The sequence below is a fragment of the Marinobacter sp. R17 genome (assembly GCF_003789045.1).
Taxonomy (GTDB): domain Bacteria; phylum Pseudomonadota; class Gammaproteobacteria; order Pseudomonadales; family Oleiphilaceae; genus Marinobacter_A; species Marinobacter_A mangrovi.
In genome coordinates this window covers 172,393-230,063 of the sequence record NZ_RHGZ01000002.1, presented here as the reverse complement: position 1 = coordinate 230,063, position 57,671 = coordinate 172,393, and the positions used below count along the sequence as shown (strand labels likewise).

Annotated in this window: 54 protein-coding genes and 2 tRNA genes (2 of these 56 only partly in view); 18 read left to right on the top strand and 38 right to left on the bottom strand. The window is 60.5% G+C overall.

The window, feature by feature from the left end; all coding sequences use genetic code 11:
• The 15 genes from EB809_RS03055 to EB809_RS02985 form a co-directional block, all read right to left on the bottom strand.
• A protein-coding gene (locus EB809_RS03055) for a TRAP transporter permease (RefSeq protein WP_123633331.1) crosses the window boundary here: on the bottom strand, positions 1–510 show its start. 1,653 nt of this gene lie to the left of the window's left edge; the window shows 510 of its 2,163 coding nt (coding positions 1–510); it begins with the start codon at positions 508–510; its stop codon lies off the left edge, out of view.
• Between the two features lie 70 nt (positions 511–580).
• Complete coding sequence (locus EB809_RS03050; protein ID WP_123633330.1) at positions 581–1,591, bottom strand: TAXI family TRAP transporter solute-binding subunit; 1,011 nt, start codon at positions 1,589–1,591, stop codon at positions 581–583.
• A gap of 194 nt (positions 1,592–1,785) precedes the next feature.
• The gene (gene putP, locus EB809_RS03045) at positions 1,786–3,264 is read right to left on the bottom strand and encodes a sodium/proline symporter PutP (protein WP_123633329.1); all 1,479 of its coding nucleotides are present in this window, start codon (positions 3,262–3,264) and stop codon (positions 1,786–1,788) included.
• 505 nt (positions 3,265–3,769) lie between these two features.
• Positions 3,770–4,531 carry a helix-turn-helix transcriptional regulator gene (locus EB809_RS03040; RefSeq protein WP_123633328.1) on the bottom strand — a complete coding sequence of 254 codons (762 nt, stop codon included), beginning with the start codon at positions 4,529–4,531 and terminating at the stop codon, positions 3,770–3,772.
• 93 nt (positions 4,532–4,624) lie between these two features.
• Entirely contained in the window at positions 4,625–5,953 is a 1,329-nt protein-coding gene (locus EB809_RS03035; protein WP_123633327.1) for a phospholipase effector Tle1 domain-containing protein, read from the bottom strand.
• Between the two features lie 219 nt (positions 5,954–6,172).
• Positions 6,173–6,805 carry a dTMP kinase gene (gene tmk / locus EB809_RS03030; RefSeq protein ID WP_123633326.1) on the bottom strand — a complete coding sequence of 211 codons (633 nt, stop codon included), beginning with the start codon at positions 6,803–6,805 and terminating at the stop codon, positions 6,173–6,175.
• A gap of 11 nt (positions 6,806–6,816) precedes the next feature.
• Entirely contained in the window at positions 6,817–7,854 is a 1,038-nt protein-coding gene (gene mltG, locus EB809_RS03025; protein ID WP_123633325.1) for an endolytic transglycosylase MltG, read from the bottom strand.
• 2 nt (positions 7,855–7,856) lie between these two features.
• Complete coding sequence (locus tag EB809_RS03020; RefSeq protein ID WP_123633324.1) at positions 7,857–8,669, bottom strand: aminotransferase class IV; 813 nt, start codon at positions 8,667–8,669, stop codon at positions 7,857–7,859.
• Positions 8,670–8,677: 8 nt separating this feature from the next.
• Complete coding sequence (gene fabF / locus EB809_RS03015) at positions 8,678–9,919, bottom strand: beta-ketoacyl-ACP synthase II (protein WP_123633385.1); 1,242 nt, start codon at positions 9,917–9,919, stop codon at positions 8,678–8,680.
• 321 nt (positions 9,920–10,240) lie between these two features.
• Positions 10,241–10,474 (bottom strand): acyl carrier protein, encoded by a 234-nt coding sequence (acpP, locus tag EB809_RS03010; protein WP_007154069.1) that lies wholly within the window; start codon positions 10,472–10,474, stop codon positions 10,241–10,243.
• Between the two features lie 122 nt (positions 10,475–10,596).
• Positions 10,597–11,334 (bottom strand): 3-oxoacyl-ACP reductase FabG, encoded by a 738-nt coding sequence (fabG, locus tag EB809_RS03005; protein WP_123633323.1) that lies wholly within the window; start codon positions 11,332–11,334, stop codon positions 10,597–10,599.
• A 19-nt stretch (positions 11,335–11,353) separates the two neighbouring features.
• On the bottom strand, positions 11,354–12,289 hold the full coding sequence (fabD, locus tag EB809_RS03000) for an ACP S-malonyltransferase (protein WP_123633322.1): 936 nt from the start codon (positions 12,287–12,289) through the stop codon (positions 11,354–11,356).
• Between the two features lie 78 nt (positions 12,290–12,367).
• A complete protein-coding gene (plsX, locus tag EB809_RS02995) occupies positions 12,368–13,369 on the bottom strand; it encodes a phosphate acyltransferase PlsX (RefSeq protein ID WP_123633321.1) in 1,002 nt (333 codons plus the stop codon).
• Positions 13,370–13,442: 73 nt separating this feature from the next.
• Entirely contained in the window at positions 13,443–13,622 is a 180-nt protein-coding gene (gene rpmF / locus EB809_RS02990; protein ID WP_123633320.1) for a 50S ribosomal protein L32, read from the bottom strand.
• Positions 13,623–13,703: 81 nt separating this feature from the next.
• Positions 13,704–14,141 carry a YceD family protein gene (locus EB809_RS02985; protein WP_223807789.1) on the bottom strand — a complete coding sequence of 146 codons (438 nt, stop codon included), beginning with the start codon at positions 14,139–14,141 and terminating at the stop codon, positions 13,704–13,706.
• A gap of 270 nt (positions 14,142–14,411) precedes the next feature.
• Between EB809_RS02985 and EB809_RS02980 the strand changes: the two genes are divergently transcribed.
• Positions 14,412–15,029 carry a Maf family protein gene (locus EB809_RS02980; RefSeq protein WP_123633318.1) on the top strand — a complete coding sequence of 206 codons (618 nt, stop codon included), beginning with the start codon at positions 14,412–14,414 and terminating at the stop codon, positions 15,027–15,029.
• On the opposite strand, the gene EB809_RS02975 is transcribed toward EB809_RS02980, so the two are convergent.
• Genes EB809_RS02975 through rluC form a run of 3 tightly spaced genes read right to left on the bottom strand, consistent with a single transcriptional unit; the run spans position 15,005 to position 17,829 of the window.
• Positions 15,005–16,036 carry a S49 family peptidase gene (locus EB809_RS02975; RefSeq protein WP_123633317.1) on the bottom strand — a complete coding sequence of 344 codons (1,032 nt, stop codon included), beginning with the start codon at positions 16,034–16,036 and terminating at the stop codon, positions 15,005–15,007. The two genes, EB809_RS02980 and EB809_RS02975, sit on opposite strands and share 25 nt — an antisense overlap.
• A gap of 37 nt (positions 16,037–16,073) precedes the next feature.
• Positions 16,074–16,724: an HAD-IA family hydrolase gene (locus EB809_RS02970; protein ID WP_123633316.1), complete on the bottom strand. Its 651-nt coding sequence runs from the start codon at positions 16,722–16,724 to the stop codon at positions 16,074–16,076.
• Positions 16,725–16,752: 28 nt separating this feature from the next.
• The gene (gene rluC, locus EB809_RS02965) at positions 16,753–17,829 is read right to left on the bottom strand and encodes a 23S rRNA pseudouridine(955/2504/2580) synthase RluC (protein WP_123633315.1); all 1,077 of its coding nucleotides are present in this window, start codon (positions 17,827–17,829) and stop codon (positions 16,753–16,755) included.
• 595 nt (positions 17,830–18,424) lie between these two features.
• Between rluC and rne the strand changes: the two genes are divergently transcribed.
• Together rne and EB809_RS02955 are read left to right on the top strand one after the other, a co-directional pair.
• Positions 18,425–21,646 (top strand): ribonuclease E, encoded by a 3,222-nt coding sequence (rne, locus tag EB809_RS02960; protein ID WP_123633314.1) that lies wholly within the window; start codon positions 18,425–18,427, stop codon positions 21,644–21,646.
• Between the two features lie 189 nt (positions 21,647–21,835).
• On the top strand, positions 21,836–22,375 hold the full coding sequence (locus EB809_RS02955; protein WP_123633313.1) for a YecA family protein: 540 nt from the start codon (positions 21,836–21,838) through the stop codon (positions 22,373–22,375).
• Between the two features lie 36 nt (positions 22,376–22,411).
• Here EB809_RS02955 and EB809_RS02950 read toward each other — a convergent pair whose 3' ends face one another.
• Positions 22,412–23,278, bottom strand: a complete 867-nt coding sequence (locus EB809_RS02950; protein ID WP_123633312.1) for a PHP domain-containing protein — start codon at positions 23,276–23,278, stop codon at positions 22,412–22,414.
• Positions 23,279–23,357: 79 nt separating this feature from the next.
• Here EB809_RS02950 and EB809_RS02945 point away from each other — a divergent pair, with 79 nt between their 5' ends.
• The 3 genes from EB809_RS02945 to EB809_RS02935 all read left to right on the top strand — a co-directional run bounded on the left by EB809_RS02945 (position 23,358) and on the right by EB809_RS02935 (position 25,027).
• The gene (locus EB809_RS02945; RefSeq protein ID WP_123633311.1) at positions 23,358–23,657 is read left to right on the top strand and encodes a YciI family protein; all 300 of its coding nucleotides are present in this window, start codon (positions 23,358–23,360) and stop codon (positions 23,655–23,657) included.
• 207 nt (positions 23,658–23,864) lie between these two features.
• A complete protein-coding gene (locus EB809_RS02940) occupies positions 23,865–24,548 on the top strand; it encodes a TIGR04211 family SH3 domain-containing protein (protein WP_223807788.1) in 684 nt (227 codons plus the stop codon).
• Between the two features lie 176 nt (positions 24,549–24,724).
• A complete protein-coding gene (locus EB809_RS02935) occupies positions 24,725–25,027 on the top strand; it encodes a PilZ domain-containing protein (RefSeq protein ID WP_223807787.1) in 303 nt (100 codons plus the stop codon).
• 79 nt (positions 25,028–25,106) lie between these two features.
• Here the strand turns inward: EB809_RS02935 and rraA are convergent, their stop codons facing one another.
• Complete coding sequence (rraA, locus tag EB809_RS02930; protein ID WP_123633309.1) at positions 25,107–25,592, bottom strand: ribonuclease E activity regulator RraA; 486 nt, start codon at positions 25,590–25,592, stop codon at positions 25,107–25,109.
• 90 nt (positions 25,593–25,682) lie between these two features.
• Positions 25,683–28,055: a phosphoenolpyruvate synthase gene (ppsA, locus tag EB809_RS02925; RefSeq protein WP_123633308.1), complete on the bottom strand. Its 2,373-nt coding sequence runs from the start codon at positions 28,053–28,055 to the stop codon at positions 25,683–25,685.
• Positions 28,056–28,268: 213 nt separating this feature from the next.
• Here ppsA and EB809_RS02920 point away from each other — a divergent pair, with 213 nt between their 5' ends.
• Positions 28,269–29,084, top strand: a complete 816-nt coding sequence (locus EB809_RS02920; RefSeq protein ID WP_123633307.1) for a pyruvate, water dikinase regulatory protein — start codon at positions 28,269–28,271, stop codon at positions 29,082–29,084.
• Between the two features lie 72 nt (positions 29,085–29,156).
• On the opposite strand, the gene EB809_RS02915 is transcribed toward EB809_RS02920, so the two are convergent.
• Positions 29,157–32,081, bottom strand: a complete 2,925-nt coding sequence (locus EB809_RS02915) for an insulinase family protein (protein WP_123633306.1) — start codon at positions 32,079–32,081, stop codon at positions 29,157–29,159.
• Positions 32,082–32,116: 35 nt separating this feature from the next.
• Positions 32,117–32,566 (bottom strand): methylglyoxal synthase, encoded by a 450-nt coding sequence (locus tag EB809_RS02910; RefSeq protein ID WP_123633305.1) that lies wholly within the window; start codon positions 32,564–32,566, stop codon positions 32,117–32,119.
• Positions 32,567–32,737: 171 nt separating this feature from the next.
• Here EB809_RS02910 and EB809_RS02905 point away from each other — a divergent pair, with 171 nt between their 5' ends.
• The 3 genes from EB809_RS02905 (at position 32,738) to EB809_RS02895 (ending at position 36,084) form a co-directional block, all read left to right on the top strand.
• Positions 32,738–33,328 carry a hypothetical protein gene (locus EB809_RS02905; protein ID WP_123633304.1) on the top strand — a complete coding sequence of 197 codons (591 nt, stop codon included), beginning with the start codon at positions 32,738–32,740 and terminating at the stop codon, positions 33,326–33,328.
• A gap of 150 nt (positions 33,329–33,478) precedes the next feature.
• Positions 33,479–34,873: a PEGA domain-containing protein gene (locus EB809_RS02900; RefSeq protein WP_123633303.1), complete on the top strand. Its 1,395-nt coding sequence runs from the start codon at positions 33,479–33,481 to the stop codon at positions 34,871–34,873.
• 74 nt (positions 34,874–34,947) lie between these two features.
• Positions 34,948–36,084 (top strand): response regulator, encoded by a 1,137-nt coding sequence (locus EB809_RS02895; protein ID WP_123633302.1) that lies wholly within the window; start codon positions 34,948–34,950, stop codon positions 36,082–36,084.
• On the opposite strand, the gene EB809_RS02890 is transcribed toward EB809_RS02895, so the two are convergent.
• Positions 36,061–36,675 (bottom strand): NTP transferase domain-containing protein, encoded by a 615-nt coding sequence (locus tag EB809_RS02890; RefSeq protein WP_123633301.1) that lies wholly within the window; start codon positions 36,673–36,675, stop codon positions 36,061–36,063. The two genes, EB809_RS02895 and EB809_RS02890, sit on opposite strands and share 24 nt — an antisense overlap.
• A gap of 102 nt (positions 36,676–36,777) precedes the next feature.
• On the opposite strand from EB809_RS02890, the gene EB809_RS02885 reads away from it, so the two are divergent.
• Complete coding sequence (locus tag EB809_RS02885) at positions 36,778–37,629, top strand: 6-pyruvoyl trahydropterin synthase family protein (protein WP_123633300.1); 852 nt, start codon at positions 36,778–36,780, stop codon at positions 37,627–37,629.
• A 162-nt stretch (positions 37,630–37,791) separates the two neighbouring features.
• Here EB809_RS02885 and EB809_RS02880 read toward each other — a convergent pair.
• From EB809_RS02880 to gltX, 3 genes are all read right to left on the bottom strand, one after another.
• Positions 37,792–37,867, bottom strand: a tRNA-Glu gene (locus tag EB809_RS02880).
• Positions 37,868–37,875: 8 nt separating this feature from the next.
• Positions 37,876–37,951: transfer RNA gene (locus tag EB809_RS02875), tRNA-Ala, on the bottom strand.
• A gap of 114 nt (positions 37,952–38,065) precedes the next feature.
• The gene (gltX, locus tag EB809_RS02870; RefSeq protein ID WP_123633299.1) at positions 38,066–39,550 is read right to left on the bottom strand and encodes a glutamate--tRNA ligase; all 1,485 of its coding nucleotides are present in this window, start codon (positions 39,548–39,550) and stop codon (positions 38,066–38,068) included.
• A 200-nt stretch (positions 39,551–39,750) separates the two neighbouring features.
• Here gltX and EB809_RS02865 point away from each other — a divergent pair, with 200 nt between their 5' ends.
• Positions 39,751–40,716 carry a zinc ABC transporter substrate-binding protein gene (locus EB809_RS02865; RefSeq protein WP_123633298.1) on the top strand — a complete coding sequence of 322 codons (966 nt, stop codon included), beginning with the start codon at positions 39,751–39,753 and terminating at the stop codon, positions 40,714–40,716.
• Here the strand turns inward: EB809_RS02865 and EB809_RS02860 are convergent.
• On the bottom strand, positions 40,693–41,607 hold the full coding sequence (locus EB809_RS02860) for an AEC family transporter (protein ID WP_123633297.1): 915 nt from the start codon (positions 41,605–41,607) through the stop codon (positions 40,693–40,695). The two genes, EB809_RS02865 and EB809_RS02860, sit on opposite strands and share 24 nt — an antisense overlap.
• Positions 41,608–41,786: 179 nt before the next feature.
• Between EB809_RS02860 and dusA the strand changes: the two genes are divergently transcribed.
• The 5 genes from dusA to EB809_RS02835 all read left to right on the top strand — a co-directional run bounded on the left by dusA (position 41,787) and on the right by EB809_RS02835 (position 46,384).
• Positions 41,787–42,830, top strand: a complete 1,044-nt coding sequence (dusA, locus tag EB809_RS02855; protein ID WP_123633296.1) for a tRNA dihydrouridine(20/20a) synthase DusA — start codon at positions 41,787–41,789, stop codon at positions 42,828–42,830.
• 152 nt (positions 42,831–42,982) lie between these two features.
• Complete coding sequence (gene tal, locus EB809_RS02850; protein ID WP_123633295.1) at positions 42,983–43,945, top strand: transaldolase; 963 nt, start codon at positions 42,983–42,985, stop codon at positions 43,943–43,945.
• 1 nt (position 43,946) lies between these two features.
• Positions 43,947–44,402, top strand: a complete 456-nt coding sequence (locus EB809_RS02845; RefSeq protein ID WP_123633294.1) for a TerB family tellurite resistance protein — start codon at positions 43,947–43,949, stop codon at positions 44,400–44,402.
• Between the two features lie 10 nt (positions 44,403–44,412).
• On the top strand, positions 44,413–45,519 hold the full coding sequence (locus EB809_RS02840) for a 3-deoxy-7-phosphoheptulonate synthase (protein WP_123633293.1): 1,107 nt from the start codon (positions 44,413–44,415) through the stop codon (positions 45,517–45,519).
• 70 nt (positions 45,520–45,589) lie between these two features.
• Complete coding sequence (locus tag EB809_RS02835) at positions 45,590–46,384, top strand: glycerophosphodiester phosphodiesterase (RefSeq protein WP_123633292.1); 795 nt, start codon at positions 45,590–45,592, stop codon at positions 46,382–46,384.
• 73 nt (positions 46,385–46,457) lie between these two features.
• Here the strand turns inward: EB809_RS02835 and sthA are convergent, their stop codons facing one another.
• The 10 genes from sthA to EB809_RS02785 form a co-directional block, all read right to left on the bottom strand.
• Entirely contained in the window at positions 46,458–47,849 is a 1,392-nt protein-coding gene (sthA, locus tag EB809_RS02830) for a Si-specific NAD(P)(+) transhydrogenase (RefSeq protein WP_123633291.1), read from the bottom strand.
• Positions 47,850–48,137: 288 nt separating this feature from the next.
• Positions 48,138–48,386: a (Na+)-NQR maturation NqrM gene (gene nqrM / locus EB809_RS02825; protein WP_123633290.1), complete on the bottom strand. Its 249-nt coding sequence runs from the start codon at positions 48,384–48,386 to the stop codon at positions 48,138–48,140.
• A gap of 13 nt (positions 48,387–48,399) precedes the next feature.
• Entirely contained in the window at positions 48,400–49,422 is a 1,023-nt protein-coding gene (locus tag EB809_RS02820) for an FAD:protein FMN transferase (protein WP_223807786.1), read from the bottom strand.
• Positions 49,423–49,443: 21 nt separating this feature from the next.
• Positions 49,444–50,670: an NADH:ubiquinone reductase (Na(+)-transporting) subunit F gene (nqrF, locus tag EB809_RS02815; protein ID WP_123633288.1), complete on the bottom strand. Its 1,227-nt coding sequence runs from the start codon at positions 50,668–50,670 to the stop codon at positions 49,444–49,446.
• A 38-nt stretch (positions 50,671–50,708) separates the two neighbouring features.
• Positions 50,709–51,317, bottom strand: coding sequence for an NADH:ubiquinone reductase (Na(+)-transporting) subunit E (gene nqrE, locus EB809_RS02810; RefSeq protein WP_123633287.1), 609 nt, complete (start codon positions 51,315–51,317; stop codon positions 50,709–50,711).
• The gene (locus EB809_RS02805; RefSeq protein WP_123633286.1) at positions 51,317–51,982 is read right to left on the bottom strand and encodes an NADH:ubiquinone reductase (Na(+)-transporting) subunit D; all 666 of its coding nucleotides are present in this window, start codon (positions 51,980–51,982) and stop codon (positions 51,317–51,319) included. The genes nqrE and EB809_RS02805 overlap by 1 nt, the downstream gene beginning before the upstream one ends.
• Before the next feature lie 2 nt (positions 51,983–51,984).
• Positions 51,985–52,788 (bottom strand): Na(+)-translocating NADH-quinone reductase subunit C, encoded by an 804-nt coding sequence (locus EB809_RS02800; protein ID WP_123633285.1) that lies wholly within the window; start codon positions 52,786–52,788, stop codon positions 51,985–51,987.
• Positions 52,781–53,986, bottom strand: a complete 1,206-nt coding sequence (locus EB809_RS02795) for an NADH:ubiquinone reductase (Na(+)-transporting) subunit B (protein ID WP_123633284.1) — start codon at positions 53,984–53,986, stop codon at positions 52,781–52,783. The genes EB809_RS02800 and EB809_RS02795 overlap by 8 nt, the downstream gene beginning before the upstream one ends.
• A 4-nt stretch (positions 53,987–53,990) precedes the next feature.
• The gene (locus EB809_RS02790) at positions 53,991–55,337 is read right to left on the bottom strand and encodes a Na(+)-translocating NADH-quinone reductase subunit A (protein WP_123633283.1); all 1,347 of its coding nucleotides are present in this window, start codon (positions 55,335–55,337) and stop codon (positions 53,991–53,993) included.
• A 410-nt stretch (positions 55,338–55,747) separates the two neighbouring features.
• Positions 55,748–57,205, bottom strand: coding sequence for a glyceraldehyde-3-phosphate dehydrogenase (locus tag EB809_RS02785; RefSeq protein ID WP_190294811.1), 1,458 nt, complete (start codon positions 57,203–57,205; stop codon positions 55,748–55,750).
• Positions 57,206–57,462: 257 nt separating this feature from the next.
• On the opposite strand from EB809_RS02785, the gene mfd reads away from it, so the two are divergent.
• Positions 57,463–57,671, top strand: the start of a protein-coding gene (mfd, locus tag EB809_RS02780) for a transcription-repair coupling factor (protein ID WP_123633281.1). The gene runs 3,301 nt beyond the window's last position; the window shows 209 of its 3,510 coding nt (coding positions 1–209); its start codon is at positions 57,463–57,465; its stop codon lies off the right edge, out of view.

Sequence of the window (57,671 nt, the reverse complement as noted above, 5' to 3'; positions counted from 1 at the left end):
GCCCACGTATTGTCCCCACCAGGCCACGTAGGACAGCGCGATCACGCAGAGCGTGGGGATGAACCAGCCGGTGGTACGCCGGGCAAACTCCAGGATCAACAGCACGGCGGCGATCGACACGATCCAGTCGGCTGTCGAAAAGGTCACGCCCCGGGCATACAGGGCATCTTCAAAGCCAATCAGGTAGAGCGCACAGCCCATGGCCGCCAGCCCCAGCACGATGTCCACGGCAAAGACCAGTCGCTGGGTACCGGGGTTGCTGGCCTTCACCATGGGAATGGTCAGGGCGCACAGCAGGCCGAACATGCCGAAATGCAGCGCCGAGGTCCAGAGTTCCGACAAGGTCGAGAAGGTATTGAAATACAGGTGGGAAACGGCGATCACGATCGCCAGCACAAACACGGTACGGCCAATCAGCGGGTTGTTCAGCCGTTCGCTGGCCTCCGCGGCCTCTTCGTCGCGAATGTGGTCCAGAGAGCCTGTCTCTGGCTGCTTGTCATCGTTACTCACATGGACTCCCAACAGCAACGACGGGGGCGAGATTCGCCCCCGAGTTCAAAACCGCTTCTGGAAGCGTCCCTTACTTGGCGATCAGCCGATCCGGAATTTCCAGTCCCTGCTCCTTGTAAAAGCGCGCAGCACCCGGATGCAGTGGCATCGGCAGTCCCGCAATGGCTTTTTGCAGCGCCATCGCCTTGGTGGCCGGGTGGATATTATTCAGGAACGGCAGATTGGCGTAGATCGTTTTGGTGATCTGGTAGACGTCCTCTTCCGACACATCCGCCCGCACCGCCAGGATATTGGGCTGGGCGATGGTGTGGATCGGCTTGGACTGATTGGGATAGGTGTCCGCCTTGATCACGTACGGCGACCACAGCTCGAATTCCTTGTTGATCCGCGCCAGCTGGTCTTCGTTGACGTCCAGCGTGGTGATGTCGTTGCCGATGTTGGCGTAGGCCCGTGTCACCGCGGAGGCCGGCACGCCGGCCGGAATGTTCATGCCATCGATGTTACCGTTCTGCAAAGCGTCGGCACTCGGACCGTAACCGAGGTAGGCCAAGTCCATTTTCTTCACATCGATGCCCAGGGCGCCGAGAATGTACCGGCCGGAACCTTCCGTACCGGAATTGCGGGCGCCGATGGAAAAGGTTTCGCCGTAGAGATTTTTCATGTCATCGATCGTGCCGGTCTTGGCCAGCTCGCTGCGAACCACGAAGTGCTCCACGTTCTGCCACAGCATGGAGACCGAGCGCAGGTTCTTATAGGCCTTGGGGACCGGGCCGGTTCCCTTCCAGGCCCAGGCGCCATAGAGCCCTTGAAGGATGCCGAATTGGGCCTGGTTCTCGTCCATCAGCTTGAGGTTTTCACCGGAGCCGGCCGAGCTGATGGCGGAAAGTGAAATCCCCGTCTTGGGCTCCAACTTGACCTTGACCAGGGTGGACAGGGCCACGCCGACCGGATAGTAGGTGCCGCCGGTGGTCGCGGTGCCCATGACGTAGTGGCCGCCATCAGCCTGGGCAGTGGCGGTAAAGCCCAGGGACAGTGCCGCGACGGCCCCTGCAATGGTTTTCAGAAACTGACGCTTAACCATGTCGTGCTCTCCCTTTTATTGGTGTTGTCTAAAACGCACATGTGGCATTGAGAATAGCCTCGAACCCGGGGCCTTGCCATTCCCCGCGCTACGACATAAGTCGGTGTCGACACTCAGGTTTTGCGCACAAAAAAGGGGCGCCCTCAGGCGCCCCTTGTCTTTACCGCTGTCGACGTCAGGCGTCGTTCAGACGGTTACTTCGTTCCCATGGCGGCATCGAAACCGTCCTGGATGGACTTGGACGGTTCCGGTGTCGCCAGGGACACCACCACAATGGCGATGGTGGCGAACAGGAAGCCCGGGATGATCTCGTACAGGTCGAGAATACCGCCGGACAGATTGCCCCAGACCACCACGGTCACACCGCCGACAATGATGCCAGCCAACGCGCCCAGACGGGTCATGCGCTTCCAGAACAGGGACAGAATCAGCGCCGGACCAAAGGCCGCACCGAAGCCGGCCCAGGCGTAGGACACCAGTTCCAGGACCTTGCTGTCCGGATCGAACGCCAGCAGGCAGGCCACGACCGCAATACCGAAGACGGCGAAGCGTCCGACCCACACCAGCTCGTTCTGGGTGGCTTCACGACGGAACAGCGCCTTGTAGAAGTCCTCGGCCAGGGCAGAAGACGACACCAGCAGCTGGGAGTCCGCCGTACTCATGATGGCCGCCAGGATCGCTGCCAGCAGAATACCGGCCACGAACGGGTTGAACAGCGCGTTCACCAGCAGCATGAAGGCCTTCTCGCCGTCTTCCAGCGGGGTTTCGAAATAGCCGATGGCCGCGAAACCAACCAGCAGTGCACCGAACAGCCCCAGGCCACTCCAGATGACCGCGATGCGGCGGGCCGCCGGAATGTCGCTCTCGCTGCGAATCGCCTTGAAACGCGCCAGGATGTGCGGCTGGCCAAAGTAGCCCAGGCCCCAGCCCAGCAGCGACAGGATCGCCAGGGTCGTCATGGCCCCGCCGTCAGCGCTGGTGAACGCGCTCAGGAATTCCGGGTTTTTGGCCGTCATGGCCGCCTCGGTCGCGGACCAGCCACCGTCGGCGTTGATGGCCATGATGGGCACGATCAGCAGCGCTGCAAACATCAGCAGCCCCTGGATCACGTCGGTCCAGACCACCGCCAGGAAGCCCCCGAAGAAGGTGTAGGACACCACGGCCACGGTGCCGATAATGACGGCGGTGGTGTAGTTGATGCCGAACACGGTCTCGAACAGCTTGCCGCCTGCGACCAGACCAGAGCTGGTGTAGAACAGGAAGAACAGCAGGATGAAGAAGGCGGAGATGATCCGCAGGAGACGGCTCGTGTCTTCGAACCGGTTCTCGAAGTAGGAAGGCAGTGTCAGTGAGTCGCCGGCCGCCATGGAGTACGTCCGCAGACGCCGTGCGACGATCAGCCAGTTCAGCCAGGTGCCGACCAGCAGGCCGACTGCGATCCAGATCGCTTCGTAACCCGCGGCGTAGGCATAGCCGGGCAGACCCAGCAGCAACCAGCCACTCATATCCGAAGCACCCGCACTCAGTGCTGAAGGCAGCGGGCCAAGACTCCGGCCGCCAAGAACATAGTCAGAAAGATTGGATGTGCGTTTCCAGGCGATGTAGCCAATGGCCAGCATCAACAGGATATACACGATAAAGGTCAGCGTGACCCCCAGGTTATTTCCCACCATCTGGTGTTACTCCCGTCCGCTAGTAGAAGTGTGTTTCTTTTTATGGTCCCTTCGCGCCGGCCCGAAGGTGGCGCGCTGCAATCACTGCGGCGGATACAACTCGGGATGACCCGGGCCATCCCAGTGTTGCATTCACTCTGCCGGCGTATGGGAACTCCGGCGACTACAGCGATGCATTCCTGACGACTGTTTGCATTGTTGATTGTCCGGTTCATTGTTCGGTGGCCGGCCGCAATGGCGCTGACCACATGCCCTGGAGGCCGGTCCCGGACTGACATCGGCCTCCAAAGTCCAGGCATACCGTCTCGGTCAGCCAGGGGCCGATCATGACGGGGCACGCAGTCCAATCCGGCAGCATCGGTCCTGACACTTCCGGATGAACTGAATGTAACCTTTACGAAGGCTGTCTCTAATGTAGTGAGCCGGGCCGGCTGCGGCTTGCAAAAAACTACGGACTTTTTATGAAAACGTACGGTTTTGCACCGACGACGGCGGTTCTTTCACCTTACCGTAAGACGGACGGTGTAACGCCCCGGTACTTTTTCATGGCGTTGGTGAGGGCCCCCTGGCTGGAAAAGCCGGTTCGCAGACTGATTTCCGCCAGCGATAAACGGGGCTGTTTGAGGAGTTCGATGGCCCTTTCCAGACGTGCCTGGATCAGGTACTGGTGCGGACTCATGCCCGTCATTTCGCGGAAGGTCTCGTGGAAACGACTGACGCTCAGGCAAGCCTCGCTGGCCAGATCCTGCACGGTGATTTTCTGGTGAAGATGGTTGCGCACGTAGTGGCGGATGGCTTCGGCATTGAAGGTCTGGCGCTTGCGACGCGGGGCGTTGCCGTTACTCAGTCGCTGGGACAGGCAATGGATGATACCCGTTGCGAAGTGCTCGTGGAGGGAGCGGTTATCCGGTGCCTGATTCAATTCCGAGGCGCACAGCTGAATCAGGCTCTGGAGCCGGTTGTCCATATCCAGATGCGACGGTCGATCGAACAGCGGCGCGAGCCGGTCGTAGTCACCGTGCCGGGGGTTGGACAGCGCGGGCGCGGTGGTGTCGAGATCGATGACGAGCACGTGGTTGACGTCATTGCCGAAATAGTCGTGACGGGTTTCGGTGGGTACCAGGCAAGCGCGGCGGCTGTCGAGGTCGACCCCCCAACCCTGGCCGGCCAATCCTGAAGCCCCCTGCAGACCGATCACCACCTGATGATGGATATGCTCGTGCTGCGCTGCATTCTCGGGGAGTTTCAGAACTCGGGCGTTCAGCATAACGTGCGTGGAACCGTCACATGGATGGTGATCTATTTAAGCATATTCCGCTCCATGATTCACGATACGCCAGCCGGATTCCTCTTCTGGGCGTCAAGCGGCAAACTCGACACCGGCCTCACTGCCGGTACACCAGCGCACCCGGGCTGTCCGGTCACCAATCCTGGGATGTCTCAGCCGCACCGATCCACCTTCACTGACCGCCCCATTTCCGCTGTAATACAGGCGCGCACCGGATTCAGACATGTCCATAAGCGTGCAGACCTCCCCAACATCGGGCATATCGGCCACGGACAGGGTCTCCGGAACCATCAGGCGCAAATGGCGGCGTTCGTGAAATACCGGCACGCCGTCCGCCAGGGCCTGTTCCAGATTGGCGCGATTGCGGATGGCTCCGCCCTCCTCCAACCGATCCGCGGCCGCCACATGAACTTTCTCCGTAACGGCTTGCCCGAGCCCCATCGCATCACGCTGGGTGTCGCCAATGGGGCGGTCATAGGCACCGAACAGGCGGTATGGCCATGTAAAGCTGTCGTTGAGCGTTGTCAGATAGCGGTCTTCCGGCGGTGTCTGGAAGACATCCCCGAGCTTCCACTCCAGACCGTGCTGGTTGGCCTGCCCGATCATGAACTGGAGCGCGAGGTCCGACAGTCCGGTGGCCGCATAGCCCCCGCCCACATCACTGTGTACCCCGGGCATCCAGACCTGCAGGGTGCGACGGGCCACGGACTCGTCTTCATGGGGTTCGGCCTCCGGCGCGTGAGTCCACAGATCCGGCTTGAAGGACGCACGGCATTCGTCGATGGCCAGCGCCTGCACGGCATAGGACACGGAATCCGACAGGTGGGTATCGTGGAATCCGACCCAGGAACGGGACAGTTTTCCCAGGCCCGGCATCGGAACGCCCTGCCCCCCGACCGTGTCGAACACGCCGAGGAACCGGATCGGAATGCGCCGGCTGGACTGCCGCAACTCCTCCACCAGCGCGGCGTGGGGGACGCTGTCCCGCTCGCTCCCCGGTTGGGCCCGGTACCAGCGATAGGCATGGGGCAAAAAACGCATTTCGGATTTACCGATTAGCCCCATGGCATGGATGAAGCCCGCGAGGCTGCGCACCGCGTAGGCTCCCCGGCTGAACCCAAGCAGGTAGATATCGTCACTCGGCGCCCAGTTGTTGGCGATAAAACGATAGGCCTGCAAAAGGCTGGCCGACAAGCCCACTCCCAACATGCCGCCAAGCCATCGGTCCACTTTGCCGCCGGTACCCGCTCCGTCGTCGTAATAGACCACTTGATCGCGGCGACCGGAGTGGGCCTTCAGGGCCCGGACACATTTGAGGATATTGGACGGCTCGGCTGGATGGGCCTCGCTGTCAGGCCAGTTCCAGGTACCGTCACAGCACACAATGATTGCCTTGGACATCACCATCCCCTCCATGCTTGCGGCAGGCGTCACCGAATGCAAACAGGGACGATCGGTACGGCAGGATTCCGATTCGCGCTCCACCTGATGAACCAGCGTCCGACCTGCCGTTGCGACACGTCAGACTGACTATTATTTGATCACTCCAGAAGCGTAGCAGACAAATCAAAGGCAGGTCGAAATCGACGCTGCGGGTCTGTCACCCTCTAACACGATGACTCAGGGCGAGGTTGAGAGAATGGATTGCAGGGTGGAAATCAGGGACTGGCTGACGGATGCCAGCGGCTGTGAGGCATCCAGCACATGGTAGCGTGCCGGCCATTGTGCAGCCCGCTCCAGGTAGGTCTGGCGGATGCGTTCGAAGAAAGCCACGGCTTCCTGCTCGAAACGATCCAGTTCACCCCGCTTGCGGGCGCGCGCCATCCCGACATCCACCGGCGCGTCCAGCAGGATCACGTGGTCCGGGCGGCGTTCGCCCTGAACCAGGGTTTCCAACTGGGCAATCTGTTCCCGGGACAGCCCCCGTCCACCACCCTGATAGGCGTAGGTGGCATCGGTAAAGCGATCACACAGGACCCAGCGTCCGGCTTCCAGATGCGGCAGGATAAACCGATTCAGATGCTGTGACCTGGCCGCGAACACCAGCAACAGCTCGGTCAGGTCGTCCATCACCTCATCGCGCGGCGTCAGCAGGACCTCGCGGATATTTTCCGCCAGCGGCGTTCCGCCGGGCTCCCGGGTAACCACCACATCAATGCCCTGCTCCCGCAACCAGCTTTCAGCCACGCCCAGTTGGGTGGACTTGCCGACACCTTCAGAGCCTTCGAACGTAATAAAGTAACCGGGATTCATCGTGTGTCTGCCTATTGCGTTTGCGGCGATGAGCGATAGTCGGATCGACGCCGCAGCTGGAACTCGCGCACCGCCCGCTGATGCTCCTGCAACGTCCGTGAAAACACATGGGAGCCGTCACCGCGCGCGACGAAATACAGGCTCTCGCCCGCATCCGGATGCAATGCAGCGTGGATGGCCTCGCGCCCGGGCAACGCGATCGGCGTTGGCGGCAATCCGCTGATGCGATAGGTGTTATAGGGCGTGACGGTCCGCAGATTCTTGCGGGTGATATTGCCGTCGTAGCTGTCTCCGAGGCCGTAGATCACGGTCGGGTCGGTTTGCAGTCGCATGCCTTTTTCCAGGCGGCGGACAAACACGCCGGCGATCTGGCTGCGCTCATCGGGCACGCCGGTCTCCTTCTCGACGATCGACGCCATGATCAACGCTTCGTAGGGACTCTCGTAAGGCAAGTCGTCGGCCTTTCCCTGCCATTCCTCCTGCAGGATGGACTGCATCCGGTCGTAGGCCCGACGCAGGATATCCAGGTCGCTTTCCTGCCCGGTGAACACGTAGGTATCCGGGAAAAAGCGCCCTTCTGGATGCTCATCCGGGCGGCCCAGACGCGTCATCAACTCGGCATCGGTCAGTCCGGCGGACATGATATCGAGGTGATCCTGTCGCTCCAGGGCCGCGCGCAGATCCGCAAATCGCCAGCCTTCAATAAACTGGACGGACCAGGTCTTGGTCTCCCCGTTGACCATCTTGTTGACCATGGCCAGCGCTGTGTCGCCGGAAGCAAATTCGTAGGTGCCGGCCTGGATCAGGTTGCGATCCGGGTGCAGCCGCCCCCACAGGCGGAGCCACAGCGAATCCTTGACCAGCCCGTTGCGCTCCAGTTGACGCGCCACGCCACTGAAAGTACTGCCGTGCTCGACATTGAACAGAACCGGCTCGGACAGGGCGACGGGCGTTTTCAGCGTATTGAGGCCCTGCCAGACCCAGAGACCGGTACCGGCAACCGCCAGAACCACCACCAGCAGACAGAGAATAAGCAAACGTTTAAACAAGATCAGGATCCAACTGCATCCGAAAGAAAGGACCGGATTCTGGCAAGCGCCTCGCTCTGAGGCAACTCGAACTGGTCGATCCGGCCGACCACAATGCCGCCCACGACGCTGTTCATCAGCATCAGGCCGCCAAACGCCGGATCGTGGATATCCGCCCGGGTAATGGCGCGCAGCTGCACAGATTCTCCTAAACGGCCCAGTTCATCAAGTGCCGCCTGCCGCGCCACGCCGGCCACGGCCAGCGATTCCACCGCCGGCGTCACCCAGCGATCGCCGATCCGGGCCATGATATTGGTGCGGGTTCCTTCCAGAAGATCACCGTCCGGGCTTCCCATCAACGCCTCGTACGCCCACTCTGGCATGCCCTGGCTGGCCAGGACCTGAGGCAGACGATTGAGGCTTTTGATGCCGGCCAATCGGGGGTCGACGACCAGCGGATGGGGACAGCGGGATACCGCGACGGGCTGCGACGGAGACGGCGGACAGTCATGACGGCTGAGACAAAGCCGGGGCTGGACAGACGCCGGCGGGCGATAGCCTCGGCCACCGCTCCCCCGGGTCAGGATCAGTTTCAGAACCCAGTTCCCGGGCGTGGCGTATCGAACAACCGCGTCGTCCAGGGCAATGGCCAGCTCGTCCATGTCGACCGGAATGCCCAGCCGGGCGGCGTCGTCGGCAAGACGCCGGAGGTGCCGACCCCGGAAACGGGGCTCTCGGCCGTTGATACGGATTGTCTCAAACAAACCGTCGCCGTAGGCCAGCCCCCGATCACTGGCCGGGAGCGTGGCCTCATCGGCCCAGATGCGTTCCAGCACGGACCGGATCAGTCCTCGTAGCGACGGAAGATCAGGGTGCCGTTGGTGCCGCCAAAACCGAAGGAGTTGGACAGTACGGCATTGAGCTCCGCTTCGCGGGCTTTGTGCGGGACGAAATCCAGATCGCACCCGTCCTCCGGGTTATCCAGATTGATCGTTGGCGGCAGAATGCCGTCGCGCAGGGCCAGCAGCGAGAAGATTGCCTCCACCGCGCCGGCGGCACCCAGCAGATGGCCGGTCATGGACTTGGTGCTGGACATCGCCAGCTTGTAGGCGTGATCGCCAAACACCGCCTTGACGGCATCGACCTCCGCCACGTCGCCGACTGACGTCGAGGTGCCGTGAGCATTGATGTAGTCAATATCAGACGGCTCGATACCGGCATCACGCAGGGCGTTCTGCATGGAACGCTGGGCGCCCTCACCCGACGGGGCGGTGATGTGATGGGCGTCGTCGCTCATGCCGAAACCGACGACTTCGCCATAGATGGTCGCACCACGGCGCTTGGCGTGCTCCAGCTCCTCTAGCACCAGGACACCGGCGCCGTCACTCAGCACAAACCCGTCACGGTCCTTATCCCACGGGCGACTGGCCTTTTCCGGCTCATCGTTGCGGGTGGACAGGGCACGGGCAGAGCCAAAAGCGGCAATACCGGTCGGCGTGGTCGCCATTTCGGAACCGCCGGCCAGCATCACATCCGCATCCCCGTACTGGATGGTTCGAGCGGCGTAACCGATATTGTGAGTACCCGTAGTGCACGCCGTGGTGATAGCGATGTTCGGCCCTTTAAAGCCGAATCGGATGGCCACGTTACCGGCCACCATGTTGATGACAGATGCCGGGACGAAGAAAGGAGACACCTTACGCGGGCCCTTCTCTTCCAGGATCAGGACGTTCTTTTCAATGAATTCCAGGCCGCCGATACCGGAGCCGATGGCAATCCCAACGCGGTCGAGGTCACAGGATCCGTCGGCATCCAGACCACTGTCCTGCACGGCCTGCGTTGCCGCTGCAATGCCATAATGGATGAACGCATCCATCTTGCGGGCGTCTTTCGCGCTCAGGTATTGCTCCAGATCGAGATCCTTGACCGCTCCGCCAATCCGCGTGTTGAAATCCGTCGAATCAAACCGGTCAATCGGCCCGATACCGCTGCGGCCGGTACGAATGCCCTCCCAGGTGGAGGCCACGTCGTTACCCAGCGGAGAGACAGTACCGAGACCCGTGATTACGACACGTCGTCCAGACATCATTGAATCACCTATTGTTTCCCGTCGGTCGCCGGATATGCAGCCGGCTCACCATCATCATTGGGTCATTGTTGTTCACAGGGCGACTCGTTATTCGCCCGCTTCCGGCCGTCATCCGGAAAGAGACACCGGACCTCGCGGTTTATCGCAAACCCCGGTGACGTTATTGTGACAATGTCACATATCGGCTGTCATGGCATCCGACTCACTGCACAATTCGATGCAGTTCGCCATCGCCTGACACCCTGACGCCAATAAAAAAGCCGCCCTTAATGACCCGACTAAGGACGGCTTCTGCTTGGCTTTCAATAAAACTGAGTATCAGGTATGCGCGACGATGTAGTCGATCGCGTCCTGAACACTGGCGAGCTTCTCAGCTTCTTCGTCAGGAATCTCGGTCTCGAATTCCTCTTCGAGAGCCATGACCAGCTCAACGGTGTCCAGTGAATCCGCGCCCAGATCCTCTACGAAAGAAGACGTGTTCTGAACTTCAGACTCCTTGACGCCCAGCTGTTCACAAACAATCTTCTTCACGCGCTCTTCGACTGTACTCATAGTTTCCTCACTTAATTCGCAACCAAGCACTGAATTTGTGTGCAGTTTAGTGTAATCCCCACCCGCAAACAAGCAGGGTTTGAAGCTAAAGGCTTGTTGTTCAAAGGGTTACAACAAACCCATTATCCCATGAACATACCACCGTTCACGTTAATGGTTTCCCCGGTGACGTAGGCCGCTTCCTGTGAAGCCAGGAACGCCACCGCCGCAGCAACCTCTTCCGGCTCGCCCAGACGACCGGCGGGAATGACACTCATCATAGCGTCCCGCTGGCTGTCGTCCAGTTTCTTCGTCATATCCGTATCAATAAAGCCCGGTGCCACGCTGTTTACCGTGATACCGCGATTGGCCATCTCTTTTGCCAGACTGCGGGTCATACCCTCGACGCCGGCTTTGGCCGCACAGTAGTTCACCTGTCCCGGGTTGCCCATACCGGCGACCACAGAACTGATGTTGATGATCCGGCCCCAGCGCGCCTTGGCCATCCCCCGCAGCACCGCCTTGCTGGTGCGATAGATCGAGCTGAGGTTGGTGTTGATCACCGCATCCCAGTCGTCTTCCTTCATCCGCATCAGCAGGTTGTCACGGGTAATACCCGCGTTGTTCACGAGAATCACCGGCGCACCGGACTTTTCAGTGACGGCTTTCAGTCCCGCGTCGATGCTCTCGGCATCGGACACGTTCATCACGATCCCATACCCGCCCTTGGGGGACAGGGCTTCGGTGATACCCTCAGCGCCCGCCTCGGACGTGGCCGTGCCGATCACCACCGCGCCACGATCGGCGAGCACTTTCGCAATTTCCCGGCCAATTCCCCGGCTGGCGCCGGTAACCAGGGCAACCTTGCCTTCCAGTGACATATAGCGTGTCTCTCCTGTCTTATCCTTTAACCCCGTCAAGGGCCTTCTGCAACGCGTCCGGACTTTCGATCGGGAACACGCTGAGGTTGCGGTCAATGCGTTTGGCCAGGCCGGCCAACACTTTGCCGGGACCACACTCGACGGCAGCCTCGACGCCTTCCTCGCTCAAGTAGCGGACGGAATCCGTCCACTGCACCGGCGAATACAGCTGACGCAGGAGGTTCTCCTTGAGGCTGTTGCGATCCTGCTCCGGTGCCGCATTCACATTCTGCACGACCGGTATGACAGCATCGTTGAAATTAACGTCATCCAGCGCCTTGGCCAGCTCGTCGGCGGCCGGCTTCATCAGGGCGCAGTGGGAAGGTACGCTGACCGGAAGCGGCAGTGCGCGCTTCGCGCCCTTACCCTTACAGATTTCGATGGCCCGATCGACCGCTGCGGTGCTGCCCGCAACAACAACCTGGCCCGGCGCATTGAAGTTGACCGCCGCGACAACATCGCCTTCGGCCGCCTCTTCACACGCTGCGATGACCACATCGTCTTCGAGGCCCAGAATGGCTGCCATACGGCCCTGACCTGCCGGAACCGCATCCTGCATCAGCTCGCCACGAAGGCGAACCAGCTTGACTGCGTCGAAGAAGTTCAGGCTTTCCGCCGCAACCAGCGCACTGTACTCGCCGAGGCTGTGACCTGCCAGGAAGTCAGGACGCGGGCCATCCGCAACAAACCACTGTCGCCAAAGGGCTACACTGGCTGTGAGCAACGCCGGCTGGGTGATGGCGGTGGAATTGAGCTCGTCTTCCGGACCATCCTTGCAAATCGACCAGAGATCAAAGCCCAGCACCTGGGACGCTTCGGAGAATGTCTGAGCAATGATCGGCCAGGCTTCTGCCGCCTCACCAAGCATGCCTATCGATTGTGATCCCTGTCCCGGGAAAAGAAATGCTGATTTCATGGCGCTCAGTCTACCCCTGTTTTGTGCCTGAGAAGATTAGCCAATGGTACAAGCCTTGAGACCACAAAACACGGGGCTTCAGATCATCAATTCGTCCAGTTGCTCATTGATGCGACGGGGTACCTCGAGACGCACCTCACGATAAGCCTGCCGGATCGCAGCCAGCATGGCCCGCTCATTGGCATTACCGTGGCTCTTGATCACCACGCCCTGCAGACCCAGCAGACTGGCGCCGTTGTGGCGCGAGGGATCAATGGTCTTGAGCAGTCGCGTCAGTGTCGGGCGCGCGAGCCAGCCAATCATCCGGCCATACAGCGTCCGGGTGAACGTCTGATCCAGCAACTCCATCAGCATGGCGGCGACGCCTTCACCGGTTTTCAGGGCGATGTTGCCGACGAACCCGTCACAAACCACCACATCGGCCACGTCCCGGAACAGATCGCTGCCTTCCACATACCCGATATAGTTGAGGGTCTCGCATTGGGCCAGCATATGGGACGCCAAACGGACCTGTTCGTTCCCCTTGATTTCCTCTTCACCGACATTGAGCAGGGCCACGCGAGGCTCCTGCAGGCTGTTCACGGCAGAGGCCATCAGGGATCCCATCAGGGCATACTGGTACAGGTTTTCCGCCGAGGCATCGACGTTGGCACCCAGGTCCAGCACATGGCATCGCCCGCGCAGCGAGGGGATCAGCTTGACGATGGCCGGCCGTTCAATGCCCGGATACATGCGCAGCAGGGAGCGTCCAAAGGCCATCAACGCACCGGTATTGCCGGCGCTGACACAGCCCTGGGCTTCACCATCGCGCACCAGGCGCAAGGCAACGGCCATCGAAGAATGCTGTCTGTGACGTAAAGCGTGGGAGGGTCGTTCATTCATCCGGACCACGTCGATCGCTTCGACGATACGGATGCGGGGATGGGATTCGGTCAGAGAGGTCTCGAGTTCACTTTGCTGACCCACAAGAATGATGCTCAGGGATTCGTTTTCCCGAACAGCGTCAAGCGCTGCCGAGACGGCGATGGCGGGACCGCGGTCACCGCTCATCGCATCAACGGCAATGGTGATCGAAGTCATCGTTCACCTTGCAGGCGGATGCGGCCGGTTGTGTCCTGTCGAACACGGACAATGGCAGGCCGCACCGGCTCAATTACTCGTCGCGAGTCTCGACGACCTGCTTCCCACGGTAGAAACCGTCCGGGGAAACGTGGTGACGACGATGCACTTCGCCAGTGGTGGAATCAACTGACAGGGCCGCAGTGCCCAGTGCATCGTGAGAACGACGCATGCCGCGCTTGGAGCGGGTCTTACGGTTCTGTTGTACAGCCATGGTATTACTCCTGAGCTAAAAAATATTAAAGCGCCGTGCGCTGTTCAGCGACCGGCGTCCTGTTCCGCGACGCACTGCGAATCAGTGATCGTCTTTTTTCTTGAGCTCCGCCAGAACACTGAACGGATTCTCGCGCTGCTCCGGTTCGTCATCCGGCTGTTCATCCTGCTCGGCGTCGAGCGCCTCGAGGGTGCCGGCAGCCGGACAATCCTCAAGCTCATGCAGCGGATACGGCGGGATGACCAGTAACAGCTCATCCTCGACCATCTGCCAGAGATCCGCCTCGAAGTCGTCCATCAGGAAAGGCTCCAGATCCCGCGGCAACTGGCGTGCCTGCTCGTCACTGACCACCAACCCCAACTGAAACGACGACGCCAGAGACGCATTCATCGCCGACATGCAACGCTGACATTCGAGAACAACCGGCGCGTCCAGACGCCCCTCGACGATCCGGCGCTTTTCCGCATCCATTCCAAACTGCAAATGGACACTGACGTCGCCCTCCTGATCAAGCAGCAAGGCTGCGAATCGGGGGAGCGAACGCAATGCAATGATACCGTCAAGACTCGCTTCTTTTTCAGCAAGCTTGTTGGGTTCAACGGTCCGGGGCAGCTCGGCATTCGACATAGGCGCGCAATTTTAGGGCCCCGCCCTGCGGCTGTCAAAGCCTTCTGCGCGTTATTTCGGCAATTACACAAGCTTTGCCGTGTCGGCAGAAGCCGTACGGAGGATTTCGATGATCGATCGGGTCCGGTATCCTTGCCGAAATCACGGCCGCCAGAGACCATCATGACCGTCAAACCACTGCTTCTCGCCTCGTCATCACCTTACCGCAAAGCCTTGCTGGAACGCCTGCAACTGCCGTTCATATGCGCCTCCCCGGACATTGACGAGACCCCGTTCGCCGGAGAAACCGCGGAAGACCTGGCGGTACGCCTGGCGGAAGGCAAGGCGGAAGCCCTGGTCGGGCGCTATCCGGGCCACCTGATCATTGGCTCGGACCAGGTTGCCGAGTTGGCCGATGGCACCTTACTCAACAAACCCGGCGACCATGCCATTGCCCAGCAGCAACTCGCGGCCTGCAGCGGCCAATCCGTGCTTTTCCACACCGGCCTGGCCCTGACGGACGCCGACTCCGGCAGCACATGGAGTCTGTGCGAGCCGTTCCGCGTCCACTTTCGCGACCTGGACCACGAAACCATCGACCAGTACCTCAGTGTGGAACAGCCTTACGACTGCGCTGGCAGCTTTCGCATGGAGGGCCTCGGCATCGCCCTGTTCCGCGCCTTCGAGGGACGCGACCCGAACAGCTTGATCGGCCTGCCGCTCATCGCCCTGGTCGATCTGCTGAAAACCCAGGGCATCGACCCGATTGCCGCGGCCTACCGCAATTCCAGGCGCGACTGAACCAGCGCCTGGGCCAGCCCGCTGCCCACGGAGACACCCAGGTCGTCGACCAACTGCTTGAATGGCGACGGCTTATGGCTGTAATCGACCAGCTCCTTTTCACCAACCACGTCGCGCGCCACGTAGCTGGCACTGCCCAGACCATCGATCAGGCCCAGCTTCAGCGCCTGCTCGCCGGTCCAGACCAGACCGCTGAACAACTCGTCGCTCTCTTTCAGACGATCGCCGCGTCCTTCCCGAACCTGTTCGATAAACTGCTGGTGCGTGGTTTCCAGCACGTTCTGCCAGAAAGCCACTTCACCCGGCTTTTCCGGTGAGAACGGATCAAGAAACGCCTTGTTCTTGCCGGCGGTATAGAGCCGCCGCTCCACACCCAGCTTGTCCATCAGCCCGGTAAAGCCGAATCCACCGGCCACCACACCGATCGACCCCACCAGACTCGCTTTGTCGGCGTAGATCTCATCCGCGGCAACCGCAATATAGTAGGCACCGGACGCGCCAATATCGGAGATCACGGCGTAGACCTTCTTGTCCGGGTGCTCGCCTTTCAGGCGCTCGATTTCGTCATTAATGTAACCCGCCTGCACCGGACTCCCGCCGGGACTGTTGATGCGCAGCAGGACCGCTTTGGCATCCGGCGCTTCGAAAGCATCCCGCAGCGCGGCGATGACATCATCCGCATTGGCCTCTTCATCCGCAGCGATGGGGCCATTGATTCCCACCACCGCCGTATGCGGCCCGGCGGCCGCCTTGAGACCGGACTCCACTGGCGCCTTCAGCAGGAACAGCAGGGCAAACAGGTAGATGAACGTCAGCGACTTGAAGAAAATCCCCCAGCGCCGACTCTTACGCTGCTCCGACTGCATCGACAGCACGAGCTTCTCAATGAGCTTCCAGTCACGCTTCTCTTCCGGGGCCTGCGCATGACCCGAAGCCGACTCCCCCCGCGAAGGTGGCGCGGACTCCGATCCCCACCCTGCCTTGCCGTCATTATCCCAATCTGACATCGCTTGCTTCCTTACTGCTGCTGGATCATTTCAGTTCTCAGGTCAGCTTCAGCGCCTGCCTGAGGCCATCGACATCACTGACAATGGCTGCCGGCGAGAAAGCCGCCAGACGGTCGCGCTGATGCACCCCCCATTCCACACCAATAGCCGGCATCCCGATTCGCTGCGCCATCTCCATGTCGTACACGGTATCGCCGATCATCACCGCGTCCTCTGCGGCGATGCCAAAGTGCGCGATAATTTCCCGCAGCATCGTCGGATCGGGTTTGGAACGCGTTTCATCTGCACAACGGGTAATCGCGAAACGCGGTCCCAGCCCGGTCGATTCCAGGGCCCGATTCATCCCCCGGCGGCTCTTGCCTGTCGCGACCGCCAAACCTTCCGCCGCCACACCCAGGTCCGTCAACAGCGTCTCAATACCGGGAAAAATATTCTGCGGCGTGGTTTGCTGACTGAAAAAGTACCGCGCATAGCCTTCCCGAATGGCATTGATGTCGTCCCCATCGAGGCCGGGATAAAGCTTCTGCAACGCTTCAATGATGCCCAGCCCGATAATATCCCGATAGGCCTCCATTTCCCGCGCCGGAAATCCCAGTTCGGTGGCGGCACCATGCAGACTGCTGGCGATATGCTCCACCGAGTCGACCACCGTCCCATCCCAATCAAAAATCACCACTTTTGGGGTCACGTTCTTACTACTCCGTCTCAAATACTGTTCAACGGTGCGCCCGGCGCTCCCGAAGCCGCTCCAGCGTTTGCGCGAATACGTCCTCATAAGGCGCCTCGAAGCGCATCTGGCGGCCGCCGGGCACCTCCAGTTCCAACGCATGGGCATGGAGCATCAGCCGCTGACCACCCATCGCCCGGAAGGCCTTGAGACTGACATCATCCATATACTTGTCATCGCCCGCGATCGGATGACCACCAAAGGCGCAGTGAACGCGAATCTGGTGTGTCCGACCGGTAACCGGAAACGCTTCGACCAGACTGTAGCCATCAAACAGCTCCAACACGCGAAACCGTGTCAGCGCGGCCTTACCCGCTTCAGACACCCGCACCATGCGCTCTCCTGAACGCAGCTCGAACCGCTCCAGCGGCGCATCCACTTCAGTCCGGCTCGCCGACCAGTGCCCGGCCACCAGCGTATGATAAAGCTTGGTGACCCGCTTGGCGCGGATCTCGTCCTGCAGGTGACGCAGCGCCGCCCGCTTTTTGGCCACCATGATCACCCCGGACGTATCCCGATCGAGCCGGTGAACCAACTCCAGAAAGCGGGCCTCCGGCCGGGCCGCCCTCAGCGCCTCGATCAACCCAAAACTCAGACCACTGCCGCCATGCACCGCCATTCCCTGGGGCTTGTTCACCACCAGCATCTGCTCGTCTTCGTAGATAATGGCGTCCTCAACCACACGACGGACTCGCGCCCCCGGCACTGGCGTTGCCGGCTTCTCTTTGGCAACCACCGGCGGGATCCGGACCGTATCGCCGGCTGCAAGCCGGGAGTCAGGCTTCGCGCGCTTTTTGTTGATGCGCACTTCGCCTTTGCGAACGATCCGGTAGATGGCGCTCTTGGGGACACCCTTGAGCTGGGTCAGCAGAAAATTGTCCAGGCGCTGCCCGGCCCCATCCTCATCGATGGCGACCCAACGGACACCGGTCTTACGCGAAGGCTCAGCCTCCGTCTTTACGGCGGGTTTTTCCCGGTTCGGCGCCGGTTTGCGCTTTGGTGTCGTGGCTCGGCTGCCGGGCCGCGATCGGGCCGGGCCTTTTCTGTCGGGTTTCTGCCTGGGCATGGTCTGACGGTATTCCGGGGAGTGTGACGCAGGATTGACGAGCCGGCGCAATGCTGTTATGTTCCGGCCTGCTTTTATGCTCAAAATCGAGCCCTATAATAGTAAGGTAATCGATACAAGCGAGCCGGAAGTATACCGACACTACTCAAGACTTTGAAAGCCGGCGGCCAGACACAGTGCTGCTGGTCATCGGGCAGAGCAAAAAGGCACCCTTTCATCACCTGTTGATCCTACAGGGTCCGGGTTGGAGGGGGAGACATGTTCAATCCGCACGGAAAACCGGCGGGTGACATCGCGAAGAATCATTGCAATCACGCCGGGCCGGGCCGTCCAGCTTACGAATATGACGTGAGACCTTGGAGCCGGTGTGAACTTGAACTGGATAGCATGCGTCAACTGACACTGAATCGTTACGGTTTATTCCCGCAATCGTCGGATTTACAGACCGTTAGCCTTCTCGCAAGCGTGGAGCGGCCTGCCGCTACCGCCTGATTGTGTCCGGCTGCCTAACGTCAGCCGCCTGCTGCATCCTGCCTCGCCGATGAGCGCCAGAATGGCCGGTTTCCGTCGTTAACCGACAGGAAACTCGTTCTTCATGAAAAGAATGCTGATAAATGCAACTCACCCGGAAGAGTTGCGCGTTGCATTGGTAGATGGACAGCGGCTTTTTGATCTCGACATCGAAGCCAGTAACCGGGAACAGAAGAAATCCAACATCTACAAGGGCAAGATCACCCGCATCGAGCCCAGCCTTGAAGCCGCCTTTGTCGACTTTGGCGCCGAGCGCCACGGCTTCCTGCCCCTCAAGGAAATCTCCAAGGAATACTTCAAGAAGTCGCCCAAGGACATCGAGGGCAAGATCAACATCAAGGACGTCCTGAACGAAGGCCAGGAAGTCATCATCCAGGTCGACAAGGAAGAACGTGGCAACAAGGGCGCCGCCCTCACCACCTTCATCTCCCTCGCCGGCCGCTACCTCGTCCTGATGCCGAACAACCCCCGTGCAGGCGGTATTTCCCGCCGCATTGAAGGCGAAGAGCGCTCGCAGCTCAAAGAAGCCATGAACGGCGTCGAAGTGCCTCGCAACATGGGCGTGATCGTTCGTACGGCCGGCATCGGGCGCTCCAGCGAAGAACTGCAGTGGGACCTCAACTACCTGACCCAGATCTGGCAGGCGATCACCGATGCGTCCTCCAGCCGTCAGGCCCCGTTCCTGATTCACCAGGAAAGCAACGTCATCATTCGCGCAGTTCGCGACTACCTCCGCCAGGACATCGGCGAGGTGCTGATCGATTCCGAGGTGGTTTACGAAGACGTCCTGAGTTTCGTGCAGGCAGTCATGCCGTCGTTCGAGAACAAGATCAAGCTGTACAAGGACGAGATTCCGCTGTTCAGCCGCTATCAGATCGAAGGCCAGATCGAAACCGCGTTCCAGCGCGAAGTGAAACTGCCCTCCGGCGGCTCCATCGTTATCGATCCGACTGAGGCCCTGGTGTCCATCGACATCAACTCCTCTCGCGCCACCAAGGGCCACGACATCGAGGAGACGGCCCTGCAGACCAACCTGGAAGCGGCCGAAGAGATCGCTCGCCAGTTGCGCCTGCGCGACATCGGCGGCCTGATCGTCATCGACTTCATCGACATGACGCCGGCCAAGCACCAGCGTGAAGTGGAACAGAAAGTCCGCGAGGCGCTGGAACTCGATCGCGCCCGCGTCCAGGTGGGCAAGATCTCGCGCTTCGGCCTGCTGGAAATGTCCCGTCAGCGTCTGCGTCCGTCCCTGGGCGAGACCCGCAGCGAGGTCTGTCCGCGCTGTGACGGTCAGGGCACGATCCGCGGTATCGAGTCCCTCGCACTGAGTATCATGCGCCTGATCTTTGAAGAGGCGGCCAAGGACAAGACCGGCGAAGTACGCGCCATCGTGCCGGTGCCGGTGGCCACCTTCCTGCTGAACGAAAAACGCCAGCAGCTGGCCGATATCGAGGCACGGGAGGACGTGAACGTCCTGGTCGTCCCCAACCCGCACCTGGATACGCCGCACTTCGAAATCCTGCGTGTCCGCGAAGACGAAATCAGCGCGGTCGAGCGCGGCACCAGCTACCAGATTGCCGAAGAGTATAAAGAAGACGAAACCCAGGAAACCCAGGTTGCCCGCGAGCAGCCGGCGCGCGAAGAAGCCGCCGTCAAGGGTATCCGTCCGGCCGCCGCCCCGGCCCCGAAAGCCGCCGAGGCACAAACGACCAGCGAGCAGGACGAAGGTCTGTTCAAGCGCCTGTCCCGCAAGCTGTCCGCGTTCTTCAGCGACGAGCCGGTTGAGCAGACCGAAAGTCGCGACAAGAACGAGCAGCGCCCCCCGTCGCAGCGTCGTGACGGCGGTGGTCGCCAGGACCGTCGTAAGGCGCGCGTGGCTCGTGACGACAATGGCAATCGCGATGACAACCTCAATGCCGGTAATCGTCGTCAGGGCGAATCCAACCGTCGCCAGAATCAGGACGACGGCGGCGGCAATCGCCGCAGCAAGGGCCGTCGCAACTCCGATCAGCAGCCGTCCAACAAAGGACAGCAGCAAAACCAGGGTGGCAACAAGTCCGGCGGAAACAACAAGCGCAAGGACAACCGTCAGGACGATAAGCGTGGTCAGAAGGATCAGGCTCCCCAGAAGGAGCAAAAGGATCAGAAAGACCAGAAGGAACAGGATCGCGGCGCCCAGGGCGGTAAGCAGCAGCAATCGTCACGGAGTGGTGACGAGAAACGCCGTCGGCCACGCCGTCCACGCAACCGCGACGGCTCACCGGTAGAGCAGGACAAGCGCCAGAGCGAAGAGCGCAAAGCCAATAAACCGCAGGCCGCGGACAAGCCAGCTGCCGACAAACCGGCTCAGGCCCAACAGGGCAACGACAAGGGCGCCGAACAACCCAAAGCCACCGATCAGGGTAAGGCACCGGAGCAACGTAAGCCGGACGCCCAACCGCAAGCGGCAGAGCAGCCCAAGGCCGATGCCCCACCGAGCGCCGAGACAGCCGGTAAACCGACTGAGAGTGCGCCGAAGGCTGAAAGCAAGCCGGCCAAGCAGGACGAAAAGAGCAGCCCTGCCCCGGCGGACGCCAGCAAGCCTGAGGCAGCTCAGGACAAGAAGTCCGAACAGCCTGAAGCGAAAAAGGATCAGAGCCAGCCTGCGGCCGACAATAAAGCCGAAACCAAACCGGCTGAGACCAAGGGCGAAAAGGCTGAAGACAAGACTGATAAGCCCAAGCCGGCCGCAAAACCGGAAGCCGCCCAGGGTGACAAGCCAAACGCACCGGCCAAGCCGGCCGCCGAGAAGGCACCGGAAGCCAAGACTGAGCCGGCCGAACGGCCCGCTAAAGACGGCAACAAGCCAGCCGAATCGGTAGCCCCGAAGGCAGAGCAGCCCCAAAAGGCGCCGGAAAAGCCGAAGGCCGACGCCCCGGCTGAAAAAGCCGAAGCAAAACCGGAGCCGGCCGAGAAGACCGCGCCGAAGAAGGAAGCCGCGGAAAAGGCTGAACCGGCGCAGGAGAAGCCGTCCGGCGCTGATCGCTCCGACTCCGCGAAGGCTTCGCCCGAGTCTGCCGAAAAGGCACCTCAGAAGGCCCAGCCCGAACCGGAAAAAGCAGCGCCAGCCGCGTCCGGCGACAAGGGAGAACCCGCGTTAGCCCCGTCCGGCCGTGCGTACAACGATCCGCGCGAAGTCCGTAAGCGTCAGTTGGCCGCCAAGAAAGAGGCCGGCAAAAAAGACAATGACGACAAGCCGGCCGCCGAAACCGCAGCCTCAGACGACAAGCCGTCTCAAGAAGGCTGAAACGGCAGCCACATGGCCAGGCGCTTCCCCATGAAGCGCCGATAACGCCGATACCAAAGCGGGCCCCGATCATCGGGGCCCGCTTTTTTGTCATCAACGACGCGCTATCATCACCCGTTAACACAATGACATACAGTCTTTCGGCGAGAGCCGCTATACTGGCGGGTGTTCCAACAGGAGTATTTCCTTATGCTGTCTCCCCAAGAAATCGAAGCGGTTGAAGACATCCTGTTTGCCGATCCCTGGGGTGACGATGCCCTGGACTTTTTCGGACTGCACGGTGTGGTCAGTGCCAGTGTTGTCGGCCCGCACGAGCTGGATGCCAAGGCCATGTTCCTGATTGCAACCGGGCTGGATGAACTGCCCTCGGCCGGCGTTCCCCAGGCATTTTCCCATGCGGTCGACAAACTGAGCGCCAGCATGGCCGCTTCCCTCGACCGTGGCGAAGCCCTGGAACTGCCGGAACCGGAAGACGGCGACCCGATGAACGCGCTCGAGAACTGGTGCGCCGGCTTCGTCGACACCTTCCTGCAGCATGAGGATGAATGGCTGGAAGCCAATGAGAAAGAGACGGCCGACCTGCTGGTGCCGATGCTGGCACTTTCCGGCCTGTTTGAAGACGAGGATTTCGAGCGGGTGCGCAGCAGCGACAAGCTGAGCCAGGACATGGCGGACGCCATCCCCGACTCCCTCACGGATCTATACCTACTGTTTCACGTTCCGGCCTGAAACGCTCCTGCAGGCACTCAGACCTGCAGATCGGCGTCAGCCCACACTGACGCCGAGACGCCGCCAGATGGGCTCCAGCCCGTCAGGCAGCGCACCAGGCAATCGCCCCAGCTCACACCACGGCGCTCCCGGAAAGTGAAAATCACTGCCTTGGGACGCCAGGTAGCCTTCACGCCGGCACAGCTCGACCAGAAAACCCAGATCGCCACTGGACTGGCCAGAGGTCAGCACCTCCATTCCCAGCCCGCCACAGGCGGTAAAATCCTTCATCAGCTCCCGCAAACGGGTGGCCGTCATCTTGTACTTGCGGGGATGCGCCACAACCGCCACGCCGCTCGCATCGGTGATCCATCGGGTGACCGTCTCCAGTGACGGCCAACAGGCTTTCACGTCGCCCGGCTTGCCGGCGCCCAGATAGCGCTTGAACGCCTGCCCGCTGTCGCGCACCACCGACTCGTCAACCAGGACCCGGGCAAAATGCGGCCGCCCGGGCACGTCACCGCCGGCAGCCTCCGTGGCCTTCTCCAGGAGCTGATCGACGTTCAGGCGCCGCAGACGCTCGGTAATCTGACGCGCACGCCGCCAGCGATTATCGGCCTGCTCCGCCAGCGCCGCCTGCCATCGCGGATCGTCGTTATCGAACCCGAGCCCCACGATGTGAATCGTCAGGGAGCGCCACTGACAGGACAGTTCAATGCCGTTAATCAGGGTCATGCCGCACGCTTCGGCCGCCCGCGCCGCCTCGGCAAGGCCGCCCGTCGTATCATGATCGGTCAGCGCCAGGTGCGTCACGCCGTTGGCAGATGCCCGTTGCACCAGATCGGTTGGCGACAGAGCGCCATCAGACACGTTGCTGTGACAATGCAGGTCAATGCGGGCAGATTGTGTTGCGGATATGGTCATATGTGGCGGAACCCTTTAATGTACGTCACAGGATACGCTCACGGCCCTCCAGCGGCCAGCCGACTGACGGAGAGACTTCATGTACTACGCTATTATCAGCCAGGACGTCGAGAACAGCCTGCCGCTGCGCACCCCGGCGCGCGGCGCTCATCTGGAACGCCTGGAACAACTGAAATCCGAAGGCCGCCTGCTGCTGGCCGGCCCTTGCCCCGCGATCGACAGCCCGGACCCGGGTGAAGCCGGCTTTACCGGCAGCGTCGTCATCGCCGAATTCGACTCACTCGAGGCGGCTAAAACCTGGGCAGATGCCGATCCCTATGTGGCAGCGGGCGTCTACGCCAACGTGACGGTGAAACCGTTCAAGCCCGTATTGCCGTAGGCGCACTCATTGACAGATCGTAATAACCGGGCGCTTGATCGCGGCGGGAACTATGACAGAATTCCCGGTTTGAACGGCCTCTGAAAAGTCGCCTTATACAGCGTCGGGGACGCCATGACCCGCCCCACCGGTCGAAGACAAGAAGGTCTCACTCAGGACCTCCCGTACCCGGAACGCCCCAGAAAAAACAAGCAGGAACGATTCATTGTGATTCACAAGCCCTTCACATTGACGAAACTATTGGCCGCTGCCCTACTGACAGCGCTGTGCCTCCCCGCCTTCGCCCAGACCAAATACGTGGACGACGAGTTGCTGATCATGCTCCGCAGCGGCGAGGGCAATCAATTCCGCATACTCGACAGTCTCAAGTCCGGGACGCGCCTGGAAGTCCTCCAGGAGGGAGACGAATCGGGCTACAGCAAGGTCCGCACCCAGGATGGCCAGGAAGGTTGGGTACTCACCCGTTACCTGTCCTCCCAGCCGATCGCCCGCGATCGCCTGGCGGCCGCGCAGAACAAGCTTGAACGCACGGAAGCAGCGCTCAGCGAAGCCCAGAAAAAGCTGGAGGCTCTCCAGTCCGAACGCAATCAGCTGGCCTCTTCGGAAGATTCCCTGCAGAGCCGCGCGAGTAAACTCAGCGCCGAACTGGACCGGATCAAGGAGGTCTCCTCGAACGCCCTGAACCTGGACCGCCGCAATCGGGAGCTGCAGGAAAGCAACCAGCAGCTCAAGAAGGAAGTGGAAGTCCTCACCGCTGAAAACGAGCGCCTTGAAGCCAAGAAGGAATCAGACTTCATGCTGCTGGGCGCTGGCCTGGTTGGTCTGGGTGTGCTGATCGCCATTGTACTGCCATGGCTCAAACCCACCCGCAAAACCGACAACTGGGCCTGACGCGACAGCTTTCCGGTGCACGCCCTCCAGCGGCGTGCACTACCCCACATCTTGTGCCAAACGAATACTCCATACACTAAATATCTGGTCAGAATGCCGTCTTATGACGGATCGTTCTTTGACGTGCGGCTTTTGTCATCTTATATAAGGTAAAACACGGCCGAAGAGGTAGAGGCATGGCAACGACGATGCGCGATTATTCAGAAAAACGCGATTTCCATCGGATGCAGGTGAATTCCGAAGTGAAGCTCACCGACACCGATGGCAAGCACTACAAAGGCGTGTGCAAGGATCTCAGCGGTACCGGCATGCAACTCTATATGGACATCGCCATGCCCGTTGGGACTGAGCTGCAGACCCTATTGCCATCCACCAATGAAAAGTTTCCGCCATTTGAGACGGTCATCGAGATATTGCGCTGCGAGCCGGATGGCGATGGCTATTTACTGGGCGCGTCGATCAAGCAGGTCAAACGATAGCCAGCGGGACTGCCCTGCTGCGGAATCGGGTCGCCGCTCCTTCCGGAGATGGAACGGCTTCCCCCGATTCGCCGTACGATCACTCAGGCAGGGACAGTGGCTTCTCTGACACAATAATGCCGTTGTTATCGGCATAGACGTACTGGCCTGGCACGAAGGTCGTACCGTGGAAGGTCACGGGCACGTTCAGGTCACCGATGCCCCGCTTTTCCGTTTTACGCGGCACGGTGTCCAGAGCCTGGACACCCAGCTGGGTCTCGCCGATCACATCCACATCCCGGATGCAGCCGTAGATGATAATGCCGGCCCAGCCATTGTCGGCCGCCTTCTCGGCCAGCATATCGCCCAACAATGCCGCACGCCTGGAACCGCCACCGTCGACCACCATCACGCGGCCTTCGCCGGGCAGCCCGACCTGCTCTTTCACTACCGAGTTGTCTTCAAAGCATTTCACGGTGACGATTTCGCCACCAAATGCCTTGATCGCACCGTAGTTGTTGAAACCGGGCTCAACAACGGTCACTTCCGGATATTCGTCGCACAGATCAGGCGTCACGATATTCACGGCTTTCTCCTTCTGAGGACTAATGGGTGTTCTGTTTCAGACAAAGAAAAGCCGGCGCACTGGCACCGGCTTTTCCTGTCATTGCGATTCTCAGTCCAGCTTCTCGTCAGCCAGGAAGAACCAGGTATCCAGTACCGAATCCGGGTTCAGGGAGACGCTGTCGATCCCCTGATCCATCAGCCACTTGGCCAGATCCGGATGGTCCGATGGCCCCTGGCCGCAGATGCCGACGTACTTGCCGGCCTTCTTGCACGCCTGGATCGCGTTGGACAGCAGCTTCTTGACCGCCTCGTTCCGCTCGTCAAACAGGTGGGCAATGATGCCGGAATCGCGGTCCAGGCCCAGTGTCAGCTGGGTCAGATCGTTGGAGCCGATGGAGAAACCGTCGAAGTACTCGAGGAATTCGTCCGCCAGCAGCGCGTTGGCCGGCAACTCGCACATCATGATGACGCGCAGGCCGTTGTCGCCACGCTTCAGGCCGTTCTCCGCCAGCAGGTCCACCACCTGACGCGCCTCACCCAGGGTGCGCACGAACGGCACCATGATTTCCACGTTGGTGAAGCCCATTTCGTCACGGACTTTCTTCAGGGCGCGGCATTCCAGCTCGAAGCAGTCGCGGAAGGTTTCGGAGATATAGCGTGACGCCCCCCGGAAGCCCAGCATCGGGTTTTCTTCGTCCGGCTCGTATAGGGTACCGCCAATCAGGTTGGCGTATTCGTTGGACTTGAAGTCCGACAGACGCACGATCACTTTCTTGTCCGCGAACGCCGCTGCCAGCGTGGAGATGCCTTCAACCAGCTTGTCCACGTAGAAATCCACCGGCGAGGTGTAACCGGAAATGCGTTTCTCGACGGTCTGCTTGATGTCGCGGGGCAAGCCTTCAAAGTTAAGCAGCGCCTTGGGGTGCACGCCGATCATGCGGTTGATGATGAACTCCAGACGGGCCAGACCCACACCTTCGTTCGGCAGGGACTGGAAGTCGAAGGCGCGATCCGGGTTACCCACGTTCATCATGATCTTGAACGGAATGTCCGGCATGGATTCGACGGTGTTTTCACGCAGTTCGAAATCCAGACTGCCTTCATAGACCAGACCGGTGTCGCCTTCGGCACAGGACACGGTCACTTCCTGACCTTCCTTGAGGACGTCGGTGGCATCGCCACAACCAACGACGGCGGGAATCCCCAGCTCACGGGCAATAATTGCCGCATGACAGGTCCGACCGCCACGGTCGGTCACGATTGCGGAAGAGCGTTTCATGACCGGCTCCCAGTCCGGGTCGGTCATGTCGGTGACCAGGACGTCGCCCGGCTGGACGCGATCCATCTCCTGGATACTGGTGACGACGCGCACCGGCCCCTTACCAATTCGATGGCCAATGCTGCGCCCCTCAACGATGACGTTGCCCTGCTCTTTCAGCAGGTAACGCTCCATGACGTTGGCCGCAACACGGCTCTTCACGGTTTCCGGACGCGCCTGAACGATGTAGATGCGACCGTCGTCGCCATCCTTCGCCCATTCGATGTCCATCGGGCGTCCGTAGTGTTTTTCGATAATCACCGCCTGACGAGCCAGATTCTCCACCTCTTCGTCGGTAATACAGAAGCGGTTACGGTCGGCTTCGTCCACCTTGACGGTGTCGACCGACTTGCCGGCCTCGGCGCTGTTGCCGTAGACCATCTTGATCGCCTTGCTGCCCAGGTTGCGGCGCAGGACGGAGGGACGACCGGCTTCCAGGGTCGGCTTGTGAACGTAGAACTCGTCCGGGTTCACGGCACCCTGGACCACGGTTTCGCCCAGACCGTAGGAGGCGGTAATGAAGACCACATCCTGGAAGCCGGACTCGGTGTCCAGGCTGAACATAACGCCACTGGCCGCCGTTTCGCTGCGGACCATTTTCTGGATACCGGCAGACAGTGCGACCAGCTTGTGGTCGAAGCCATGATGAACGCGGTAGGAAATGGCACGGTCGTTAAACAGCGAAGCGAAGACTTCACGTACGGCGTGCTTGACGTGGTCCAGGCCCACGATGTTCAGGAACGTTTCCTGCTGACCGGCGAAGGAGGCGTCCGGCAAGTCTTCGGCCGTTGCAGAGGAACGAACGGCTACGGCCATGTTGGTGTTACCCGCCTGCAGCGAGGTGTACGCCTGTTCCAGCGCATCTTCCAGCGCTTTGGGGAACGGTGTGTCGGTCACCCATTGACGAATCTGGGCACCGACCCGGGCCAGTTCGTTGACATCATTGATGTCCAGGGCTTCCAGCGCTTCATCGATACGATCCTTGAGACCGTCCTTGGCGAGAAATTCACGATACGCGTGGGCTGTGGTCGCAAACCCGCCAGGGACGGTGACGCCGGCGCTGGCAAGATTGCTGATCATTTCGCCCAGAGACGAGTTCTTGCCACCGACCCGGTCAACATCCGACATACCCAGGTTTTCAAACCAGATGATGTAATCTTCCAAAGCGCATCTCCCTTAAATCTGTGAGCCCATTTGGCGGGTAGCCTATCGAATATCGGGCGTATCATACTGTAACCTGCCTTGATTACCTAGGGAACAACACGTACAGGCGTCCCTGAATCGGCCCTCTGCCCGCCTGTGTCGCGCGTCGGAAGGAGGATTAAGAGAACCTTAAGTTTATGAGATGAAGTCAATAACGGAGCGAAGCAGGTCATTATGAGAAGGACGGCGTTCTTTATTTCCGACGGTACAGGCATTACAGCCGAAGCCCTTGGCAACAGTCTGTTGGCCCAATTCGAAAAGATTCATTTCGAGCGGATCACAGTACCTTATATCGACGATCTGGAGAAAGCCGCCAGCGTCGTTAAACGCATCGACAAGGCCGCGGAACTCGACGGCGCCAAGCCGCTGATCTTCGACACCATTGTCGACAGCGCCATTCGCGCCGAAGTCTCCAAGGCCGACGGTTTTATGGTCGACATTTTCGGTACGTTCCTGCAGCCGCTGGAACAGGAACTGGAAGCGTCCTCCTCCTACTCGGTGGGGCGGTCACATTCCATTTCCAATGAGACCAACTACGAGCGTCGCATCAACGCCGTGAACTTCGCGCTGGATAACGACGACGGCGCACGGACCCGCTACTACGACGAGGCCGACCTGATCCTGATCGGCGCCTCCCGCAGCGGTAAGACTCCGACGTGCCTGTACCTGGCGCTGCACTATGGCATCAAGGCGGCAAACTACCCCATCACGGAGGACGACATTCACGATCAGCGACTGCCCGCGGCCCTGCGCCCGCACCGGGAGAAGCTGTTCGGACTGACGATCGACCCCGAGCGCCTGGCCACCATTCGCAATGAGCGGCGCCCCAACTCCCGCTATTCCTCGGACAAGCAGTGCCGCTACGAGGTAGAGGAAATCGAGCTGATGTATCGCCGCGAACGCATTTCCTACCTCAACACGACGGCCTATTCGATCGAGGAAATCTCGACCCGGATCATGGTCGCCACGGGCATCGAGCGAAAGCGCTGACAGGCCGACCTGAACACGCCTGCCAAAAAAAGAGGGTGCCGCAGCACCCTCTTTCGTTTCTCCAACCCGGAATTACAGTTCGTGGATTTCCAGGCCCGCCGCTTCCAGCGTCTCTCGCTGCTGCGGGCTGGCGATCACCGCCGCACTGGCTTTTTCCGGCACCAGCCAGTCCGTCGCGACCCGTTTTAGATCCTCGATAGTCACCGCCAGTACCCGTTCGCGGAATCGCTTCTGCTGTTCCGGCGTGCGGCCGAACAGGCGGTTCTGGAACGCGTGCTTGGCTTCGCCGGCCGGTGAGCGCGGCTTGTCCATCTGGCCGATGACACCCAGAATGGCTTCTTCCAGTGTCTGGGGATCGTGTTCAGTTTCCTGTAACCAGGACAGCGCGTTGTCGAAGTCATCCAGCGTATCCAACAGACGCGGATCCCGGTAGGAGAAGAAGCGGAAGGTGCCGTTGACGCTGTCCTGCGTCGCACCGCCGCCGTAGGCACCACCCTGCTCCCGGATAGCCCGGTGCAGGAAGCCATTGCGCAGGAAGCCCCCAAGAACCGTCAGTGGCGCCGCATCGGGATGATCAATGGGCACGGTGCTGTAGGCCTTGGCGCAGAAGTTCACCTGCGTGGACGTCAGCCAGGCCTGGCGCACGGTCTCGTTCACCGGCGGCACTTCCCAGCCTTCCGTCTCGATGGTCGTCGCCTTGGGCCAGGTGCTTCGGAGCGTCTCCAGCATCGGATCCAGCTGATCGTCCTCGCCCACCACCAGGAACTGGCGGGCCTGCCCCTGAATACGCTGGTGGATACCCGCCAGCTGATCGCACAGGTTCTCCAACGCCTTTTCATCGTTCAGGGAGTCGTCCAGCGCCTTGATGCCCTTGATGGCGGACAGTCCGCCCAGGCGGAAGGCCAGACGCGCACCGGGACTCAACCCCTGCGCCGCTGCGCCCATGGCCAACGCATGCCCGCTGCCGGTCACAGACTGTTCTCGGCGCGCGCGAACCTGGGCAACAGTCTCACGGATACGGGCTTTCTCGTCAAAGCGCGCGCTTTCAAAAATATCACGCAGCAGCTGGGTCAGCTTGTCACGGTTGCGGGCCAGCGCCTTGCCACTGATCACCAGGTAGCCCGACAGATCCTGCACGTCATCGATGCGCCCCTTGGCGATGGAGAACGCCGTGACGCCACCGGATTCGGCCGACATGCGATCCTGCATCGCCAGGTAATCCAGCTCACCACAGCCCACCTCGGTCAGGCACATGGTGTACAAGGGCAACAGCAGCAAATCCTCGTCACTCAGGGCCGGCAGCGGCAGCACCACCTGCTCGTAGACCAGCCCGTTGGTGCCCTGACCATACAGCGTGGCCGGGAAGTCCTCGACCTCGCGGGCTTCGGGTTCCGGCAGTTGCAGCGGCACATCCCCCAGATCGACCTTGGGCAGAATGGTATCGTCATCCTTGCGTTGCTGACGTGCCTCCAGGGCCGCCGCGCGATCCACGATGGCCTTCGCCTCGTCTTCGGACAGCCGGGCTTTGCGCTCGGCCAGCGCTTCAGCCACGGCCGCCTGCTCACGCTGGTCCATCTTGTCATCCGGACGCAGGGTCAGGGTCACCCGGTGCGGGTTATCCAGCAGCAGCCGGCGAACCAGGTTCGGCACGTAGTCCGGATCCTTGATCTTCTCCCGCAGGTTTGCCAGAACCGGTTCGAGATCGAGCAGCTCAACCGGATCACCGCCATGCACCATCGGCGAGATGGACGACATGATCAGCTGCAGACCGTAGGGGAACTGATCACCGGTAATTTCCCGCTGATGCAGTTCCAGCTGATGCAGGATGGCCTCCAGACGATCCTGGCTGACACCCTCACGCGCCACCTGATCCAGAGTCTCCTCGACCAGTTTTTCCAGGTCAGCCGCGCGACCGGGCTCGCTGCCCTCGATCCCGCACACGAAGGTCATCTCGCGGTTGGAATCCTCCAGCCCCAGCATGGGCGACGGCGCATGGCCGATATCGGTGGTTTCCAGGGCCCGCATGAGCGGCGAGGCGCTGTTCTCCAGCAGGACATTCGCCAGCAGGTGCGCTTCGAGATTTTTCTCCAGCTCGAAGCTGTGCCCCAGCAGCCAACCCATCACGATGTGGGTCTTGTGGGACAGCTCTTCACCCTCACTGATGGCGTAGGCCTGTTCGACGCGGCTGGGCGCGTAGAGGCGCTTCTCGTCGTGGACCGGCAGCTCAACGTCGAGGTGATCGAAACGGGACAGCACCAGACTCTCAAAACGTTCGTGGTGTTCGATCGCCGGAATGTTGCCGAAGGTGGCAAAAATCGCGTTGCTCGGGTGGTAATGATGCTTGTAGAACCGCAGCAAGTCGTCGTAGCGCAGATCGGTAATATGGCTTGGCTCACCACCGCTGTTGTAGTGGTAAGTGGTGGTCGGGAACAGATGACTGGTCAGGGTCTGCCAAAGTTGGGCGGTCGGCGCACTCATGGCGCCCTTCATCTCGTTGTAGACCACGCCGCGATAAACCAGCGGGGTGGACGGATCGTCCGGCTCCTCGAATTCCAGTCGGTGACCTTCCTGGGAGAAGTCCATCTCGTCCAGCTTGGAGAAAAAGACCGAATCCAGGTAAACCGACAACAGGTTGTCGAAATCCTTGCGGTTCTTCGTCGCAAACGGGTAAGCGGTCCAGTCACTGCTGGTGAACGCGTTCATGAAGGTGTTGAGGGACCGGCGGATCATCATGAAGAACGGATCCCGCACCGGGTAACGCTCACTGCCGCATAGGGCGGTGTGTTCCAGGATGTGCGCGACACCGGTGGAATCCATCGGGAAAGTCCGCAGCGCCACGAAAAAGACGTTTTCGTCATTCTCCGAAGCCAGGTGGAGATGGGTCGCCCCGGTCTTGCGATGACGATATTCCTCCACGTCGATGTGCAGCGTCTCGATCCGATGCTTCCTCACCCTTTCAAAGGCAGGGTGAACGGCTTGGTCTCTGTTCTTGGTCATTGCAGTATCCTGAATAGAATGTGTTGCGGTCGCCATCAGGCATCTGTGCCGGCGACAGTCCGGCTCTGGTATATCGAGAAATCAGGCTTGCGGCGCGTGTATTGCTTGAAACAGGGCGACGACACCATAAAATCCGCCGAACTTTCGTTGCAGGCTATCGGGATATTCCACAGGGTTGCAATCCTCAGCAACGCCTTGATGTCCGGGTCGTGCGACATGGGTTCCAGGGGGTCCCAGAAGAAAATCAGCAAGTCCACTTTCCCCTCGGCAATACGGGCGCCAATCTGCTGGTCACCACCAAGCGGGCCACTCTGTAACCGCTCCACGTCCAGGCCGGTGCGTTCGGAGACCAGCTTGCCGGTGGTGCCGGTGGTGAGTAGCTCACAGTGGGCGAGCAGGTCACGGTTGCGGCCCACCCAGTCAATCAGGTCCACCTTCTTGTTATCGTGCGCCACCAGCGCCACCCGACGAATACTTTCAGTCATAGCGTCTCACCCTGCGATCTATCCATGGCGCCTGACGGGCACCCACCAGTCATCTCCTGTAGGGTAACACGCACTATCGTTCATGAAGCACCTGTAAAGGAACCAGGGTGCAGTTAATGGTTGAATTAGTTACTCTCTATCAAGGCGTGACCACAGGACATCAACAAACGCATGACAGCCCCATTGACCCAGCTCCAGATCCACGAGGAAAAGGCGGAAAAGCCCCGGACGACCGCCGTCGGAACGACACCGACGCAGGAAGAGCCCCGGGCCGCCGAATCGCCCGCCACGCCGCCGGAGCCCGGCAGTGCCGAATTGGCTCCGTACTGGGTCGAGCGCAAGCGCTACCTCAAGCAACTGCGCAAGGTACCGGAACTGCGCCAACGATTCTGGAGCGCCCTGTTGATGTACACCCTGCGCCGGGTGCTCTGGTCGTTCGGCTTCTTTCCGGTATTTATCGCGTTCTGGGTACCGCTGGTGATGGCCAGCTTCAATCCGGTGGTGATGGTGACCAATATCCTGCCGGATCTGCAGGCTTTTGTGGCCGCCAACCCGGAGATGCAGGCGAACACCACGCAGACGATCGTCGTAGCCTGGCTATCGGTGGGCTTTTTCTTCCTGATCTTCGACTTTGTCCTGACGCCCTTCCGCTCCCCCTACGAGTACGAAGCCGACGTTTACATGCGCGCCTGGGAGCAGCGCCAGCCTGAAGCTCCGGCCGCAGACGCCCCAGAGGGTGACGCGATTCCGGGCAAAGTGTGAAACGTGCGGCAAACTCGTTAACTCCCGTCACTTTCTGTTACCTGGCGACCTGACGAACCGCTAGTATGGACGTTCAGGTCGCATCTCGAGCGGTGCGTCCTGCCTGTGCGCCTTCGGCACTATCCATCATGCGTCCAATCGAGGTAGTTCATGGTCGATTACAGGCCGCTGCTGTTTCTCAATGCGCTGGCACTCATGCTGCTGGTGACCGCCGGTTTCGCCTCCATCCAGCAGGATGCAGGTCATATGCCGCCGCAACTGGCTGGCGAGCTATCCGAACACCAGGCACCGTCTCCTGTAAAAGCACCGGATCGGGATACCGACACGCCCAAACCCGTTTCGGCTAACGAGAGCGTCTTTGCAGACACGTCGTCCGCCCCGGATCCGGCGGCCACGACCGCTGACAGCGCCGCCGAGCAGAAGCCGACGGACAGCGACGAACCCTCCGGTGAGAACACGGCGTCAGCCACACCGTTCACGATTGATCCGGTACCGGCAACCGAAGCCGCTCCATCCGCGGAATCCGATGTCCAGGCAAATACACAACTGGCGATGGCGGAACCGGCTAACCCGAAACCTCAACCGGCAGCGCCGAAGCCAACACCCAAGCCGACAACCGCCCAGCTCACACTCCGCTCCAACGTGTTGGGTGACGCCGTTGAAATCAACGGCAAACCCTATGGCTCGACGCGCCTGGATCTCGAACTGGATCCTGGCGATTACCGGGTTGTCATCAGCAAGCCCGGCTACAAGCCCTGGTCCGAAACCATCCGGGTAGCCGCCGGCGATGACCTGACCCTGCGCGGCAACCTGGTGGCCTACACCCAGGTCAATTACCACGACGGTCAATGGGTCGGCGGCGTGCGCACCGGCGACGGGGCCTATGAGGGCAACGACGGCCTGCAGTATCATGGCCACTTTGTCGACGCCCAGTTCGATGGCGAAGGGGTCGCCCTCTATCCGGACGGCAGCCGTTATGAGGGTGATTGGAAAGCAGGCGAACGTGCCGGCGAAGGCACCTATCGCGCACCGGACGGCGCCACCTACACCGGTCATTTCGAGGACGACCAGTTCAACGGCCAGGGCACGCTGACCCGGGCCAATGGGGACGTCCTCACCGGCCAGTGGAGCGACGGCAAGCTCAACGGCCATGGCTCACTGACCGGCGCGGATGGCACGCTGTACGTCGGCGGCTTCAAGGACGGCCAGTTCCACGGTGAAGGGACGCTGACCTACCCTAACGGACATCACTACGAGGGCGGCTTCTCCAATGGGGAGTTCAACGGCGAAGGCAATGAGATCTTCGCCGACGGCAAGAAATACGTCGGTCAATACATGGAAGGTGAATTCCATGGCAAAGGCACGCTGATGAACCCCAACGGCAGCGCCATCGAGGGCACGTTCCGCTACGGAGAGCCCTACGGCCAGGCCAAACTGACCACCCCGGAAGGCGAGATTTTTAGCGCCCGGACCAGCGAGCCCGGGGTCTGCTATCGAGAAAAGAGTTATCGGGCGACGCAATGTCCGCCGCTCGAAGGCTGGTAATCGGACGGGCTACGCATCACCGGCATGGACCGCCGGCACGGCCCGGGATCAAGACGCGAGATTGAGGTTGTATCATGGCAATCAAGAATGCACTGCTGGTGGATGACTCAAAGGTCGCTCGCTTTGCACTGAGCAAGCTGCTCGAGAACCGGGAAATGCAGGTCAACATGGCCGGCTCCGCAGAAGAGGCCCTGGATTTCCTCAACAGCGACAACCGGCCCGACGTAATTTTCATGGACCACCTGATGCCGGGCATGAACGGCGTGGAGGCCACCAAGGCCATCAAGGGCAATCCCGATACGGCCAACATACCCATCATCATGTGCACGTCCAAGAAGTCGGCCAATTTCATGGAAGAGGCCCGTAACTTCGGCGTCTACAATATCCTGACCAAGCCACCCCATCACGATGGCCTGAACGCCCTGCTCGATCAGCTCTCCAGCGACGTTACCAACAACACCCTGCCCCAACCGCCCGAGCCCGATGCCCTGGACGACACCGTACTGGACATCGACGACGAGCCATTGGAACTGCCGGAGAACGCCTCCCTGGAACTCGCGCCCAAAGGCGAAACGGACAGCACAAGCGGATCCACGGAGACACCTCCGCGGGAGATGAACGGCGGCTCGCAAGTGGTGCCCTTGACCAGCGATCTGATTGAGCAGATTGCCCGTTCTGCGGTCAAGACCCACATCAACAACCGCCTGCATGAACTGCTGAGCAGCCTGTTTGACGAGCAGCACGATCACATCAAGCGGGTACTGGACGATGACGAGCGCCGCAAGAACGACGCCCTGACCCAACAGTTGACCGCGTTCCGCGAAGACTTCGACGCCCGCACCCAAGGGCTGAAGGAGGAGATCGTCGCCGAGGTCAACCTGTCGCTGGCACGTGAACTGGCCGACCTGAAGTCGTCCATCCAGTCGTCCGGCGGCTTTACCGCGGACCATATGGCCGAGCTGAAGGATCACATCACCAGCGTGCAGACCATCGACACCGAGTTCTGGCAGACGCTGCAATCCGAAGCCATCCAGCAGGCACACGATATCTCCCGGGAAACCGCCGAGGATATCGCCCAACGTACGATCGACCTCTATGTGCGCCAGCAGCGCGCGTCTGCCTCGCGGGTCTACACCATCGGCCTGGCGGTGAGCCTGAGCATCTTTACGGTCGGTATCGCCTGGCTGTCAGGGCTGTTTGGATCGTTCTGATGTCTGGACGCCTCGCAAACGCTGCATGTCTGCCGGCGTGTCGACATCCCGATCGGCGCCGGGAGCGGGAACCCGCAGGGTCTCGCGCCGGCGCAGCACCGCGCCGGCGCCGGCATCGCCGGATAGCTGCATCAGCTCCGGCCAGAGTGCGCGCGGCAGAAAGGCCGGAGCGCCGGAAAATCCGCCCAGATCGGCCGCAACCGGGCGCCGGCCCGCAGACCGCACCACCGTCTCCCTGAACGCCTCCCAGAAACCCGGCGTGATCTCCGGCTGATCCACCAGCAGAACATAAACGCCGCGGGTCATTACGGGCATGGCATCCAGGCCCGCCCGCAACGAGGATGCCATTCCCGTAGGCCAGTCATGGTTGAACAGCCAGCGATCAGGCTGGGAGGCACACCGAAAGCGGACCAGGGGATAGTCGCCTCCAACCACGGCGTAGACCGGACCGCCCGACAGGCTGCGGGCGTGATCAATGGCATGGGACAGTAAGGACTTTCCGCAGTAGCTCAGCGCCGCCTTGGGCCGCCCCATACGCCGGGACGCCCCCGCAGCCAGTACAATGGCCCCGTATCCGGAATCGCTGGTCATCCTCTCTCCCTTTGCCCTGTGCCGGCTAAACACTCACTGGAACAGGCGGATTTTTGCTAGAATCGCACCAACCTACAAGCGCAACCGGGAATTATTCGCTCCATGAACCACCTTTTCGTCGACAACCTCACCGTGATTGATTTCGCCTACCTGGACCACGACCGTGGGCTGGTGGGTGAAAGCTGGATTGTCGATATCGTTCTGGCCGGTGAGCTGGACGAACAGGGCATGGTGTTTGATTTCGGCTCGGTGAAGCGGACCATCAAGCAGGTGATCGATGAGCGCGTGGACCACCGCCTGGTGGTGCCGGCCGATCGCGCCGGCGCCCAGCTTCGCGAACATGGTGATCGCGTCGAGCTGGAGTGGCCGGTCGCGGATGGCAGCGTCATCACCCACGGCTCACCAATCGAAGCTGTCCTGCCGCTGCCCGGTGAACGGGTGGTTCCCTCCGCTGTCTCAAAGCTGCTGCAGGACGAACTGCGCGCGGTTCTGCCAGGGAACGTGACCGGAATCGAGGTCAACCTGCGTGAAGAAGTGATCGAAGGCCCCTATTACCACTACGTTCATGGCCTCAAGAAGCACCTGGGCAATTGTCAGCGCATTGCCCATGGCCACCGCTCCCGCATCCAGATCCAGCGCAACGGCGCCCGTGACCAGGCTCTGGAACGGGCCTGGGCCAAACGCTGGCAGGACATCTATGTAGGCACCGAAGAGGACGTGACGGCCCGTTTCGTGGAAGACGACGTCAGCTACCTGACGTTCGCCTACGAAGCCAACCAGGGGGAGTTCAGCCTCACCCTGCCTGCCGATCGGGTTTGCCTGATTGATACGGACACCACAGTCGAACTGCTGGCCGCCTATCTGGCGGACGCCTGCAAGCAGCAGTTTCCTAATGACGACATTCAGGTCAAGGCCTTCGAAGGGGTGGGCAAAGGCGCCATAGCGCTGCGTTAAGCCGGCGATGGGCGGGGGCAATTCAGCTCCGCCGAACCCATCCGACGATGCCGGAATAACAGGCATAAAAAAACCGCCAAAAAGGCGGTTTTTTATCTCGGTCGCTGCTGTGTGCCAGCTTGGACCGAGGGCGAAAGCCGTCTTGTGAACAGCTCTCTTAAGTGGCGTCCCCTAGGGGGTTCGAACCCCTGTTGCCGCCGTGAAAGGGCGGAGTCCTAGGCCACTAGACGAAGGGGACTAGAAAATTGGTGGAGCCAAGCGGGATCGAACCGCTGACCTCAACACTGCCAGTGTTGCGCTCTCCCAGCTGAGCTATGGCCCCTCAACGGATGCGTATACTAGTGATGCCCCCTCATGCCGTCAACCCCCTGATTTAAACTTTTTTATCGGAACTTTGAAAAAAGTGACCAGGGGGTGATTCAGCTTCGGTTTTCCCCTACTCGGCCAGCAGGGCGGCGTACTCTTTTTCCACCCGTTTGGTTTCTTTCTTGGAGAAACCACCCAGCACCTGAAGCGCGTGACGCAGTCGCGAGCGGGTCATGTCCGGACCCAGCAGCGCCATGGAATCCATCACCGACCAGGAATTGGGCGTTCCGGCAATCGCGACGAAGATCGGGAACATGAAATCCCCCATCTTCAGACCCATGGCTTTCGCAAGGCCTTTCACATCCGCGAAGATGGTGTCCTTACTCCAGTGCCTCTGGGCTTCGAGACGCCACAGTGCAAACTGCAGGACGCGCTTCACATCGCCCTCTTCCAGCTTATTGTGGGCAAAGTCTTCCGGCTTGAGGTTCAGCATGCCGGAGAACATGAACGCCGCCATGGGCGCCACGTCACTGAATACCTCGGCTCGTCCGCGAATATGGGGGACGAGGGCCTCCAGCGCTTCGCGGTTAAACCACCATGACTGCATGCGCTCGATAAACGCGTTTTCGTCCAGATCCTCGCGCAGCCACAGGCCATTCAACCAGCGCAACTTCTCCACGTCGAACACCGGACCGCCCAGGGAAACCCGGTTGATGTCAAAGTGATCGATCATTTCCTGCAGCGTGAACTTCTCCCGGCCATCGGGCATGGACCAGCCCATGCGGCCGAGGTAGTTGATCACCGCTTCCGGCAGGAAACCCATGCGCTCGTAGAAGTTGATGCTGGTCGGGTTCTTGCGCTTGGACAGTTTGCTCTTGTCCGGGTTACGCAGCAGCGGAAGGTGGCACAGCACCGGCATGTCCCAGCCAAAGTATTCGTACAGCAATTGGTGCTTGGGTGCCGAGTTGATCCACTCCTCGCCCCGCAGGACGTGGGTAATGCCCATCAGGTGATCGTCCACCACGTTGGCCAGGTGATAGGTGGGCATGCCATCGGACTTGAGCAGGATCTGGCAATCCACCTGGCCCCAGTCGATTTCCACCTGCCCGCGCAGCATGTCATCGATAACGCACACGCCTTCATCGGGCACCTTCATCCGGATGACGTGCGGCTCGCCGGCGTCCAGACGCGCGCGAACCTCGTCGGCGGGCAGCTCCAGATCACCCTTGATGCCCGGATTCTGACCGGCCGCCTTACGCTCCTCCCGGATCTGGTCCAGCTCCTCCGGCGTGCGGAAGCAGTAGAACGCATGGCCTTTCTCAACCAGCTGCTCGGCGTAGGCCCGGTAATCCTGACTGCGCTCGGATTGGCGATAAGGCCCATGAGGGCCGCCCACGTCCGGTCCTTCATCCCATTCCAGCCCCAGCCAACGCAGTGCGTTGAGAATATCGCGCTCGGATTCGGCCGTGCTGCGCGCCTGATCGGTATCTTCGATGCGCAGGATAAACTGACCGCCGTGCTGACGGGCGAAGCACAGGTTGAACAGCGCAACATAAGCGGTACCGACGTGCGGATCGCCGGTGGGAGAAGGAGCAATACGGGTACGAACTGTCATGAAAGGCGTTCCTGTGGACCTGCCAGGCACTGATGGAAACAGCGCCCGGCTTGAATGAATTCAGGTCGCGCATTATAGCGCCAAGTCGCGGCAGACGCATGGCGAGGTCGCGCTCTTACCGTCCCGAACCGATAAAGCCGTTTACAGCCGATTTGTTACATTATAACATTGCACAAAATTCACCGAATGAGCCCTACACCATGCGCCACTCCAAAACCCTGTTTGCCAGCGCCCTGACACTGGGACTGGCCATTCAGCCAATGGTCGCGCACGCCGCTGATACGCTGCGTGTCGTCACCACCATCCATCCGCTGAGCCTGCTGACCCGGGCCGTTGCTCCGGACAACATTGAAATCACCACGCTGGTTCCTGCCGGCGCCAGCCCGCATACCTACCAACTGCGACCTTCTGATCGTCGCGCGCTGGCCAATGCCGATCTGATCCTGTGGGTCGGACCGCAGATGGAAACCTTCCTGGAAAAGTTGATGAGCGACCCGGCCCTCGCGCCCCGGGTCCAGGCATTGACGCCTCCAAAAATCGCCGAAGCCGCTCACGAGCACCTGCACGAAGACGACGAACAGGACGGCGACCACGACGAACATGAGCATGACGGTGAGCACGGGCATCATCACCATGGCGGCGTCGATCCGCATGTCTGGCTCGATCCCACCATCGCGGCCACGATGGCCGAAACCGTTCGCGACCGTCTGACCGCGATCGACCCGGACGACGCCGAGACCATCAACCAACGCCTGAGCGCTTTCGAGCAAGCGTTAAAGCAGAAAGATGCCGACCTCAAATCGCAGCTGTCAGACATGGATCGCGTGGACCTGTTTACCTACCACGACGCCTTCCGACGCTTTGCCGAGCACTATGGGCTGCATGTCGCAGAAGCCCTGACCATCACCCCGGAGCAAACGCCGGGGGCCCGGCATCTGAGTGAAGTCCAGGAAACGCTGGCGGCCGCTGACACCCCCTGCCTGCTTACCGAGCCCCAATTCAACCGGGACTGGTGGCATGGGCTGACCCAGAATGTGGATGTCACCATCACCACCTGGGATCCGCTGGGCTCTGACGTTCCCGTGACGCAGGACGGCTACCTGAACTTCCAGCAGGCGCTGGCCGATTCGGTGCTCTCCTGCCTACCCGAGAAGGCCCAGCGTTAAGGGCATGATGAAGATGGCCAGCAGCGTCTGGCCACTGATGATCCCCGCCATCAGGGTGGCATCGCCGCCCAGTTGGCGCGCCAGAATATAGGCGGACGAGGCCGTCGGCAGCGCCGCCAACAAGACCACGACCTGCAGCAGCAGGCCCTCCACGCCGACCAGCCAGGCCAGACCGGCGGCAATGAAGGGAAACGCCACCAGCTTCAACGCCGTCGACACCAGGAACGGCATGGACGCACTGCGCATCCCCTTCAGTTGCAGGCCGGCACCCACCGTCAACAGCCCCAATGGCAACCCCATACTGCTCAGCGGCTCCAGGAAGCGCGCAAACACGGGATGGAAACCAATCCCCAGATATCCCCACAAGGCACCCGACACAGACCCGATGATCAACGGATTGGTGACGATCGTGCGGAACACTGAAGCCAGTTTTGGCCGGCCCTGCCCGACAACCACCGAGAACATCAGGATGCAAAGCAGGTTCAGCATGGGCACGTTGATGGCCACCGCGACAGCAAACAGCGACAGGCCATCGTCCCCCATCAAAAGGCCGGCGGAGGCCAACCCCACAAAGGTGTTGAACCGGATCGCCCCCTGGTAGACAGAGCTGAACACCGGACCCGGCCACCGGGTAAACCACTGGATTACCGCCAGGATCAGCGTCATCGACAGCCCCATACCCACCACGACCAGGGCCACATCGCCGTAGGCCGAGGCCGGAATGTGAGCGCTGCCAAGCTTGTACAGCAGCATGGGCGGGAACAGCACGTAATAGGTAAAGCGCTCGGCCATCGGCCAGAAGCCGTCGCCCGGGAACTGTATCCGGCGCAGGAACTGGCCCAACAGAATCAGACCAAACACCGGCACCAGGGCCTGAATCAGTACATCCACCGACGTTGCTCCTTGTCTATCCCAGGCAGCCTAGCGCCCAACCTATTGAAATCCAGAGCTTACCAGTTTGACGTACAGAATGGGGTCAACGCCCATCAGCGATTGGCGGAATTTAGATTGGCGCGCCAACACGGTATAATCCGGCGCCCGAAGCAACCGAACCGGCACAGGTCCATTTCATGTCAGCCATCCAGACCACAAGCAGCCACATCCTGACGACGCCAGCGCCGCTGAGCCGCCGCTTCAGCGTGGCGCCGATGATGGATTGGACGACCGCGGCTTACCGCTACTTTGCCCGGCTGATCTCGCGCCACACCCTGCTGTATACCGAAATGGTGACCACCGGCGCACTGATTCACGGGGACACAGCCCGCTTCCTGCGTCACGACGAGGCGGAATACCCGCTGGCCCTGCAACTGGGCGGCAGCAACCCCGGGGAGCTGGCTACCTGCGCCCGCCTGGCGGAAGATTACGGCTTCGATGAAGTCAACCTGAACGTCGGCTGCCCCAGCGACCGGGTGCAGAACAACATGATCGGCGCCTGCCTGATGGGCCATCCCCGGGTTGTCGCGGACGGCGTTGCTGCGATGCGCGAAGCCACGTCCCTGCCCGTCACGGTCAAACACCGGATCGGCATCGATGGCCGCGAATCGTTCGATGAACTCTGTGAATTCGTCGAGACCGTCGCCGAGGCGGGTTGTGAGACGTTTATCGCCCACGCCCGCATCGCCATCCTGGAAGGCCTGAGCCCCAAGGAAAACCGGGACATTCCACCGCTCAAGTACGACTGGATCTACGCGCTCAAACAGCGCTACCCCCAGCTCGAGATCATCATCAACGGTGGCATCAAGACTCTGGACGCCTGCCACGAGCACCTGCGGCACGTAGACGGCGTCATGCTGGGCCGCGAGGCCTACCAGAACCCGTGGCTGCTGGCCCAGGTGGACCCGGAGCTGTTTGGCACCGCAGCGCCCCACGCATCTCGCCACGATGTACTGCGCGCCATGCTGCCCTATATCCAGTCCGAGCTGGATCGCGGCGTCTTCCTGACCCACATCAGCCGCCATATCATGGGTCTGTTCCACGGCTGCAAGGGCGGACGCCAGTTCCGCCGCCACCTGAGCGAAAACGCCCATCAACGCGGTGCCGGCCTGGAGGTTGTCGAACAGGCCATGGCCAAGGTGCCCGAGACGTCGCCCGTGGTCGAAGCGGCCACCGCCTGAGTCGGCCAACGTCCTTTCATGACAGCCCTGTAAAGCGCGCGGAGAACGCTTGTTCCCTTGTGGGCAGATCGCTATTGTAGATCTGTAGGCCGCAGGACAGGCGGCCACCATTGTCTACACGCCACCCACGCGCATCAGGACGATTTGCACCCATGAGTAAACTCGAACAGCTCAAGACCATGACCACCGTCGTTGCCGATACCGGCGATCTGGACGCGATTGCCCAGTGGCGGCCTGTGGATGCCACCACCAATCCATCCCTGCTGCTGAAGGCAGCCGATCTGCCGGCCTATCGGCCCATGCTTGATGCCGCGATCAACTTCGCGCAGGGGCAGTCCGGCTCCGATTCCGATCAGTTGGGCATGGCAACGGACTATCTGGCGGTATTGGCCGGTCAAAAGATCCTGGAGCTGATTCCGGGCGTGGTCTCCACCGAAGTGGACGCCCGCCTCTCGTTCGACACGGAAGGCACGGTTCGCAAGGCGCGCCGGCTGGTCGAGCTGTATGACCGCATCGGCGTGCCCACCGAGCGCGTACTGATCAAAATCGCATCGACCTGGGAAGGCATCCGTGCCGCAGAAATCCTGGAAAAGGAAGGCATCCACTGCAACCTGACGCTGCTCTTCTCCTTCGCCCAGGCCGTTGCCTGCGCCGATGCCGGGGCGTTCCTGATTTCCCCGTTCGTGGGCCGCATCCTGGACTGGAACCTGAAGCAATCCGGCCGCAGCAGCTACGAGCCGCACGAAGATCCTGGCGTCCTGTCCGTCTCCCGGATCTATAATTACTTCAAAGGCCATGGCTACGACACCGTCGTGATGGGCGCAAGCTTCCGCAACACCGGTGAAATCGAGCATCTGTCAGGCTGCGACCGGCTGACTATCAGCCCGGCCCTGCTCGAGGCCCTTCAGAATGACACAGGTGAACTGCCGCGTAGGCTGTCACCGGAGACAACAGGTAAGGTGGAGTCACGCATCAGCCTGGACGAGAACGCGTTTCGCTGGCTGATGAACGAAGACGCCATGGCCACGGAGAAACTGGCCGAAGGTATCCGTAAATTCGCTGCCGACCAGGTTGAGCTGGAACAACGGGTTCGGCAGATAGCCCAGGCAGCCTGAGATGATCGATGTACTGAAGAAGCTGTTCTCCGGAGAAGACAACACCGTCCCGGAGCAAAACGATCCCCGGCAGCTGGCCATCGCCGCCACCGCGCTGATGGTCCAGCTGTCACGGGTCGACCAGTCGGAAGACCAGTCCGAGAGGGACACCATCATCGACTGCGCCATCCGCACCCAGTCCATCACCCGGGAAGAGGCCACCACGATCCTGGCCAACGCCCGTGCTGACGCCGAAGACGCCACGTCACTCTATGAGTTCACGGAAAAGCTCAACGCCAATCTGGACCAGGCAGGCAAGGCCGAGATACTCGAGAATATCTGGCGCGTCGCCTTTGCGGACGGTCGCATCGACAAGTACGAAGAACACATGATTCGGCGTGTGGCCGAGCTGCTGCACCTGAACCATCGCGAATACATGGAGTGCCGGCACCGCGCCGAAAGCGCCATGTCATCCTGAAGGAGTCGCCATGCTCGCCATCCTGCACCCGGACACGCCACTGGACAGCGACGCCTACCGGCACACGCTGCAGTTCCTGGAAAACCTGCCGGGCGTCTCCGTGCGCGTTCACGAGATCCAGGGGGCCCAGCAGAAGCTGACCGAGGTCTACCTGCTCGGCGATACCAAGTCGCTGGATAAAGACGAAATCGCCGCCCTGCCCGCCGTAGAGCGGGTAATCCGCATCTCTGACGATTACCGGATTCTCGGGCGACACCGGGACGACCGGCGCCAGACCGGTTTCACCTACAACGGCGTACATTTCGACCAGGATAACCTGAACGTGTTTGCCGGCCTGTGTGCCGTGGACACCCCGGAGCACGTGGAGATCATGATGCGGGCGCTGGCCGAGCATCACCAGCCCTGCACCCGGATGGGCGCCTACAAGCCGCGCACCAACCCCTATTCGTTCCAGGGGCATGGCAAGGGCTGCCTGCCCTATGTGTTCGAGATCGCTGGCAAGCACGGTATCCGGGTGATCGCGATGGAGATTACCCATGAGAGCCATATCGAGGAAATCGACGAGTGTCTCGAAAAGCTGGGGCGGCCGACCGGCGTCATGTTGCAGGTGGGCACCCGCAACACCCAGAATTTCGAGCTGCTCAAGGCCATCGGCCGCCAGAAGGACTACCCGGTCCTGCTCAAGCGCGGCTTCGGGATCACGCTCAACGAGTCCCTGAACGCGGCGGAATATCTGGCCAGCGAGGGCAATGCCAACGTCATCTTCTGCCTGCGCGGCATGAAGACAGAAGCGGGTCAGCCCCACCGCAACATGGTCGACTTTGCCCATGTGCCCACGGTGAAACGGCTGACCCGGATGCCCGTCTGCATCGACCCGTCCCACTCGGTGGGCACCCGGGAGCGAGCACCAGACGGCATTCCCGAAGTGATGCATGCGACGGCACAGGGTGTCATTGCCGGCGCCAACATGGTGTTGGTGGACTTTCACCCCAAACCGGAAAAAGCGCTGGTGGATGGGCCTCAGGCGCTTGTAATGGATGAATTGCCCGCTTATCTGGAGGACGTGGCCCAGTGTCACGAGCTATGGAAAAAACGCCGCACTCTCTACCAGGCGTGAACCGTCTCCTTGCCACAGGCGGACGACGGGCCGCAATGGAATCGGCCTATTTGTCAGGGGAAAAGAAAACATGATTATTTACGGCCATCGTGGCGCCAAGGGCGAAGCCCCCGAAAACACGTTACCCGGCTTCAGGCATGCCTACGGCAACGGCATCCGCCACTTCGAACTCGATGTCCTGCTGTCCGCCAACGGCGAGCCGGTGGTTATCCATGACACAACCACCGACCGTACGACCGGCGTCAGCGGCCGTGTCGGCGACATGACCGCCGAGGCGCTGAACAAACTCGATGCCCGCAAGAACACCACGCCCTGGCCCAACAGCTGCGGCGTCCCACGCTTGCAGGACGTGTTGAATACCTGCCCGGACTTCCGGCACATGCAGTTCGAGGTGAAGACCGATCAGCGCCAGCGCATGAATATCCTGTGCAATCGGCTAGCAGAGTTGATCCAGAAGAATCACTGGTACGATCGGGCGGCGCTGACATCATCCGACACCTGGTTCCTGCGGGAAGCCAAACGGCGTGACCGCAAGCTGCGCACGGGCCTGGTCTTCGACAAGCGTTTTCCCAATCCCGTGAAAAGCGCCACGCGGCTGGGTTGCGACTACCTGTGTCTGAGTGCGCGCCTGTGCTCGGAGGCGGTGGTCCAGTCTGCCCACAAGGCGGGACTTCACGTGTCGGTGTGGACCGTCAACCGGATTCACGACATGCTGGAGCTGGAGAAAATGGGCGTGGACAGCATCATTACCGACTACCCCACCAGCACCCTGGTGTATTTCGAAAACCGGCCAAACATTCTCGCCAATCGTTTACCACACCGGACAGAGAAAGATCCGGAAACGCTGGCAGGCAGCACGACGTAGAAGCAGATCGGGTTAGAACACCGACAGGGCGGGAAAGACAGGGCCGACGACAGACCTGCCGCCGGCCCCCGGATCAGAATATCCGGTTCAGGCCATTCAGGGCCGCCACCCGGTAGGCTTCCGCCATGGTCGGGTAGTTGAAGGTGGTATTGATGAAGTAGTTCAGGGAGTTGGCCTCCCCTTCCTGGTTCATGATGGCCTGGCCGATATGCACGATTTCCGCCGCCTGGTCACCAAAACAGTGAATGCCGAGAATCTCACGGGTTTCCCGGTGAAACAGGATCTTGAGCATGCCCACCGCTTCCCCGGTGATCTGCGCCCGGGCCAGATCCTTGAAGAACGCCTGCCCCACATCGTAAGGCACCTTGGCTTCGGTCAGCTCCCGCTCGGTCGGCCCCACGGAACTGATCTCAGGAATCGTGTAGATCCCGGTCGGCACATCCCGAACAAACCGGAAGAACTCATCGCCCATCAGGTCCGATGACGCCGAACGCCCCTGATCGTATGCCGCACTGGCCAGGCTGGGCCAACCAATCACGTCCCCTACAGCGTAGATATGGGGGATCGACGTCCGGTAATGCTCATCCACCGAGAGCTGGCCACGACCGTTGGGCTCCAGACCGATGTTTTCCAGCGCCAGTTTGTCGGTGTTGCCGGTCCGGCCGTTACACCACAGGAACGCGTCCGCACGAATTTTCTTGCCGGACTTCAGCGTCAGCACCACGCCGTGGTCATCCCCGTCCACCGACTCGTACGTCTCGTTGTGACGGACCAGGACACCGTTATTGCGCAGGTGATAACTCAGCGCGTCGGAAATCTCGTCATCCAGGAAAGTCAGCAGACGATTGCCCGGATTGATCAGATCCACCTTGACACCAAGGCCGGCGAAGATCGACGCGTATTCACTACCGATAACGCCGGCACCGTAGATGATCAGCGTCCGCGGTGTATGGGATAGCTTGAGGATGGAGTCGCTGTTGTAGATCCGGTGGTGACGAAAATTCACGTCGGGCGGCAGGTAAGGACGGGAGCCCGTGGCGATGACCACCGACTTGGCGTTCAGGATTTCCTCCGCCTTGCCTCCGCGCACTCCAATTCGGTGCTCATCCAAGAACGAGGCGCGACCATTGAACAGGTCGACACGATTGCGGGCGTAGAATTCGGTGCGCAGTTTGACCTGCTTGCCCATCACTTTTTCAGCATTCTGCAGGACCCGCGGAAAGGAGAACCAGCGTGGCTCACCGATATCCCGGAACATCACATTGGTGTTGAAGGTGATGATCTGCTTGACCGCATGACGCAGCGCTTTGGAAGGAATCGTGCCCCAGTGGGTACAGTTACCGCCGACCGTCGGCTTATCCTCGACGATTGCAACCCGCTTGCTGTGCTTGGCCGCATTCATCGCTGCCCCTTCGCCGGATGGACCGGCCCCGATGACAACGACGTCGTAGTGATGTTCTGCCATACCCGCAGTGACTCCTTCTATTCGCCATGAATTCACAGAGACCGCCATACATCACGCCATCGACCGTCACCGCTGAAGGAGCCATGACCGCCATAGATCGGCAATGATCGGTGTCTCTGAATACTGAATGATGATTCTCAGGGTAGCCCGTCTCAAAGAAAAGACGGACAAACACCACTTGCAGGCGCTGTCCGCAACCACCCTACCCGACGAACAGCCCCGGGGAATCCGACCGGCTAACCCCTGGCGCCTTTTCGGCCGCGCCAGTCAGGCTACCGGACGGTGATGTCAGCGGGATTGCTGCTCGGACGCGTCGTACGCCAATGCCTTAGCCTTGCCGGCCGCACCGGCGGTACGCTCGTTCTCTTCTTCGCACTTGTTGCGGTCGCCACCGCAGATTTCGCAGGCACCGTCGATACCCATGGCGCCGAGGCCACCGCAGGTACCGCTGATCGGCTTGCGACCCATGATGACGCCGATGGACATGCCGGCCAGGAGGATACCGAAGATGACCAGAACCAGTAGAAATGTGCCCATGACGTAACCTCCGTCAATCCAATAGGTATGAGGAAAAAGCCGGGGTGTACTTCGTGTCGAACCCGTCATCGCCTCGATAGATAAAGTATGCGGCGATGTCGTGCTTGACTGCAAACGTGTAGCCCTTGTCCTGCCCCATCACATTGAGCGCCGTCGCCATGGCATCGGCGCTCATGCAGTTGTCGGTAATTACCGAAACCGAGGCCAGCTTGTGGCTGATCGGGTGTCCGGTCGCCGGATCGATGGTGTGGGAATAGCGATGGCCATCCACCTCGAAATAGTTGCGATAGTCACCGGATGTGGCCATGGCCAGGTCTTCGAGGGCCACGATGCGTTGCACCGTCTGCGTCTGGGACACCGGCTTCTCGATCGCCAGCCGCCAGACATCCCCATCCGGCTTGCGGCCCCGGGTATCCACCTCGCCGCCGATTTCCACCAGATAGGCTTCGACGCCCTGCTTGTCCAGATAGCGCCCGACCGCGTCGACGCCGTAACCCTTGGCGATCGCCGACAGGTCCAGATAGAGCGGATAATCCGAGCGGATCGCCTTGTTGGGCGTATCCCGCATCTGCAGCTTGTCATAGCCCACTTCGGACATGCGCTGTGCCAGCAGATCCTCATCCGGAATGGTTTCCGGCCGTGCCTCGGGACCAAAGCCCCACAGGTTGACCACCGGACCAATCGTAATATCGAAAGCACCGTTACTCAGATCGCTGACGCGATGGGATTCCTGCAGCACTTCGTAAAAATTGTCGGACACCGGGAACCACTGACTCTTGTCCGCCTGCTCGTTGAACCGCGACAGTTCGGAATCATCACGCCAGGTCGACATGGACGCATCCACGCCATCCAGCACCTTGTTGATGCCGGCAGACAATTGCTCGAGCCGATCCTTGTCGTCGTTCAGGACGACCTTGATGTGGTAGCTGGTACCAAAGACCGGACCGCTGAGTTCCCAGACTTCTTTATCAGGCTTAAACGAACAGCCCGCCAGGGCGACGCTGCAAAGCAGCGCCACCAAGGCGGGCCAAATCATGCGGGATTTCATGCAGCGAACTTAGCCCCCGAAGTCGTCCAGCATGATGTTCTCGTCTTCCACGCCCAGGTCTTTCAGCATCTTGATGACCGAGGCGTTCATGATGGGGGGCCCACACATGTAGTATTCACAATCCTCAGGTGCGGGGTGGTCCTTGAGGTAGTTCTCGTACAACACGTTATGGATGAAGCCCGTCGGGCCTTCCCAGTTGTCCGTCGGCAGTGCGTCGGACAGGGCCACGTGCCACTCGAAGTTGTCGTTTTCCTCGGCCAGCTGGTCGAAGTCCTCGACGTAGAACATCTCGCGGACACTCCGGGCGCCGTACCAGAAGCTGATCTTCCGGTCGGTGTTCAGGCGTTTGAGCTGGTCGAAGATGTGCGACCGCATCGGTGCCATACCGGCGCCGCCGCCGATGAAGACCATTTCCGCGTCGGTCTTCTTCGCGAAGAACTCACCAAAGGGACCGAAGACCGTGACCTTGTCACCCGGCTTCAGGTTGAAGACGAAGGTGGACATCAGGCCCGGCGGATGATCAGAGCCCGGTGGTGGTGTGGCGATCCGGATGTTGAACTTGAGAACGCCCTTCTCTTCCGGGTAGTTGGCCATGGAGTAGGCGCGAACCACCTCTTCCTTGTTGACCGCCTTATAGCGCCAGATGTCGTGCTTGTCCCAGTCCTCGTGGAACTCCTCCTCGACGTCGAAGTTCTTGAAGTCGATTTCATACGGAGGACATTCCAGCTGCACGTAGCCGCCGGCGCGGAAGTCGACTTCCTCGCCTTCCGGCAGCTTCAGGACCAGCTCCTTGATGAACGTGGCCACGTTGTGGTTGGACACCACTTCGCATTCCCACTTCTTGACGCCGAAGAACTCTTCCGGCACCTCGATCTTCATGTCCTGCTTGACCGGCACCTGACAGGACAGACGCCAGCCTTCACGTTCCTCGCGGTTGGTGAAGTGCGTCTTCTCGGTCGGCAGCATGGAGCCGCCACCGTCGAACACCTTGCACTTGCACTGCGCACAGGTCCCGCCGCCGCCACAGGCGGAGGACAGGAAAATGCCGTTGCCGGCCAGCGTGCCGAGCAGCTTACCGCCGGCTTCCGTCTTCAGGGTGTGTTCGGGATCATCGTTGATCTCGATGGTCACGTCGCCGGTGCTCACCAGCTTGGACCGTGCTGCCAGGATCACCGCCACCAGTGCAAGCACGATGACGGTAAACATGACCACGCCGAGAATAATTTCAGTATTCATGGTCTCGCCTTAATCCTTGTTATCCGTTACCGGGTGATTTACAGGGAAATACCGGAAAACGACATGAAGCCCAGTGACATCAGGCCTACCGTAATAAAGGTAATGCCCAGGCCACGCAGACCTTCGGGAACGTCGCTGTACTTCAGTTTTTCACGGATACCGGCCAGTGCCACGATGGCCAGGGCCCAGCCCAGACCGGCACCAAAGCCGTAAACCACACTCTCGCCGAAGGTGTAATCCCGCTCGACCATGAACAGGGAGGCACCCATGATGGCGCAGTTAACGGTGATCAGCGGAAGGAACACGCCCAGCGCGGCATACAGCGCCGGAATGTACTTGTCGAGGATCATCTCCATGATCTGGACAATCGCCGCGATCACGCCGATGTAGGTCAGCAGCCCCAGGAAGCTCAGGTCCACGTCCGGCAGACCCGCCCAGGCCAAGGCACCCTCACGCAATACGTCGTTGTAGATCAGGTTGTTGACCGGCACGGTCAGGGTCAGCACGGCCACAACCGCGATACCCAGGCCGATGGCCGCTTCGATCTTCTTGGAGATCGCCAGGAAGGTACACATCCCCAGGAAGAAGGCCAACGCCATGTTCTCAACAAAGACGGCCTTCAGGATCAGACTGATATAGTGTTCCATCAGAAGGCCTCCTTGGTGGTTTGCCGGGACAGACGGTAATCAGGCTCTTCCACCTGGTCACTCTTCCAGGAACGCAGCCCCCAGATCGACAGGCCGATGATGAAGAACGCACTCGGCGGCAGCAGCAACAGGCCATTCGGCACGTACCAGCCACCGTCGTTCACGACCGGCAGGATGGTGACACCGAACAGTGAGCCGGAGCCCAGCAGTTCGCGCACAAAGGCCAGTACGATCAGCATCACGGAATAGCCCAGGCCGTTACCGATCCCGTCCAGGAAGCTGAGCCAGGGGCCATTCTGCATGGCAAAGCCTTCCGCGCGGCCCATCACGATGCAGTTGGTGATGATCAGGCCGACGAAAACCGACAGCTGCTTACTGATCTCATAGGCGTAGGCCCGAAGAATCTGGTCCACCACGATAACCAGTGACGCGATGATGGTCATTTGCACAATGATCCGGATGCTGTTCGGGATCTGCGAACGCACCACGGAGACAAAGAGGTTGGAGAAGGCAGTAACGGCAATCACCGAGATACACATGACCATGGTCACGCTCAGGCTGCTCGTTACGGCCAGCGCCGAACAGATACCGAGGATCTGCAGGGCGATCGGGTTGTTATTGAAAATCGGTTCGAACAGAACCTTTTTTGCAGTCACTTCCGCCACGATCAGACCTCCCCTTCACGAAGCTTTTTGAGGTAGGGCGCGAAACCACGCTCGCTCATCCAGAAATTCACCAGGTGCTGAACACCCCGGCTGGTCAGCGTCGCACCGGACAGGGCATCCACTTTGTGCTCCTTGTCCTTGGCGTTGGGACCGACCCCACCTTTAACCAGCTGGATCTGCGGTTCTTCCAGATCCGGGCCGTAGACCTGCTTGCCTACCCACAGGGCTTTCCACTTGGGATTGTCGACTTCGCCGCCGAGTCCCGGTGTTTCCGCCTGCTGATAGAATCCAAGGCCCTCGATGGTGTTGGCGTCGCCCTCAAGCGACACGAAGCCATACAGCGTGGACCAGAGGCCGTAACCGTGGATCGGCAGCACCACACGCTTGAGCTTGCCGTCTTCCTTCAGCACAAACACCTTGGCAATGTCCGCCTGACGCTTGATGCCGGCGATGTCCTCTGAAGAAGACAGCGACTCGGACATATCCGGGTCAGACGCCGCCTTGTACTGGTCGTACTTCATCGGGTCTTTCAGGCCCAACGACGACGGGTCGACATAGGTCCCAGAATCCAGATCAACCAGTTTCACGTCAAATTTCTGGAACTGCTCTTCGATCTCCTGCGGCGTGGTGCCCGGCTCCAGCATGCCGGCGGCCGCAAGGATGTTGGTTTTCATATCGAGATTACGGTTCGTCACCTGGGCCGGCTTGAGCAGGACCGCCGCGGAAGACACCACGACGGAACACACGATACACAGCGCCAGGGCTACGATAACCGTACGGGTAACGGTTTCCTTCTTCTTAGCCACGGGCGAGCCTCCGTTTGATGTTGGCCTGCACGACGAAATGATCCATCAGCGGCGCAAACAGGTTAGCGAACAGAATGGCGAGCATGATGCCTTCCGGGAAGGCCGGGTTGACCACGCGGATGAGCACGGTCATGAGGCCGACCAAGATCCCGAAGGTCCACTTGCCGGTGTTGGTCATCGCAGAGGAGACCGGATCTGTCGCCATAAACATCATGCCGAAAGCAAAACCACCCATCACCAGATGCCAGTGAGCCGGCACCGCAAACATCGGGTTGGTGTCCGAACCGACGGCGTTAAGCAGCAGCGACGTACCGATCATGCCGATCATGACGCCGCCGACAATGCGGTAGGAAGCGATCTTCATGACCAGCAGGATGCCGCCGCCAATCAGGATGGCCAGCGTGGAGGTTTCCCCCATAGAGCCCTGGATGGTGCCCAGGAACGCAGACATCCAGGAGACGGAGTGCTGAACCGCCTCAATACCGCCTGCAGCAGCGAGGCTCAGCGGCGTCGCACCGGAGAAGCCGTCGACAGCCGTCCACACGGTGTCACCGGAGATTTGCGCCGGGTAGGCGAAGTAAAGGAAAGCACGACCGGTCAGGGCCGGGTTCAGGAAGTTCTTGCCGGTACCCCCGAACACTTCCTTGCCAATCACCACACCGAATGTAATACCCAGGGCCACCTGCCACAATGGAATCGTCGGCGGGCAGATCAGGGCAAACAGGATCGACGTGACGAAGAAGCCTTCGTTCACCTCATGGCGGCGAACCGTGGCAAACAGCACTTCCCAGAAACCACCGACCACGAAGGTCACGAAGTAGACCGGGATGAAGTAGGCCGCACCGTAGACCAGATTGTCCCAGATGGAGCCGGGATCGTTGCCGGCCAGCGCCGAGATAAAGGCCGTGCGCAGGCCGCCGTCGCCCATCATGGCGTCGGGGTTGCCCGCCAGGAAGGTGTTGGCCTGATAGCCGATGTTCCACATGCCGAAGAACATCGCCGGCCACACACAGAACCAGACCGTGATCATGATGCGTTTGAGATCGACACCATCGCGCACGTGGGACGTCGTGGACGTCACCGACGGCGGCGTATAGAAAATGGTGTCGACGGCTTCGTACAGCGCGTACCAGCGCTCGTACTTGCCACCTTTCTCAAAGTGGTGCTCGATACCGTGGAGAAACTCTTTCAATGCCATGTCGTTAGCCCTCGATCTCGATGCGGGTCAGGTTATGACGCAGGATGGGGCCGTACTCGTACTTGCCGGGACAGACGAAGGTGCACAGGGCCAGGTCTTCTTCGTCCAACTCGAGGCAACCCAGCTTCTGAGCCATCTCGGTATCGCCCACGATCAGCGAGCGCAGTAACTGCGTCGGCAGGATGTCCAGCGGCATGACTTCCTCGTAGGAGCCCACCGGGACCATGGCACGCTCACTGCCGTTGGTCGTCGTCGTAAAATCGAACAGACGACCTTTGGTGAGCTTCGACAGATAGATGTTCAGCGTGGAGAACTTGCGGGTACCCGGCGACAGCCAGCCCATGAACTCGCGCTTGTCACCCTCTTCCAGGATAGTGATCTGGTTGGCGAAGCGCCCCAGATACGCGCAGGCACCGCGACCGGTGCGGCCGCCGAACACGGAACCGGAAATGACACGTTCTTCGCCAGTAGCGTCGTACTCGCCGGCCAGCAACTCTTCCAGGCTCGCACCGATTTGCGTGCGCAGCAGGCGCGGCTTGGAGGCTTTGGGCCCGGCCACGGCCACGACACGCTCGGTCGGCACCTCACCGGTCTGGAACAGGCGCGCGATCGCCATCACGTCCTGGTAACCGATGGACCAGACCACCTTGTCGCCTGCGATCGGATCGAGGAAATGAATATGGGTGCCGACGTTGCCCGCCGGATGCACGCCGTCAAACTGCTGGACTTCGAACGCGTCGTCTTTGGGCACCGGCACATCGGCACCGGGCTTGCCACAGACGAATACCTTGCCATTGGTCAGCTTGCTGATGATGCGCAGGCCGTTCTCGAAGGCTTCGGGGTCATCCTTGATGATGACGGTCGGGTCTGCGGCCAGCGGATTGGTGTCCATTACGGACACAAAAATGGAGTGAGGCGCGCTGTCGATCTCAGGCACCTTGCTGTAAGGACGGGTGCGGAACAGCGTCCAGAGGCCGGACTCCACCAGGTTGTCGACCACCTGCTGGCGTTCCAGCGAACCCAACTGCGAACTCTCGTAACGCGCGAACGTTTCAGCCTCGTCTCCGTCGATCTCAATCACGACAGACTGGAAAACGCGACGCTCGCCGCGGTTAATTTCCTTCACCACGCCAGCAGCCGGAGAAGTATAGCGCACGCCTTCGGTCTTCTTATCCGTAAACAGTAGCGAGCCGCGCTTCACGCGATCCCCCTCCTGAACCGCCATGGTCGGCTTCATACCGTTGTAGTCAAAGCCGATCAACGCCACATTGCGCACCGGCTTACTGTCGGTAATCGTCTGTTCAGGAGCGCCACTGATGGGAAGATCCAGGCCTTTTTTGATCTTGATCATTTAGCCCCGTCCAATCATCAGAAACTTAAATATGGATTTGTAACGCCTGGAAAAAACTCCGGATCCGCCGCAAATGACGCGAGACGCGCCCGGACCAGTGATATCAAGCACCTGGAAGGGTCCCGGTGATTGTTGGAGGAGTGAAGTTTAGACAGCCAGACGTACCCAAAATCGCGCCAATTATAGAGAGTCACACGGCTATTTTCCACCTGAGTGGCCTCTACTTTACGCGTAGAAACAATATAATCAGTGGTTTATGAAGCTTACGAATTATTACCATAGCCAACAAATGCCATAGACACAAAACCCGTTTTCCACACAAACAAAAACGCCCCGATACCTTCCGGCACCGGGGCGTTTCGTCTGACGCTCTGGCCGAAGCCGCCGTCAGTCAAGTCCTTCCCTTGGGATCAGCGCACCCGCGCCGGAAAGATCGGGTAGGTGACACCCGCCATCTGGTTGACACAACGCACCACCTGCGCGCTGTAGCCGAACTCGTTGTCGTACCAGACGTACAGGATCAGGCGACGGCCATTGGCAATCGTCGCCTGGGCATCAACCACGCCGGCGTGACGTGAGCCGACAAAGTCTGTAGACACCACCTCCGGCGAGTTCACGAAGTCGATCTGCTTCTGCAGCTCGGAGTGCAGTGCCATTTCCCGCAGGTAGTCGTTGGCGGAATCCACGGTGACGTCCTTGTCCAGGTTCAGGTTCAGGATCGCCATGGAGACGTTCGGCGTCGGCACGCGGATGGCATTACCGCTCAGCTTGCCCTTAAGCTCCGGCAGCGCCTTGGCAACCGCTTTCGCGGCACCTGTTTCGGTGATAACCATGTTCAGAGGGGCGCTGCGACCACGGCGCGAGCCCTTGTGGTAGTTATCGATCAGGTTCTGGTCGTTGGTGTAGGAGTGCACGGTCTCCACGTGACCGTCAACGATACCGAACTCGTCGTGAATCGCCTTCAGAACCGGGGTGATGGCATTGGTGGTACAGGATGCAGCAGACAGGATGCGGTCGTCGGCTGTAATGTCACCGTTGTTGATGCCGTAGACGATGTTCTTGATATCGCCCTTGCCCGGCGCGGTCAGAATCACGCGGCTGGCGCCCTTGGATTTCAGGTGTAGACCCAGGCCTTCCTCGTCACGCCACTTGCCGGTGTTATCGATGATGATGGCATTGTTGATGCCGTACTCGGTGTAGTCCAGCTTGTCCGGACCATCGGAGTAGATCACCTTGATGAAGTTGCCGTTGGCAATCAGCGCGCTGTTTTCCTGATCCACGGTAATCGTGCCGTTAAACGGGCCGTGGACGGAATCGCGACGCAACAGGCTGGCGCGCTTCTCCAGGTCGTTTTCGGCACCGCCCTGGCGTACGACGATGGCGCGCAGACGCAGGTTATTGCCGCCACCGGCCTTCTCGATCAGGATCCGGGCCAGCAGACGACCGATCCGACCAAAACCGTACAGGACCACGTCCTTGGTTTCGTTGTGGGCATTCTCATCGCAGTCGGCAGCGTACTTGCCAACCACTTCCGCCACTTCGTCCTTCAGGAACTGCTCCAGAGGCCGGTCGCCGCCCTGCTCCTTGAAGCGCACCGCCAGCTTACCGATGTCGATGTGGGCCCGACCCAGCTCCAGCTTGTCCAGGGCCTCCAGGATCGGCTGAGTGTCGTGGACGGACAGTTCGCTGTCTTCAACCTGACGCACAAAACGGTGAGCCTTGAGAATGCCGATCACGGACTGGTTAATGATCGCTCTGCCGTAAATGGACGTAACGACATTGTTCTTGCGGTACAGGCGGCCGATCAGGGGAATCATCGCCTCCGCCATGGATTCTCTTTCAGTCCAGGCGGACAGGTGCTCGTTCATCTGCTCGTGACTCACGCGTAAACCTCTACTTTTTTGCACGGTAATGGCGGCCGCTATGCCGGGCGCCTCGAGTAATTTGGGCGCATATTATCCAATGTAAGGAACCGCCGAACAAGCCCAAGCGGGCCAGTGTGAGTGACGGTGCCATGACAGTCCGGTAACCGACGGCTAGAATGGCACTCCCCTATCAAACCGGGTTGCTCCGCTCGCTTGAAGCGGCGAGCACCCCCCAAGCCAGCCAGGACGTGACACGCACCATGACACAAGCCGTTGCCAGCCCCAGCCTCCTTGCTCCCGAGATGCCGACCCAGCCGGCCAGCCATGAGATCTGGAGCGGTCTGCACGGCAGCGGACAGGCCCTGGCCATCTGCGAAGGCGCGCGGCGCCACGACGGCCTGACTCTGGTGATCACTGCCAGCACGGATGAGGCGATCCGCCTGGAGCAATCGCTGCGCTTCTTCCTGGG

Coding starts and splice junctions, on each gene's coding strand:
- EB809_RS02820 (WP_223807786.1), bottom strand. CDS start 49,422: ATGATTTGGCCCGCCTTGGTGGCGCTGCTTTGCAGCGTCGCCCTGGCG.
- fabD (WP_123633322.1), bottom strand. CDS start 12,289: ATGAAATCAGCATTTCTTTTCCCGGGACAGGGATCACAATCGATAGGC.
- EB809_RS02790 (WP_123633283.1), bottom strand. CDS start 55,337: ATGATCAAGATCAAAAAAGGCCTGGATCTTCCCATCAGTGGCGCTCCT.
- EB809_RS02920 (WP_123633307.1), top strand. CDS start 28,269: ATGAGAAGGACGGCGTTCTTTATTTCCGACGGTACAGGCATTACAGCC.
- fabF (WP_123633385.1), bottom strand. CDS start 9,919: ATGTCTGGACGACGTGTCGTAATCACGGGTCTCGGTACTGTCTCTCCG.
- EB809_RS02935 (WP_223807787.1), top strand. CDS start 24,725: ATGGCAACGACGATGCGCGATTATTCAGAAAAACGCGATTTCCATCGG.
- EB809_RS02975 (WP_123633317.1), bottom strand. CDS start 16,036: ATGTCAGATTGGGATAATGACGGCAAGGCAGGGTGGGGATCGGAGTCC.
- dusA (WP_123633296.1), top strand. CDS start 41,787: ATGTCAGCCATCCAGACCACAAGCAGCCACATCCTGACGACGCCAGCG.
- EB809_RS02905 (WP_123633304.1), top strand. CDS start 32,738: ATGACAGCCCCATTGACCCAGCTCCAGATCCACGAGGAAAAGGCGGAA.
- EB809_RS02915 (WP_123633306.1), bottom strand. CDS start 32,081: ATGACCAAGAACAGAGACCAAGCCGTTCACCCTGCCTTTGAAAGGGTG.
- EB809_RS02865 (WP_123633298.1), top strand. CDS start 39,751: ATGCGCCACTCCAAAACCCTGTTTGCCAGCGCCCTGACACTGGGACTG.
- EB809_RS02840 (WP_123633293.1), top strand. CDS start 44,413: ATGCTCGCCATCCTGCACCCGGACACGCCACTGGACAGCGACGCCTAC.
- EB809_RS03035 (WP_123633327.1), bottom strand. CDS start 5,953: ATGTCCAAGGCAATCATTGTGTGCTGTGACGGTACCTGGAACTGGCCT.
- EB809_RS02795 (WP_123633284.1), bottom strand. CDS start 53,986: ATGGCATTGAAAGAGTTTCTCCACGGTATCGAGCACCACTTTGAGAAA.
- putP (WP_123633329.1), bottom strand. CDS start 3,264: ATGGTGGGAAATAACCTGGGGGTCACGCTGACCTTTATCGTGTATATC.
- nqrF (WP_123633288.1), bottom strand. CDS start 50,670: ATGAATACTGAAATTATTCTCGGCGTGGTCATGTTTACCGTCATCGTG.
- EB809_RS03050 (WP_123633330.1), bottom strand. CDS start 1,591: ATGGTTAAGCGTCAGTTTCTGAAAACCATTGCAGGGGCCGTCGCGGCA.
- rluC (WP_123633315.1), bottom strand. CDS start 17,829: ATGCCCAGGCAGAAACCCGACAGAAAAGGCCCGGCCCGATCGCGGCCC.
- EB809_RS02835 (WP_123633292.1), top strand. CDS start 45,590: ATGATTATTTACGGCCATCGTGGCGCCAAGGGCGAAGCCCCCGAAAAC.
- EB809_RS02885 (WP_123633300.1), top strand. CDS start 36,778: ATGAACCACCTTTTCGTCGACAACCTCACCGTGATTGATTTCGCCTAC.
- rpmF (WP_123633320.1), bottom strand. CDS start 13,622: ATGGCTGTACAACAGAACCGTAAGACCCGCTCCAAGCGCGGCATGCGT.
- EB809_RS02910 (WP_123633305.1), bottom strand. CDS start 32,566: ATGACTGAAAGTATTCGTCGGGTGGCGCTGGTGGCGCACGATAACAAG.
- EB809_RS03040 (WP_123633328.1), bottom strand. CDS start 4,531: ATGCTGAACGCCCGAGTTCTGAAACTCCCCGAGAATGCAGCGCAGCAC.
- EB809_RS02895 (WP_123633302.1), top strand. CDS start 34,948: ATGGCAATCAAGAATGCACTGCTGGTGGATGACTCAAAGGTCGCTCGC.
- EB809_RS02785 (WP_190294811.1), bottom strand. CDS start 57,205: ATGAACGAGCACCTGTCCGCCTGGACTGAAAGAGAATCCATGGCGGAG.
- tal (WP_123633295.1), top strand. CDS start 42,983: ATGAGTAAACTCGAACAGCTCAAGACCATGACCACCGTCGTTGCCGAT.
- sthA (WP_123633291.1), bottom strand. CDS start 47,849: ATGGCAGAACATCACTACGACGTCGTTGTCATCGGGGCCGGTCCATCC.
- acpP (WP_007154069.1), bottom strand. CDS start 10,474: ATGAGTACAGTCGAAGAGCGCGTGAAGAAGATTGTTTGTGAACAGCTG.
- EB809_RS02890 (WP_123633301.1), bottom strand. CDS start 36,675: ATGACCAGCGATTCCGGATACGGGGCCATTGTACTGGCTGCGGGGGCG.
- EB809_RS02950 (WP_123633312.1), bottom strand. CDS start 23,278: ATGACCATATCCGCAACACAATCTGCCCGCATTGACCTGCATTGTCAC.
- rne (WP_123633314.1), top strand. CDS start 18,425: ATGAAAAGAATGCTGATAAATGCAACTCACCCGGAAGAGTTGCGCGTT.
- EB809_RS02900 (WP_123633303.1), top strand. CDS start 33,479: ATGGTCGATTACAGGCCGCTGCTGTTTCTCAATGCGCTGGCACTCATG.
- tmk (WP_123633326.1), bottom strand. CDS start 6,805: ATGAATCCCGGTTACTTTATTACGTTCGAAGGCTCTGAAGGTGTCGGC.
- nqrE (WP_123633287.1), bottom strand. CDS start 51,317: ATGGAACACTATATCAGTCTGATCCTGAAGGCCGTCTTTGTTGAGAAC.
- fabG (WP_123633323.1), bottom strand. CDS start 11,334: ATGTCACTGGAAGGCAAGGTTGCCCTGGTTACCGGCGCCAGCCGGGGA.
- EB809_RS02955 (WP_123633313.1), top strand. CDS start 21,836: ATGCTGTCTCCCCAAGAAATCGAAGCGGTTGAAGACATCCTGTTTGCC.
- nqrM (WP_123633290.1), bottom strand. CDS start 48,386: ATGGGCACATTTCTACTGGTTCTGGTCATCTTCGGTATCCTCCTGGCC.
- plsX (WP_123633321.1), bottom strand. CDS start 13,369: ATGACTTCGATCACCATTGCCGTTGATGCGATGAGCGGTGACCGCGGT.
- EB809_RS02980 (WP_123633318.1), top strand. CDS start 14,412: ATGACCGTCAAACCACTGCTTCTCGCCTCGTCATCACCTTACCGCAAA.
- gltX (WP_123633299.1), bottom strand. CDS start 39,550: ATGACAGTTCGTACCCGTATTGCTCCTTCTCCCACCGGCGATCCGCAC.
- EB809_RS02945 (WP_123633311.1), top strand. CDS start 23,358: ATGTACTACGCTATTATCAGCCAGGACGTCGAGAACAGCCTGCCGCTG.
- EB809_RS02845 (WP_123633294.1), top strand. CDS start 43,947: ATGATCGATGTACTGAAGAAGCTGTTCTCCGGAGAAGACAACACCGTC.